56 protein-coding genes (1 of these 56 only partly in view) are annotated in these 54,183 nt (G+C 64.9%); 25 read left to right on the top strand and 31 right to left on the bottom strand.

From position 1 onward, the window contains the following. Positions 1-183: 183 nt before the first annotated feature. The 3 genes from ACFOHJ_RS18715 to ACFOHJ_RS18725 are packed head-to-tail and all read right to left on the bottom strand — an operon-like array spanning position 184 to position 2,901. Positions 184-1,599 carry an ATP-binding protein gene (locus tag ACFOHJ_RS18715; protein ID WP_378223301.1) on the bottom strand — a complete coding sequence of 472 codons (1,416 nt, stop codon included), beginning with the start codon at positions 1,597-1,599 and terminating at the stop codon, positions 184-186. 50 nt (positions 1,600-1,649) lie between these two features. Next, positions 1,650-2,369, bottom strand: a complete 720-nt coding sequence (locus ACFOHJ_RS18720; protein WP_378223304.1) for a response regulator — start codon at positions 2,367-2,369, stop codon at positions 1,650-1,652. Continuing rightward, positions 2,356-2,901: a MarR family winged helix-turn-helix transcriptional regulator gene (locus ACFOHJ_RS18725; protein ID WP_378223307.1), complete on the bottom strand. Its 546-nt coding sequence runs from the start codon at positions 2,899-2,901 to the stop codon at positions 2,356-2,358. The genes ACFOHJ_RS18720 and ACFOHJ_RS18725 overlap by 14 nt, the downstream gene beginning before the upstream one ends. 249 nt (positions 2,902-3,150) lie before the next feature. Here ACFOHJ_RS18725 and ACFOHJ_RS18730 point away from each other — a divergent pair, with 249 nt between their 5' ends. From ACFOHJ_RS18730 to ACFOHJ_RS18740, 3 genes are all read left to right on the top strand, one after another. Continuing rightward, a complete protein-coding gene (locus ACFOHJ_RS18730) occupies positions 3,151-4,044 on the top strand; it encodes a branched-chain amino acid aminotransferase (protein ID WP_378223309.1) in 894 nt (297 codons plus the stop codon). Between the two features lie 139 nt (positions 4,045-4,183). Beyond that, on the top strand, positions 4,184-4,495 hold the full coding sequence (locus ACFOHJ_RS18735) for a hypothetical protein (protein WP_378223312.1): 312 nt from the start codon (positions 4,184-4,186) through the stop codon (positions 4,493-4,495). A 171-nt stretch (positions 4,496-4,666) separates the two neighbouring features. Beyond that, on the top strand, positions 4,667-5,308 hold the full coding sequence (locus ACFOHJ_RS18740) for an MBL fold metallo-hydrolase (RefSeq protein ID WP_378223315.1): 642 nt from the start codon (positions 4,667-4,669) through the stop codon (positions 5,306-5,308). A 174-nt stretch (positions 5,309-5,482) separates the two neighbouring features. On the opposite strand, the gene ACFOHJ_RS18745 is transcribed toward ACFOHJ_RS18740, so the two are convergent. The 3 genes from ACFOHJ_RS18745 to ACFOHJ_RS18755 all read right to left on the bottom strand — a co-directional run bounded on the left by ACFOHJ_RS18745 (position 5,483) and on the right by ACFOHJ_RS18755 (position 6,854). Then, positions 5,483-5,914: a BA14K family protein gene (locus ACFOHJ_RS18745; protein ID WP_378223317.1), complete on the bottom strand. Its 432-nt coding sequence runs from the start codon at positions 5,912-5,914 to the stop codon at positions 5,483-5,485. Between the two features lie 276 nt (positions 5,915-6,190). Continuing rightward, complete coding sequence (locus tag ACFOHJ_RS18750; protein ID WP_378223319.1) at positions 6,191-6,403, bottom strand: cold-shock protein; 213 nt, start codon at positions 6,401-6,403, stop codon at positions 6,191-6,193. 238 nt (positions 6,404-6,641) lie between these two features. Beyond that, positions 6,642-6,854, bottom strand: coding sequence for a cold-shock protein (locus ACFOHJ_RS18755; RefSeq protein ID WP_292836470.1), 213 nt, complete (start codon positions 6,852-6,854; stop codon positions 6,642-6,644). 418 nt (positions 6,855-7,272) lie between these two features. On the opposite strand from ACFOHJ_RS18755, the gene ACFOHJ_RS18760 reads away from it, so the two are divergent. Next, positions 7,273-7,671 carry a Kazal-type serine protease inhibitor family protein gene (locus ACFOHJ_RS18760; RefSeq protein WP_378223322.1) on the top strand — a complete coding sequence of 133 codons (399 nt, stop codon included), beginning with the start codon at positions 7,273-7,275 and terminating at the stop codon, positions 7,669-7,671. 32 nt (positions 7,672-7,703) lie between these two features. Here the strand turns inward: ACFOHJ_RS18760 and gnd are convergent, their stop codons facing one another. Then, a complete protein-coding gene (gnd, locus tag ACFOHJ_RS18765; protein ID WP_378223324.1) occupies positions 7,704-8,711 on the bottom strand; it encodes a phosphogluconate dehydrogenase (NAD(+)-dependent, decarboxylating) in 1,008 nt (335 codons plus the stop codon). Between the two features lie 264 nt (positions 8,712-8,975). On the opposite strand from gnd, the gene ACFOHJ_RS18770 reads away from it, so the two are divergent. Both ACFOHJ_RS18770 and ACFOHJ_RS18775 read left to right on the top strand, forming a co-directional pair. After that, a complete protein-coding gene (locus tag ACFOHJ_RS18770; protein ID WP_378223823.1) occupies positions 8,976-10,610 on the top strand; it encodes a tetratricopeptide repeat-containing sulfotransferase family protein in 1,635 nt (544 codons plus the stop codon). A 170-nt stretch (positions 10,611-10,780) separates the two neighbouring features. Continuing rightward, positions 10,781-12,046 carry a Glu/Leu/Phe/Val family dehydrogenase gene (locus ACFOHJ_RS18775; RefSeq protein ID WP_378223327.1) on the top strand — a complete coding sequence of 422 codons (1,266 nt, stop codon included), beginning with the start codon at positions 10,781-10,783 and terminating at the stop codon, positions 12,044-12,046. A 51-nt stretch (positions 12,047-12,097) separates the two neighbouring features. Here ACFOHJ_RS18775 and uvrB read toward each other — a convergent pair whose 3' ends face one another. The 3 genes from uvrB to ACFOHJ_RS18790 all read right to left on the bottom strand — a co-directional run bounded on the left by uvrB (position 12,098) and on the right by ACFOHJ_RS18790 (position 17,304). Beyond that, the gene (gene uvrB, locus ACFOHJ_RS18780) at positions 12,098-15,205 is read right to left on the bottom strand and encodes an excinuclease ABC subunit UvrB (RefSeq protein WP_378223330.1); all 3,108 of its coding nucleotides are present in this window, start codon (positions 15,203-15,205) and stop codon (positions 12,098-12,100) included. A 96-nt stretch (positions 15,206-15,301) separates the two neighbouring features. Beyond that, positions 15,302-15,559, bottom strand: a complete 258-nt coding sequence (locus tag ACFOHJ_RS18785) for a SemiSWEET transporter (protein ID WP_378223333.1) — start codon at positions 15,557-15,559, stop codon at positions 15,302-15,304. Between the two features lie 128 nt (positions 15,560-15,687). Then, positions 15,688-17,304: a GMC family oxidoreductase gene (locus ACFOHJ_RS18790; protein WP_378223336.1), complete on the bottom strand. Its 1,617-nt coding sequence runs from the start codon at positions 17,302-17,304 to the stop codon at positions 15,688-15,690. 170 nt (positions 17,305-17,474) lie between these two features. On the opposite strand from ACFOHJ_RS18790, the gene ACFOHJ_RS18795 reads away from it, so the two are divergent. Beyond that, entirely contained in the window at positions 17,475-17,867 is a 393-nt protein-coding gene (locus ACFOHJ_RS18795; protein ID WP_378223339.1) for an acyl-CoA thioesterase, read from the top strand. A 17-nt stretch (positions 17,868-17,884) separates the two neighbouring features. On the opposite strand, the gene ACFOHJ_RS18800 is transcribed toward ACFOHJ_RS18795, so the two are convergent. Continuing rightward, positions 17,885-18,256: a winged helix-turn-helix transcriptional regulator gene (locus ACFOHJ_RS18800; RefSeq protein ID WP_378223341.1), complete on the bottom strand. Its 372-nt coding sequence runs from the start codon at positions 18,254-18,256 to the stop codon at positions 17,885-17,887. Between the two features lie 88 nt (positions 18,257-18,344). Between ACFOHJ_RS18800 and ACFOHJ_RS18805 the strand changes: the two genes are divergently transcribed. Then, entirely contained in the window at positions 18,345-18,944 is a 600-nt protein-coding gene (locus ACFOHJ_RS18805; protein WP_378223343.1) for an NADPH-dependent FMN reductase, read from the top strand. A 155-nt stretch (positions 18,945-19,099) separates the two neighbouring features. Here the strand turns inward: ACFOHJ_RS18805 and ACFOHJ_RS18810 are convergent, their stop codons facing one another. The 5 genes from ACFOHJ_RS18810 to ACFOHJ_RS18830 all read right to left on the bottom strand — a co-directional run bounded on the left by ACFOHJ_RS18810 (position 19,100) and on the right by ACFOHJ_RS18830 (position 23,491). Further along, entirely contained in the window at positions 19,100-20,413 is a 1,314-nt protein-coding gene (locus tag ACFOHJ_RS18810) for a hemolysin family protein (protein WP_378223345.1), read from the bottom strand. 87 nt (positions 20,414-20,500) lie between these two features. Next, the gene (locus ACFOHJ_RS18815; RefSeq protein ID WP_378223348.1) at positions 20,501-21,319 is read right to left on the bottom strand and encodes an extensin-like domain-containing protein; all 819 of its coding nucleotides are present in this window, start codon (positions 21,317-21,319) and stop codon (positions 20,501-20,503) included. Positions 21,320-21,408: 89 nt separating this feature from the next. After that, a complete protein-coding gene (locus tag ACFOHJ_RS18820) occupies positions 21,409-22,227 on the bottom strand; it encodes an extensin family protein (RefSeq protein WP_378223351.1) in 819 nt (272 codons plus the stop codon). A gap of 132 nt (positions 22,228-22,359) precedes the next feature. Beyond that, the gene (locus tag ACFOHJ_RS18825; protein WP_378223354.1) at positions 22,360-23,076 is read right to left on the bottom strand and encodes an MOSC domain-containing protein; all 717 of its coding nucleotides are present in this window, start codon (positions 23,074-23,076) and stop codon (positions 22,360-22,362) included. Beyond that, a complete protein-coding gene (locus tag ACFOHJ_RS18830; protein WP_378223356.1) occupies positions 23,066-23,491 on the bottom strand; it encodes a DUF3775 domain-containing protein in 426 nt (141 codons plus the stop codon). The genes ACFOHJ_RS18825 and ACFOHJ_RS18830 overlap by 11 nt, the downstream gene beginning before the upstream one ends. Before the next feature lie 145 nt (positions 23,492-23,636). Here ACFOHJ_RS18830 and ACFOHJ_RS18835 point away from each other — a divergent pair, with 145 nt between their 5' ends. Together ACFOHJ_RS18835 and greA are read left to right on the top strand one after the other, a co-directional pair. Then, positions 23,637-23,987 (top strand): DMT family protein, encoded by a 351-nt coding sequence (locus tag ACFOHJ_RS18835; RefSeq protein WP_378223825.1) that lies wholly within the window; start codon positions 23,637-23,639, stop codon positions 23,985-23,987. A gap of 177 nt (positions 23,988-24,164) precedes the next feature. Then, positions 24,165-24,638, top strand: a complete 474-nt coding sequence (gene greA / locus ACFOHJ_RS18840; protein ID WP_378223358.1) for a transcription elongation factor GreA — start codon at positions 24,165-24,167, stop codon at positions 24,636-24,638. Here the strand turns inward: greA and waaC are convergent. From waaC to rfaD, 3 genes are read right to left on the bottom strand one after another with little or no spacing between them, the layout of a single operon-like run. Next, complete coding sequence (gene waaC / locus ACFOHJ_RS18845) at positions 24,631-25,587, bottom strand: lipopolysaccharide heptosyltransferase I (RefSeq protein ID WP_378223361.1); 957 nt, start codon at positions 25,585-25,587, stop codon at positions 24,631-24,633. The two genes, greA and waaC, sit on opposite strands and share 8 nt — an antisense overlap. Next, on the bottom strand, positions 25,584-26,588 hold the full coding sequence (gene waaF, locus ACFOHJ_RS18850; RefSeq protein WP_378223364.1) for a lipopolysaccharide heptosyltransferase II: 1,005 nt from the start codon (positions 26,586-26,588) through the stop codon (positions 25,584-25,586). The genes waaC and waaF overlap by 4 nt, the downstream gene beginning before the upstream one ends. Beyond that, on the bottom strand, positions 26,561-27,511 hold the full coding sequence (gene rfaD / locus ACFOHJ_RS18855; protein ID WP_378223366.1) for an ADP-glyceromanno-heptose 6-epimerase: 951 nt from the start codon (positions 27,509-27,511) through the stop codon (positions 26,561-26,563). Before rfaD ends, waaF begins: the two co-directional genes overlap by 28 nt. A gap of 123 nt (positions 27,512-27,634) precedes the next feature. Here rfaD and rfaE1 point away from each other — a divergent pair, with 123 nt between their 5' ends. The 3 genes from rfaE1 to ACFOHJ_RS18870 are packed head-to-tail and all read left to right on the top strand — an operon-like array spanning position 27,635 to position 30,497. Next, the gene (gene rfaE1, locus ACFOHJ_RS18860; RefSeq protein WP_378223368.1) at positions 27,635-29,125 is read left to right on the top strand and encodes a D-glycero-beta-D-manno-heptose-7-phosphate kinase; all 1,491 of its coding nucleotides are present in this window, start codon (positions 27,635-27,637) and stop codon (positions 29,123-29,125) included. 7 nt (positions 29,126-29,132) lie between these two features. Next, positions 29,133-29,705, top strand: a complete 573-nt coding sequence (locus tag ACFOHJ_RS18865; RefSeq protein ID WP_378223370.1) for a D-sedoheptulose-7-phosphate isomerase — start codon at positions 29,133-29,135, stop codon at positions 29,703-29,705. 48 nt (positions 29,706-29,753) lie between these two features. Further along, positions 29,754-30,497, top strand: coding sequence for a glycosyltransferase family 2 protein (locus ACFOHJ_RS18870; protein WP_378223372.1), 744 nt, complete (start codon positions 29,754-29,756; stop codon positions 30,495-30,497). Positions 30,498-30,501: 4 nt separating this feature from the next. Here ACFOHJ_RS18870 and ACFOHJ_RS18875 read toward each other — a convergent pair whose 3' ends face one another. Then, on the bottom strand, positions 30,502-31,395 hold the full coding sequence (locus tag ACFOHJ_RS18875; RefSeq protein ID WP_378223374.1) for a glycosyltransferase family 2 protein: 894 nt from the start codon (positions 31,393-31,395) through the stop codon (positions 30,502-30,504). An 83-nt stretch (positions 31,396-31,478) separates the two neighbouring features. Further along, entirely contained in the window at positions 31,479-31,952 is a 474-nt protein-coding gene (locus tag ACFOHJ_RS18880; RefSeq protein WP_378223376.1) for an Lrp/AsnC family transcriptional regulator, read from the bottom strand. A gap of 221 nt (positions 31,953-32,173) precedes the next feature. On the opposite strand from ACFOHJ_RS18880, the gene trxB reads away from it, so the two are divergent. Continuing rightward, positions 32,174-33,148, top strand: a complete 975-nt coding sequence (trxB, locus tag ACFOHJ_RS18885) for a thioredoxin-disulfide reductase (protein WP_378223377.1) — start codon at positions 32,174-32,176, stop codon at positions 33,146-33,148. A gap of 54 nt (positions 33,149-33,202) precedes the next feature. Next, positions 33,203-34,099, top strand: coding sequence for a LysR family transcriptional regulator (locus ACFOHJ_RS18890; RefSeq protein WP_378223378.1), 897 nt, complete (start codon positions 33,203-33,205; stop codon positions 34,097-34,099). A gap of 643 nt (positions 34,100-34,742) precedes the next feature. Here the strand turns inward: ACFOHJ_RS18890 and ACFOHJ_RS18895 are convergent. Beyond that, positions 34,743-36,794: an elongation factor G gene (locus ACFOHJ_RS18895; protein ID WP_378223380.1), complete on the bottom strand. Its 2,052-nt coding sequence runs from the start codon at positions 36,792-36,794 to the stop codon at positions 34,743-34,745. Positions 36,795-36,978: 184 nt separating this feature from the next. Here ACFOHJ_RS18895 and ACFOHJ_RS24920 point away from each other — a divergent pair, with 184 nt between their 5' ends. Continuing rightward, positions 36,979-37,377, top strand: coding sequence for a (R)-mandelonitrile lyase (locus ACFOHJ_RS24920; protein WP_449224168.1), 399 nt, complete (start codon positions 36,979-36,981; stop codon positions 37,375-37,377). 61 nt (positions 37,378-37,438) lie between these two features. On the opposite strand, the gene ACFOHJ_RS18905 is transcribed toward ACFOHJ_RS24920, so the two are convergent. After that, positions 37,439-37,981: a phosphatase PAP2 family protein gene (locus ACFOHJ_RS18905; RefSeq protein WP_378223382.1), complete on the bottom strand. Its 543-nt coding sequence runs from the start codon at positions 37,979-37,981 to the stop codon at positions 37,439-37,441. A gap of 42 nt (positions 37,982-38,023) precedes the next feature. Here ACFOHJ_RS18905 and ACFOHJ_RS18910 point away from each other — a divergent pair, with 42 nt between their 5' ends. After that, positions 38,024-38,515, top strand: a complete 492-nt coding sequence (locus tag ACFOHJ_RS18910) for a DUF2127 domain-containing protein (RefSeq protein WP_378223384.1) — start codon at positions 38,024-38,026, stop codon at positions 38,513-38,515. Positions 38,516-38,569: 54 nt separating this feature from the next. Here the strand turns inward: ACFOHJ_RS18910 and ACFOHJ_RS18915 are convergent, their stop codons facing one another. Beyond that, positions 38,570-39,772 (bottom strand): pyridoxal phosphate-dependent aminotransferase, encoded by a 1,203-nt coding sequence (locus ACFOHJ_RS18915; protein ID WP_378223386.1) that lies wholly within the window; start codon positions 39,770-39,772, stop codon positions 38,570-38,572. A gap of 200 nt (positions 39,773-39,972) precedes the next feature. Here ACFOHJ_RS18915 and ACFOHJ_RS18920 point away from each other — a divergent pair, with 200 nt between their 5' ends. From ACFOHJ_RS18920 to ACFOHJ_RS18930, 3 genes are all read left to right on the top strand, one after another. After that, on the top strand, positions 39,973-40,875 hold the full coding sequence (locus tag ACFOHJ_RS18920) for an EAL domain-containing protein (RefSeq protein WP_378223389.1): 903 nt from the start codon (positions 39,973-39,975) through the stop codon (positions 40,873-40,875). After that, complete coding sequence (locus ACFOHJ_RS18925; RefSeq protein ID WP_378223392.1) at positions 40,872-41,744, top strand: EAL domain-containing protein; 873 nt, start codon at positions 40,872-40,874, stop codon at positions 41,742-41,744. Before ACFOHJ_RS18920 ends, ACFOHJ_RS18925 begins: the two co-directional genes overlap by 4 nt. Before the next feature lie 74 nt (positions 41,745-41,818). Then, the gene (locus ACFOHJ_RS18930; protein ID WP_378223394.1) at positions 41,819-42,433 is read left to right on the top strand and encodes a glutathione S-transferase family protein; all 615 of its coding nucleotides are present in this window, start codon (positions 41,819-41,821) and stop codon (positions 42,431-42,433) included. Positions 42,434-42,440: 7 nt separating this feature from the next. On the opposite strand, the gene ACFOHJ_RS18935 is transcribed toward ACFOHJ_RS18930, so the two are convergent. Continuing rightward, on the bottom strand, positions 42,441-43,193 hold the full coding sequence (locus ACFOHJ_RS18935; RefSeq protein WP_378223395.1) for a bestrophin-like domain: 753 nt from the start codon (positions 43,191-43,193) through the stop codon (positions 42,441-42,443). A gap of 283 nt (positions 43,194-43,476) precedes the next feature. Next, complete coding sequence (locus tag ACFOHJ_RS18940; RefSeq protein WP_378223397.1) at positions 43,477-43,689, bottom strand: cold-shock protein; 213 nt, start codon at positions 43,687-43,689, stop codon at positions 43,477-43,479. 234 nt (positions 43,690-43,923) lie between these two features. On the opposite strand from ACFOHJ_RS18940, the gene ACFOHJ_RS18945 reads away from it, so the two are divergent. Then, positions 43,924-44,247, top strand: coding sequence for a hypothetical protein (locus tag ACFOHJ_RS18945; RefSeq protein ID WP_378223399.1), 324 nt, complete (start codon positions 43,924-43,926; stop codon positions 44,245-44,247). Positions 44,248-44,345: 98 nt separating this feature from the next. On the opposite strand, the gene ACFOHJ_RS18950 is transcribed toward ACFOHJ_RS18945, so the two are convergent. Then, positions 44,346-44,915: a methylated-DNA--[protein]-cysteine S-methyltransferase gene (locus ACFOHJ_RS18950; RefSeq protein WP_378223400.1), complete on the bottom strand. Its 570-nt coding sequence runs from the start codon at positions 44,913-44,915 to the stop codon at positions 44,346-44,348. 178 nt (positions 44,916-45,093) lie between these two features. Here ACFOHJ_RS18950 and ACFOHJ_RS18955 point away from each other — a divergent pair, with 178 nt between their 5' ends. From ACFOHJ_RS18955 to ACFOHJ_RS18965, 3 genes are all read left to right on the top strand, one after another. Next, complete coding sequence (locus ACFOHJ_RS18955; RefSeq protein ID WP_378223402.1) at positions 45,094-45,915, top strand: transglycosylase SLT domain-containing protein; 822 nt, start codon at positions 45,094-45,096, stop codon at positions 45,913-45,915. A gap of 59 nt (positions 45,916-45,974) precedes the next feature. Continuing rightward, complete coding sequence (locus ACFOHJ_RS18960) at positions 45,975-46,436, top strand: GFA family protein (protein WP_378223404.1); 462 nt, start codon at positions 45,975-45,977, stop codon at positions 46,434-46,436. A 220-nt stretch (positions 46,437-46,656) separates the two neighbouring features. Beyond that, positions 46,657-47,451, top strand: a complete 795-nt coding sequence (locus ACFOHJ_RS18965; RefSeq protein WP_378223407.1) for a hypothetical protein — start codon at positions 46,657-46,659, stop codon at positions 47,449-47,451. Between the two features lie 63 nt (positions 47,452-47,514). On the opposite strand, the gene carB is transcribed toward ACFOHJ_RS18965, so the two are convergent. Further along, positions 47,515-51,006 carry a carbamoyl-phosphate synthase large subunit gene (gene carB / locus ACFOHJ_RS18970; RefSeq protein WP_378223409.1) on the bottom strand — a complete coding sequence of 1,164 codons (3,492 nt, stop codon included), beginning with the start codon at positions 51,004-51,006 and terminating at the stop codon, positions 47,515-47,517. A 192-nt stretch (positions 51,007-51,198) separates the two neighbouring features. Further along, positions 51,199-51,546 (bottom strand): ArsR/SmtB family transcription factor, encoded by a 348-nt coding sequence (locus tag ACFOHJ_RS18975; RefSeq protein ID WP_378223412.1) that lies wholly within the window; start codon positions 51,544-51,546, stop codon positions 51,199-51,201. 195 nt (positions 51,547-51,741) lie between these two features. Between ACFOHJ_RS18975 and ACFOHJ_RS18980 the strand changes: the two genes are divergently transcribed. Further along, a complete protein-coding gene (locus ACFOHJ_RS18980) occupies positions 51,742-52,920 on the top strand; it encodes an MFS transporter (protein WP_378223414.1) in 1,179 nt (392 codons plus the stop codon). Positions 52,921-52,965: 45 nt separating this feature from the next. Here ACFOHJ_RS18980 and ACFOHJ_RS18985 read toward each other — a convergent pair whose 3' ends face one another. Together ACFOHJ_RS18985 and ACFOHJ_RS18990 are read right to left on the bottom strand one after the other, a co-directional pair. Next, entirely contained in the window at positions 52,966-53,571 is a 606-nt protein-coding gene (locus ACFOHJ_RS18985) for a dihydrofolate reductase family protein (RefSeq protein ID WP_378223417.1), read from the bottom strand. A gap of 55 nt (positions 53,572-53,626) precedes the next feature. After that, positions 53,627-54,183, bottom strand: partial view of an Nramp family divalent metal transporter gene (locus tag ACFOHJ_RS18990; RefSeq protein ID WP_378223419.1) — the final stretch only. Its footprint extends 814 nt past the window's final position; the window shows 557 of its 1,371 coding nt (coding positions 815-1,371); its start codon lies off the right edge, out of view; the stop codon is at positions 53,627-53,629.

A 54,183-nucleotide genomic window follows, 5' to 3' on the forward strand; every position in this document is an offset into this window, starting at 1 on the left:
CCGGTTCAATCGCCGCTCCAAACGCTTCTCAAAGACCCATCAGATGCTCGACATAACCCTCGCACTGTTCTTCAACAGACACCTCATCACGAGTCCAATGTAAACACTGCCCGGCAAGGGGGAGGGGTTAGGGGTGGGGGGTCTGGAGCGCGCGGAACAGGCCGATATTCCGGCTTCCTCGCCTCACGCAGGCACCTTGATCGCCGCGCGCAGGCCGCCTAGCGGGCTGTCTCCGAGCGAAATGTCGCCGCCGTGGCTGCGGGCGATGTCGCGGGCGATGGCAAGGCCGAGCCCGGTGCCGCTGGCGTCGAGGTTGCGGGCCTCGTCCAGCCGCACGAAGGGCTTGAACACGTCCTCGCGCTGTGCCGGTGGAATGCCGGGGCCGTCGTCGTCGATGGTGATCAGCAGCGTGCCGCGGCGGTGCACCGCGTTTACCTCGACCGTCTTGGCGTAGCGGAAGGCGTTGCCGACCAGGTTCGAGATCAGCCGGGAGAAGGCGCGCGGTCGTACCCGCACCTCGCTGTCGCCGCTGATCGAGGTGGTGAGCTTGCGCTTTCGCAGGTTGGCTTCCTCGCCCAGCTTCTGGAAATAGGCTTCGAGGTCGAACAGGCCGGTATCCTCGGTCGCCTCGCCGCGCGCGAAGTCGAGGTAGCCTTCCAGCATCGACTGCATGTCGTTGATGTCCTGGTCCAGCGCCGCAATATCGCTCTTCCTGCCGCCGGAAAGCGCCAGTTGCAGCTTGAAGCGGGTGAGGATGGTGCGAAGGTCGTGGCTGACGCCGGTCAGCATCGCCGTGCGCTGCTCGATCTGGCGCTCGATGCGTTCGCGCATCTGGATGAAGGCGAAACCCGCCCGGCGCACCTCTTCGGCGCCGCGCGGGCGGAAATCGGCCGGCATCGGCTGGCCCTTACCGAAGCTTTCGGCGGCGGCTGCCAGCGTCAGGATCGGCTTGATCTGGTTGCGCAGGAAGGGGATCGCGATCATCAAAAGCACCAGCGAGGTGCCTACCATCGACAAGAGGAACACCTGCATGTTCGAGGCATAGGCCTGGCTGCGGCGCACGAAGACGCGCAAGACCTTGTTTTCAAGCTGGATGCGGACCTCGATGATCTTGGAATTGCCGACCGTGTCGACCCAGAACGGGCGATTGATCTGGCGCACGATTTCGGCCGACAGCGGCTCGTCCAGCGTCGAGAAGAACGGCTTCGGGCCGGGCGCGGGCAGCGGGTCGGGCGGCAGCAGGTCGACCTTCAGCTGCATGCGGTCCTGCGCGATGCGGATGACGTTGGCGTAGTCGGGCTCGTGCGGGTAGGTTTCCATCATGTCGATGATGGCGGCGATGTCGCGCACCACCGATTGCGACAGAAGCTGCGTCACCGTCTGCCAGTTCCGCTCCATGAAGACGAAGGCGACCACCGACTGCAGCAGAAACATCGGCGCGATGACGATGATGAGCGAGCGGGCATAGAGCCGCTTCGGCATGTAGAGGGAAATGAGCCGCCAGAGCCGGTTCCAGCCGCGCCGAACGGTCAGCGTGAAGGGCCTGCCATGCCTGTGCCGCCCCTGGCCGGTCGTCTGTTCCAGTTCAGTGGGCACCATCGTTGCCAGCTCGGTTGCGGCCGTTCAGGACGGGGCCGTCAGGCGGCATTCTATTCCACACTCAGGCGATACCCAATACCGCGCACCGTCTGCAACCACACCGGATTGGAGGGGTCGCGCTCGATCTTGCGCCGCAGCCGGTTGATCTGGACGTCGATGGTGCGCTCGCCGACTTCCGAGTCGTCGCCGACCAGTTCGTGGCGCGGGATGGTCTCGCCGGCCCGGGTCGCGAAGATGGTGAGGATTTCCTGCTCGCGGTCGGTCAGCTTCAGCGTTTCGCCGCCGCGCTTCAGTTCGCGCCGGGTAAGCTGGAAGGTATAGGGACCGAACACGAGCTGCTCGACCTTCGGCGCGACCGTTGGCCCGCCGCGCCGCAGGATGTTGTTGATGCGCAGGATCAGTTCGCGCGGGTCGAAGGGTTTCGGCAGGTAATCGTCGGCGCCGGCTTCGAGCCCGGTCACGCGGCTGTCGGTCTCGGAGAGCGCCGTCAGCATCAGGATGGGGACATCCTTTTCGGCCCTGAGCGCCTTCGTCAGTTCGACACCGCTTTCGCCCGGCATCATCACGTCGAGCACTAGCAGGTCGAAATCCAGGCCCCTGAGCTGGCGGCGGGCTTCGTCCGCATTGCCGGCCACGGTGACGCGGAAGCCGTTTTCGCTCAGGAACTGCTTCAGCAGGTTGCGGATACGGGTATCGTCGTCGACGACCAGCAGATGCGGCGCATCGTCGTCGGGCGCTGTCGACCGGTCGATGGTGTCATTGATCTCCATGGCTGCTCCCTGATGTGTCTGCGGGTAAAATCGCGATCTGCGCCCTTAGTTCCGGATTGACCATTCCTTTCAGGAAATGCTCGATGGATTTCCGATCTACCCCGCTCAACCCCTCCAGCGCGTCATGGATGCGACGCGACTGTGGCCTCGCCAAGGCCAGTGCCAGTTTACGCCCCTTTGCCGTGGGGTAAAGTTCGCGCTGGCGGCGGTCGCGCGGCCCCTGCAACTGCACGATATGGCCGGTGTCGATCAACTGCTTCAGCACGCGGGCGAGCGACTGCTTGGTGATCTTGAGCACGTCCAGCAGTTCGGCGACGGTCAGCCCCGGCCGGCGGTTGACGAAATGCAGCACCCGGTGATGCGCCCGCCCGAAGTCGTAGTCGGCCAGAATCACGTCCGGGTCGGAGGTGAAGTCGCGATAGGCGAAGAAGAACAGTTCGATGAGCGTGAAATCGATGCCGTCCTCGTGCCCCACGGGGGTGCGGATGGCGTCTGCGGTTTCGATGCGGCGGTCGGGGCGTCTGTCGGGCATGACTGTTCCGTCGATGGCTCAAAATATGTCAGCACTGTTGACATAGTTTTGGCGCGCTGATAATTTTTGACAAGCTTTTGGGCCGAATGTGACCGAAAAGGCAAGGTAGGGCGTTGTTTTCGTAACTTCCTTAATTTGCCTGCGCCCGGTTATCGGCCTAGGTTTGCAGGAGGTGCCGGCCTGCGATGCGACCGGCCACGACATTCACGACGCTTCATGGAAGGCGGGCGCGGCCCGCGGGAGGTTAGTATGGCATCCGTTCCTTTTGACCAGCTTGATGGCTTCATCTGGATGAACGGCGAATTTGTCAAATGGGCCGATGCGAAGATCCACGTATTGACCCATGGTCTTCACTACGCGAGCGCGGTATTCGAAGGCGAAAGGGCCTATGGCGGCGAGATTTTCAAGCTTGGCGAACATACCGACCGGCTGCTGGAATCGGGCCGCATCCTCGGCTTCAAGATTCCCTATACCGCCGAGCAGATCAACGACGCCTGCCGCGAACTGCTGAAGAAGCAGGGCTTCCAGGACGCCTATGTGCGGCCGATCGCTTGGCGCGGCAGCGAGCAGATGGGCGTTTCGGCACAGAATTCCCGCATCAACCTGGCGATCGCCATCTGGCAATGGCCGAGCTATTTCGATCCGGCGCAGAAGCTGAAGGGCATCCGCCTCGACATCGCCGAGTACCGCCGGCCCGACCCGCGCACCATTCCCTCCAAGGCCAAGGCCGCCGGCCTCTACATGATCTGCACCATCTCCAAGCACGCCGCCGAGGCGAAGGGCTATGCGGACGCCATGATGCTGGACTGGCGCGGCCAGGTTGCCGAGGCGACCGGCGCCAACATCTTCTTCGTCAAGGACGGCAAGATCCACACGCCCAAGCCGGACTGCTTCCTCGACGGCATCACGCGCCGCACGGTGATCGGGCTCGCCAAAGATCGCGGCCTCGAGGTCAACGAGCGCGCCATCATGCCGGAGGAACTGGAAGGCTTCGAACAGTGCTTCCTGACCGGCACGGCGGCCGAGGTTACCCCCGTCTCGGAGATCGGCCCGTACCGATTCGAGGTCGGCGAAATCTCGAAGTCGCTGATGGAAGCCTATTCGGCGGCCGTGCAGCCGAAGCACGCGATCGCTGCCGAATAAGGGATTTCCCTTGTTTTACAAGGATTTGAGGCGCCCTTTCGGGCGCCTCTCCTATTTCAGCATTTCCGCATTTGACATTGATCGATTTCGGTTTCTCATGTCGTGACGGCCCTGGGGCCGGCTATGGAGGGACTAGCAAATGGAAACACTTCTTCCGATCATTGTGCAGATAGTCACGGGTATCATTGGCGGCCAGGCCGTGGGCGCGGCGGTCAAGCAGGCAGCCATGAGCCAGCTTCCTAAAATTCTCAGCGGCGCCATCGGCGGCGTTGGCGGCGCGGCAATCCTCGGCAGCCTGCTCGGTGGCGGCACGATCGATCCGGCGGCGGCCGCGGCGGCTGCGGACGGCCTCGGCAGCGCGCTCAACCTCAACAACATCGTCGGCGGCGTTGGCGGCGGCGCCATCCTGACGGCGATCGTCGGCGCGGTCATGAACGCGATGAAGAAGTAGGCTTCGAAGCGTTTCGAAACTCAGGCAACGGACGGACGGCTTCGGCCGTCCGTTTTTTTGGCCTGTATTAAGAGAGCATGCAGGTGCTCGAGGCGAAGACATGGGCGGCTGCCGAACTGGACGCCTCAGGGCGATGCGGGTAGACAGCGGGCTTGTTTCGAAAGGACAACCATGGGCCAGCTCAACGCCATCATTGTTCCGGTCACGCCGTTCCAGCAGAACTGCACGATCCTGTTCGACGCGGACGACAAGAGCGGCGTCGTCGTCGATCCGGGCGGCGACATCGACCGCATCCTTGCCGCGCTGGACGAGAATGCGATCCGAGTGGGCGAGATCTGGATCACGCATGGCCATATCGACCATGCCGGCGGCGCCATGGACCTGAAGGACGCGCTCGGCATTGCCATCATCGGCCCGCACGAGGCCGACATGCTGCTGCTGTCCAACCTGGAGGCGCAGGCGCTGCGCTTCGGGCTCGCCGGCAAGGTCCGCAACTGCACGCCCGACCGTTTCCTCACCGAGGGGGAGACGGTATCGTTCGGCGGGCACGTCTTCGAGGTCCTGCATTGCCCCGGCCATGCGCCGGGCCATGTCGTTTTCTACGACCGGGCGGAAAAGTTCGCCCATGTCGGCGACGTGCTGTTTCGCGGCTCGGTCGGGCGCACCGACCTGCCGGGCGGCAACCAGGCGGCGCTGATCGCCTCGATCAAGGAAAAGCTGCTGCCGCTGGGAGACGATATCGGCTTCCTGTGCGGCCACGGTCCCGGCAGCCGCTTCGGCGACGAGCGGCGCGGCAATCCGTTCCTGGTCTAGGCGGAAGGTCTTTCTCAGGGACGGGTCGCGGGCTTCATTACCCCCACCCCTGCCCCCTCCCCACAAGGGGGAGGGGGATGCTGAGGCCGCGCTTCCGCTTCCCCGACCCTTGAGGGACGGGGAAGCGGTGGGGAATGACGACGGCCGCGGATTTTCCGGCTGCGGCGACAGGTCCTAGTTGGCGTTGCAGAAATGTGCCTGCCCGTCATAGCCGACATAGGTGCCGGTGCGGCCGTCGAAGGACCGGTAGCGGCTGGAGCAGTAGTTGTACCAGGCGCGGGTCCATGGCTCGATGCCGCCGACCGAATATTCGCGCACGACCCGGACGGGCGCCCGGCGCACAACATAAGCCGGCCGGTCATAATAATCGTAGTCGTCGTAGCCGACCGGGCCATCGTAGTAATAACGCGGAGGCGGCGGCGAAGCGAGGGCGCCGCCGATCAGCGCGCCGGCCGCCAGGCCGACCACGCCGGCTGCGATGGCGTCGCCGGAATGATTGTGGTGGTGACGGCGGTGCCACTCCTGGGCATTGGCCGCCGGAAGTGCGCTGAGCGTCAGCGCGGCTACCGCCGTGGACAGAACGGCTGTCTTCAAAACCCTGTTCATCTTGGTCTCCTTTTTACCGGATCGCGCGCTGCGAGGGGCCGATTCCAGTTTAGGAAAGAAGACTATAAATCCGTGGCTGAACGAAGGCTGAACGACTTTGGGCTACGGCAGGCATCCCGAAAGGGTGCAACGGTTTCGGGGCAAAGACATGCGCAAAAGCAAAAGGCTACGGCCGAGCGTTTAATCTATTCTCACGCGTCAGGCTGCAGGTGCGCGGGCAAACAAGAGTGTGGCCCGGCGCGAGGCCGAGCCCCGGGTCCTGTTTGCCAGCGTGCTTCAGCCGATGGTGAGATTGACGGCCTTCGGTCCCTTGCCGCGCTTGTCGGGTTCGGTATCGAACGTCACTTTCTGCCCATCCTCAAGTCCGGGAAGGCCCGACGCCTGCACGGCGGAAATGTGAACGAAGACGTCCTTTTCCCCGTCGTCCGGCGTGATGAAGCCAAAGCCCTTGGCATGATTGAAGAATTTGACGGTGCCGGTCTGCGGCATGGGAAGCTCCTTATAATCCCGCCAGGTCCATTTCCGGGTGGGCGCGCGCCCGAAGCGGAAATTTGTCGTTTATTTTCGAGCCGGCGGCAAGCAAAACTTTGTGGTTAGGGCGCCGTCCGGCCAGTCTTATCCTTGCTGCGTATGCGGCTTGCCGGCCGACAGACACAGAAAGGGCGCGCCGGAAAACCGCCACGCCCTTCCTGGTCGTCTAGGTGCCGTTCGCGCCGCGCAGCGTGGATTATTCCGCGCGCAGGTTGACTGCCTTCGGGCCCTTGCCCATGCGGTCGGGTTCGACGTCGAAGGTCACCTTCTGGCCGTCGACCAGCGTGCGCAGGCCGGATGCCTCGATCGCGGAAATGTGGACGAACACGTCCTTGGCGCCGCCGTCGGGGGTGATGAACCCGAAGCCTTTGGTGGTGTTGAAAAATTTAACGGTTCCGGTCTGGGCCATGGGGAAACTCCTTCACCCGTTCAGTCGTTGGTCCTGCCCGACATCTGGCGTTCGCGGCAGGATACGGTGGTTGCTTCGGCGGTCATGCATTCGCGCACGGCAAAACCCCCCGCCGAAAAACGGGGCCGTCAGAGATTCACAAATATCGGGGAAAGGGTCGTTCAAACGTTCCAGTCTCCGGGTCCGCAAATGCCCGAACACTGTATTTATGGCACGAAAACGGGAAAGTTGCAATACGGCGTCCGAAGAGGACACTTCAGCAGTATGTGTCTAGTCCGGGTAGACGGAAAGTTAATCAGCCAGATGGACCAAGGTATTGGTGCAGTCGAAAGCCGTATTTTTTACTGGCTAGGAGCCGCATTTGATGCTGGGATCGGCCGGGGGCGGGTTCAACCAACAGTCGCAAGGAGAGGTGGCGATGAGTTTCCCGGGTTTTTCCGTGCTGTGGCGCGGGTTGGCAATCGTTGTGCTGGCTGTTCTGGCCGGCTCCTGTACCGTCGTCGTGGACGAGGGGCCGGGCTATCACCGGCCGCCGCCGCCGAGGCCGAAGCTGTGCACTGCCGATTACAGGCCGGTCTGTGCGGTCCGCGGCCATAACCGCCAGACCTTCGCCAACGCCTGCACCGCCGAGCGCTCAGGGTTCCGTGTCGTGCGCCGTGGCCAGTGCCAGCGTGAGCCGGGTCCGAGCCGGCCGGCGATCTGCACGCGCGAGTACCGCCCGGTCTGCGCGCGGCGTGGCAACAATATCCGCACCTTCAGCAATGCCTGCGAGGCGCGGGCGCAAAGCTACCGCATCATCGGCAACGGCCGCTGCTGAGCGGTAGCGGGAGTGAGAATACCGGAGGGCGGCTACTGCCCGTCCTTCGGTTTCTCGACATGGCCGCCGAAGGCAAAGCGCATCGCCGACAGCAGCTTGTCGGCGAAGGCGGACTCGCCGCGTGACGAAAACCGGTCGAACAGCGCCGAAGCCAGCACCGGAGCCGGCACGCCGGTATCGATCGCGGCCTTCAACGTCCAGCGCCCTTCGCCGGAATCCGAGACGCGGCCGCCGAACCCGGCCAGCGCCGGGTCCGTCTTCAGCGCGTCGGCAGTGAGGTCGAGCAGCCACGAGCCGATGACGCTGCCGTGGCGCCAGACTTCGGCGACGCCGGCCACGTCGATATCGAATTTATAGTATTGCGGTTCGTCCAGCGGCGCCGTCTCGGCGTCGGCGGCGCGCACGACATTGCCGGCGTTCGCCGCCTTGAGGATGTTGAACCCCTCCGCATAGGCGGCCATCAGACCGTATTCGATGCCGTTGTGGACCATCTTGACGAAATGGCCGGCCCCGCTCGGGCCGCAATGCAGGTAGCCGCGCGGCGCCGTGGACCCCGTGGGCGAGGCCGGTTCGCCGGTGTCGGGGGCGAGCGTGGCGAAGACCGGATCGAGATGCTTTACCGCCGCCTCCGGCCCGCCGATCATCAGGCAATAGCCGCGATCGAGGCCCCAGACGCCGCCGCTGGTGCCGACATCGACATAGTTCAGGCCCTTCGGCTGGAGCTTGGCCGCCTGGTCGACCGCATCGCGGTAATTGGAATTGCCGCCGTCGATGATGATGTCGCCCGCTTCCATCAGCGCGGCGAGTTTACCGACCATCTGCCCGGTGAAGGCGGCCGGCAGCATCAGCCAAGCGCTGCGTGGCTTTTCGAGCCGGTCGACGAAGGCTTCCAGCGAGGAAGCGGCAATCGCGCCTTCCCTGGCGAGCGTGGCGACCGCCGCTTCATTGATGTCGTAGACGACGCATTCATGGCCGTCGCGCAGCAGGCGGCGCACCATGTTGGCGCCCATCCTGCCAAGCCCAATCATCCCGATCTGCATTTTTCATCCTGTGGTCGCTGGGGAGCGGATCGAGCGATCCGTTTTTTCCGTTCTATCGGCATTAACGCGCCTTTTGAAAGGGCGATCCCGCCGCGACGGCTGACAGTATCGTGATGGCCGCTCTTGCGCGGGGGCCTTCAGTGTCCTAGGTCGGGACAAACGGCGAGATAAGGCAGGTCTATCATCAACCGGGCTTTGAGACGACAGGCAGGGGCGAAATCCGGCGGATCGGGCCAGCCACCGCGCGGCGACCTTGACCAGCATGTGCGCCAGGCGCTGTCCCTCCATCAGGCTGGGCGGGCAGGGGAGGCCGAGGCGCTCTACCGGCAGGTGCTGGCGGTAAAGCCGGACCATGCGGCGGCGCTGCATTTCCTCGGCATTCTGCTGCATCAGGGCCGGCGCAGCGCCGATGGCGTGGCGCTGATCGAGAAATCCCTGCGCGTGGTCCCGAACAATCCGGATTTCCTCAACAATTACGGCTCCGTGCTGCGCGATCTCGGTCGCACTACGGCCGCCGCCGATTCCTACCGCAAGGCTGTCGCCGCCAAGCCGGACCATGGCGCTGCGCGCGACAATTATGCGTCGGCGCTGGCGCAGCTTGGGCGTTTTCCGCAGGCGGAAGAGGTTTTTCGCGGCACCATCGGGCGCAACCCCTTCCACATGCGCGCCCGTGTCGGGCTGGCGGAGGTGCTCCAGGAGGTCGGCCGGCTGGACGAGGCGCTCGCCGTTTTCGCGGAGGCGCTGGCGATCCGGCCGAACGATGCCGACGTGCTGCACGGCTACGGCGTCGCGCTGATGGAAAAGGGCGACCTGGCCGGCGCCACGGACAAGCTGCGCCGGGCGCTTGCCTCGGCGCCGAAGCAGACGAAATCCTGGCTGATGCTGAGCCAGGTGAAGCGGCAGCAGGCCGACGACGCGGAACTCGAGGCCATGCGGGCGCTGCACGACAAGGTCGACCCCGCCAGCCTCGATCGCATGCAGCTTTCCTTCGGCCTCGGCAAGATGCACGACGACCTCAAGGCCTATGGCGCGGCCTTCGACTATTTCGCCGAGGGCAACGCCATCCGCCGCAAGGCCATCGCCTATGACGGCGAAAAGACGCGGGCCGAGTTCGCGGCGATGAAGGCGACCTTCGACGCCGCCTTCTTCGAAAGGCACAAGCCGAGCACCATTACCGACGACACGCCGATCTTCGTGGTCGGTATGCCGCGCTCGGGCACGACGCTGGTGGAACAGATCATCGCCAGCCATCCGCAGGTGTTCGGCGCGGGCGAGCTCACCATCCTGAAGACGGCGGTGGGCAAGGGCTTTCCGCTCGACATGAAGGGCGGGTTCCCGGCCGGCATCCGCGAACTGCCGGACAAGGTCTTCGCCGATGCCGGGAACGACTATCTCGACATGCTGCACGACCGGTTCCCGGGCTTCCGGCACGTCACCGACAAGATGCCGGGCAATTTCCTGCTGGTCGGCTTCCTGCACCTGATGCTGCCGAAGGCCAGGATCATCCATTGCGCGCGCAACCCGGTGGCCACGTGCCTGTCGATCTACAAGACCAATTTCCGCGGCGACGGCCACCTCTACAGCTACGATATCGGCGAGCTGGCCGATTTCCATAACCTCTACACCGACATGATGGAGCACTGGCACAGGGTGTTGCCGGGTGTCGTGCACGACGTTCGCTACGAGGATTTCGTTGCCGACCAGGAAGGCCAGACGCGGGCGCTGATCGACTATCTCGGCCTGCCGTGGAACGATGCCGTGCTGTCGTTCCACAAGAGCGAGCGGCAGGTGCGCACCGCATCGGCCGCGCAGGTGCGCCAGCCGATGTACCAGGGCTCCGTCGAGCTGTGGAAGCGCTACGGCGACAAGCTCCAGCCGCTGATCGAGCGCTTGAAGTAGCCCTCGGCCGAAATCCTGCGTTTTCAGGGTCACATTGACGATTTTTTCGGCCCTGGAGCCCTTCATTGGCGGTTCTGGGACAGTTTGGGGCCATTTGGCCATTGCGCCGGGCGGTTCGGCAAATTATGCACGCACCTGCAAATCCCATACTCGCATAGCTAGAGGGTTCCATGACAGAAGTCAGTCTTCTCGACCACGCGCTTGTCCGCCTGGATGAAGCGGCCGCTCACCTCAACATCGACGCGGACGTGATCGAGAAACTGAAATACCCGCGAGAGACCACGAAAGTGCGATTGATGATCCGCATGGACGACGGCTCGCGAAAATCCTTCATCGCCTGGCGATGCCGCTATGACGACACGCGCGGCCCGACCAAGGGCGGCATCCGCTACCATCCGGACGCGACCGAGGACGAAGTGGAGACGCTGGCGTTCTGGATGACGTTCAAGTGCGCGGTGATGAACCTGCCCTATGGCGGCGGCAAGGGTGCCGTCCAGGTCGATCCGCGCCAGCTTTCCAAGGCCGAGCTGGAGCGGCTGTCGCGCTCCTACGTCAAGGCGTTCTCGCGCATCATCGGGCCGGACCGCGATATCCCGGCGCCCGACGTCTACACCAACGCCATGATCATGGGCTGGATGGAAGACGAGTATTCGCAGATCGTCGGCCAGTCCTCGCCCGCCGTCATCACCGGCAAGCCGATCGCGCTCGGCGGCTCGCTGGGCCGTGGGGATGCCACGGCGCGCGGCGGCTACTATCTGGTGCGCCACCTGGCGAGCGACCTCGGCCTCAGCGACACCATGCGCGTGGCCATCCAGGGCTTCGGTAATGCCGGCCAGTACATCGCCAGCCTGATGGCCGCGGACGGCCACAAGATCGTCGCCGCATCGGATTCGCAGGGCGCCGTCTATTCGCCCAACGGCCTGCATGTGGACCTGTTGCTGGAAGCCAAGGCGCAGGGCCATTCGGTCGCTTCGACCATCGGGCAGGGCGGCCACGAGCATCTCGATGCCGACAAGCTCGTCGGCGCGGACTGCGACCTGCTGGTTCCCTCGGCGCTGGAGAACATGATCCATGAAGGCAATGCCGGCTCGGTGAAAGCCAAGCTGATCCTGGAACTCGCCAACGGCCCGATCACCACCGAGGCTGACGAGATCCTGGCGAAGAAGGGCGTCGTCGTGCTGCCCGACATCCTGGCCAATGCCGGCGGCGTGACGGTTTCCTACTTCGAGTGGGTGCAGAACCGGCAGGGTTTCTACTGGACGCTGGAGGAAATCCACGACCGGCTGCGCACCATCATGGAGCGCGAGGGCCGCGCCATCTGGAACCTGTCACGCGAAAAGGGCATTTCGGCGCGCACCGCCGCCTATGTCCATGCGCTCGGCCGGTTGGCCGAAGCCATCGAAGCGCACGGGACCCAGAATTTTTTCGTCAGCTGACATAGAATTACGCCCGCATGGATATTTTCATGCGGGCGTATTCGTTCGCGGTTATTTCCCCGGCCGGCCGGTTTTTCCGGGCCGGCGTTTTTGTCGCGAGGCCTCGGTGGGGTCCTCGTAGGAGCCGGCACCGATCCGTCCGCGCACGACCGGTTTTACGTCCTCGGGCTTGACCGGCTTCTTTCCTTCTACCGGCTTCTCGGTGCGCCGCACCGTCATTTCGTCCAGCGAGTTCTTCCTGAACAGGAAAGGCTTTTTCTCGCCCGGAACGCCGAAGTCCGAGCCGTGCGCCTCCTTGGCCGACTGTTTTTTGAACAGCGAGCGTGAGACGGCGCCGGCCGGCGTCGTCATGTCGGTGCCGGGACCCATATTGTCAAGCGAGGGCTTCTGGAACAGCGGCTTCGCGCCGTCCGCGCCCATCTCGTCGAGTGAGGGCTTGGCGAACAGGGAACCGCGCGCGGGGGTGGCGTCGTCCACCGTCCTGTGCCGCTGCCGACCCTTGTTGTGCTTGCCCTTCTCGCGCCCGGAGACGGGGCTTTCGCTTTCGGCGTATTTCGCCAGCGGATCGTCGGAGATCGAGAGCTCCAGTTCGGTGAGGCGCTTGATCTCGTCGCGCAGGCGGGCAGCGTCCTCGAAGTTGAGGTCGGCGGCGGCATCGCGCATCTTCTTCTGCAGGAATTCCAGATGCGCCTTGAAGTTGTTGCCCATCATCTGGCCGGCATCGTCGGTGAACTGCGAGATGTCGGCGCGCACGTGGTCCTTCTCGTAGACCGACTCCAGGATGTCGGCGATGCGCGACTTCACCGATTCCGGCGTGATGCCGTTGGCGGCGTTCCACTCCATCTGCTTCTCGCGGCGGCGGTTGGTCTCGGCCATCGCCCGCTCCATCGAGCCGGTGATCTGGTCGGCGTAGAGGATGACCTTGCCGTCGACGTTGCGCGCCGCGCGGCCGATGGTCTGGATGAGCGAGGTCTCGGACCGCAAAAACCCTTCCTTGTCGGCGTCGAGGATGGCGACGAAGCCGCATTCGGGAATGTCCAGGCCCTCGCGCAAGAGGTTGATGCCGACCAGCACGTCGAAGGCTCCCAGCCTCAGGTCGCGCAAGATCTCGATGCGCTCCAGCGTGTCGATGTCTGAGTGCATGTAGCGCACGCGCACGCCCTGCTCGTGCAGGTACTCGGTCAAATCCTCAGCCATGCGCTTGGTCAGCACCGTCACCAGCGTGCGGTAGCCCTTGGCCGTCGTCTCGCGAATTTCGCCGACCACGTCGTCCACCTGCGCCTTGGCCGGGCGCACCTCGACCGGCGGGTCGATGAGGCCGGTCGGGCGGATCACCTGCTCGGCGAAGACGCCGCCCGACTGCTCCAGTTCCCAGCCGCCGGGCGTCGCCGAAACCGCGACCGAAAGCGGGCGCATGGCGTCCCATTCCTCGAAGCGCAGCGGCCGGTTGTCCATGCATGAGGGCAGGCGGAAGCCGTATTCGGCCAGCGTCGCCTTGCGGCGGAAGTCGCCGCGATACATGCCGCCGATCTGCGGAATGGTGACGTGGCTTTCGTCGACGAAGACCAGCGCGTTGTCGGGGATGTATTCGAACAGCGTCGGCGGCGGATCGCCGGGCTGGCGGCCGGTAAGGTAGCGCGAATAGTTCTCGATGCCGGCGCAGGAGCCGGTCGCCTCCAGCATTTCGAGGTCGAAGCGGGTGCGCTGCTCCAGCCGCTGCGCTTCCAGCAGGCGGCCGGCCTTCTCCAGTTCCGCAAGCCGATGCTTGAGCTCCTCCTTGATCGACTTGATCGCCTGGTTGAGCGTCGGGCGCGGCGTCACATAGTGCGAGTTGGCGTAGATCTTGACGCTTTTCAGGTCGCCGGTCTTCTGGCCGGTGAGCGGGTCGAACTCGGTGATTGCCTCGATCTCGTCGCCGAACATGGAGATGCGCCAGGCGCGGTCCTCGAGGTGGGCGGGGAAGATTTCGATGGTGTCGCCGCGCACGCGGAACGAGCCGCGCACGAAGTTGACGTCCTGCCGCTTGTATTGCTGGGCGACGAGGTCGGCGAGCAGGGCGCGCTGGTCGAGGCGGTCGCCGATCTGCATCTGGAAAGTCATCGCCGTATAGGTCTCGACCGAGCCGATACCGTAGATGCAGGACACCGAGGCGACGATGATGACGTCGTCGCGTTCCAGCAGCGAGCGCGTGGCCGAGTGGCGCATGCGGTCGATCTGCTCGTTGATCGAGCTTTCCTTCTCGATGAAGGTATCCGTGCGCGGGACGTAGGCTTCCGGCTGGTAGTAGTCGTAATAGGAGACGAAATACTCGACCGCGTTGTCGGGGAAGAATTTCTTGAATTCGGCGTAAAGCTGGGCGGCCAGCGTCTTGTTGGGGGCGAGGATCAGCGCGGGGCGCTGCGTTTCCTCGATCACCTTGGCCATGGTGAAGGTCTTGCCCGAACCGGTGACGCCGAGCAGCACCTGGGTGCGGTCGTCGTTGGCGATGCCTTCGACCAGGTCCTTGATCGCGGTCGGCTGGTCGCCGGCCGGCTCGAAGTCCGACACCATCTTGATGGCGATGCCGCCTTCGGATTTTTCCGGGCGTTCCGGCCGGTGCGGCGTCCACAACACGCCGTTCTTGTGCAGCGGGTTGCCGCTCTCGATCAGGTCGGCCAGCGCCTTCACCGTCGCGGTGACGCCGGTGTTGGTCAGCGTCTCGGCGTCTTCGAGGTCGATATCGATGCCCGCGACCGGGTTGAGTCCGACGGCGACGCGTTCCTTCGCCGTGGCCGCGCCGCCCATCGAGGTGCCGCGCGCCGTGCGGGTAGGGGACGCCGAGCGGGTGGGAATCTTCTTGGAATGCCTGCCCTTGCTTTCCCCCTCACCCCTCTCGCTGCGCGAGCCACCCGGCGCCGCTTTCTTCTCTCCGTCGGGGAGAAGGTGGCCCGAGGAGCCGGGCGGGGGGACATTTTCCGCTTCCCGCGCGATCTGCTCGGCCCAATCGGAAATCGAGCCGGAAAGCGGCGTGCCGGAGAGTTCGGCCTGCCGCGCTTCGCCAAAGCCCTTGCGTTCCAGCGGCTCGGAAGCGTCGAGATAGTCGGTCACGCCATTGCCGCGGCGGCGCGGCGTGCGCGCGTCCTCGACCGGCGGCGTTTTCTTTTCGGGAGATTTGGCCATGGCCGGAATATGGGCAGAGTCCGGCCAAATGGAAAGGGTGCAGATGCACCCGCCCGCATCGCCTCCCGACAGCGGCATGTCAGGAGACTGACGGCCTTATCCGAAGCGCAGCTTCAGTCCGACGATCAGGGCGATGAACAGGAACGTCACGGTGTTGGACACGATCACCGGCATGGAGCCGATGGCGAGGCCATAGACGACCCACAGGAAGACCCCGGTGGCGAGGGCGGAGGTGCTGATCAGGGAGATGTCGCGCGCCTGGCGTTCGCGCAGGATCTTCAGGATCTGCGGCAGCCAGGCGAGCGTGGTTATGACGGCCGCGATCGAGCCGATGACTTCATAGATGGAATGCAAGGCCGTGACTTTCCAAAGCGCCCGTCGCGCTTCGCTCCCTATGCCAAATCCGGTGATTCCTGTGAAGCGGTCCGATAGGCGGGGCATGCGACATAAGCGGCACGGACGCCTGTCGGGCCGTTGCTGCCCTATCCGTTGTCCTCCAGCACCATCTGCGCGCCCTTCCAGCCAGTCATGATCGAGGCAGCGTTGGTGTTGCCGGAGATATTGTCGGGGAAGATCGAGGCGTCGATGACGCGCAGGCCGGTAAGGCCATGCACCCTGAGGCGCGGGTCGACCACGGCGCGCGAGGCATCCGGCCCCATGCGGCAGGTCGAGACCGGATGGTAGACGGTGCCGGAGCGCTTCCTGAAATCCTGAATCAGGTCCTCGTCGGAAGTGATTGACGGGCCAGGCAGAATTTCCTCGACGATATTTTCGGCCATGGCCGGCATGGAGGCGATCTTGCGCACGAATTTCACCGCTGCCAGCATCTCGGCGACGTCGCTTTCGGTGGAATAGGCGTTGGCGACGATTTTCGGATAGTCGCGCGGGTTGCTGCTGCGGATCATGATCTCGCCGCGGCTGGACGGGCGGCAGTTGGAAAGGCCGATGGAAAAGCCCGGCCATGGGTCGGGCGTCAGGATCGGCCGTTCGCCCGACTTGGGGATGACGGTCGAAAAGGCCTGGAAATAGAGCTGCATGTTGGGCCGCGTCATCGCTGGGTCAGTGCGGAAGAAGCCACCGGCATTGTTCATCGACAGCGACAGCGGTCCCGAGCGCAGCAGAAGATACTGCATGCCGACCAAGAGCTTGCCCCACCAGGGGCGCAGGGTCTGGTTCAGCGTCGCGGTCCGGCCCTTATAGGTGTAGTTGATGCCGACATGGTCCTGCAAATTGGCGCCGACATTGGCGTTGGCATGGACGACCGGAATGCCCAGCCCCTGCAGCAGGCCGGTCGGGCCGACGCCGGAAAGCTGCAACAGTTGCGGGCTGTTGACCGAGCCGCCCGAAACGATGATCTCATGGCCGGCGCGGGCGGTTTGCGTGCGGCCGTTCTGCTCGTATTCGACGCCGATGGCGCGGGTGCCCTCGAACAGGATTTTCGTCGCCAGCGCGTTAGTTTCCACGCGGACATTGGCGCGCTTCATGGCCAGGCGCAGGAAGGCACGCGCCGCCGACATGCGGCGGCCGTTGCGGGTGGAAATCTGGTAGATGCCGACGCCTTCCTGGGAGGCGCCGTTGAAGTCCGGGTTCAGCGGCAGGCCGGCCTGCTGCGCGGCGGCGAGATAGCGCTTGCCCAGCGGGTGGACGAGCTCGTCGCAGCGCGTGACATGCAGCGGGCCGCCTTGCCCGCGCCATTCGTCGGCGCCGGCTTCGTTGTCCTCGATCGCCTTGAAGGCCGGCAACACTTCGTCGTAGGACCAGCCGGGATTGCCGGCCGCCGCCCAATTGTCGAAATCCTCGCGCTGGCCCCTGATCCAGACCATGGCGTTGATCGAGCTCGATCCGCCGAGCAGCTTTCCGCGCGGCCAGTGGTCGGCGTTGCCGGCGAGGCCGGGGTCCGGCTCGGTCTTGTAGTTCCAGTTGACGGCGGGGTCGAAGAAGGTCTTGCCGTAGCCGAGCGGCATCTGCACGAAGAAGCGGCGGTCGGTGCCGCCGGCCTCCAGCACCAGCACGGAAAACCGGCCCGACGCCGACAGCCGCTCCGCCACGACCGATCCGGCCGAACCGGAGCCGACGACGATGAAATCATAGGTCTGCATGGCTGGCTCGGCGCGCTCCGGATTTACGCGCCCACCCTAGACGCGACGAGCCTGGGGCGTCACCGGATCATCCGCCATCGGTTGTGAAAAAAGCGACCGGCCGGTGCGTTGACGCATCGGCGTCATGGCGATACGCCATCCTGACGACGCGATCATCGGGGGAGACAGGCATGGTCCAGTATGCAGACGGCAGGCCGCACGGCGAATTGACGCTGCGGACGCTGGCCATGCCCTCCGACGCCAATGCCGCCGGCGACATCTTCGGCGGATGGGTGATGGCGCAGATGGACCTTGCCTGCGGCATCCGCGCCGCCGAGCGGGCGCGCGGCCGGGTGGTGACGGCGGCCGTCAAGGAGATGGCCTTCGCCAAGCCGATGAAGATCGGCGACACGCTGTGCATCTACACCCATGTCGAGCGCGTCGGCCGCACGTCGATGACGCTCAAGGTCGAGGCGTGGGCGCAGCGCTACCTTTCCGAACTGATGGAAAAGGTCACCCACGCCGATTTCGTCATGGTGGCGCTGGACCAGGACGGCAAGCCGGTGCCCGTGCCGGCGGAATAGGGGCTTCTCCTGACCGATCAGTTGGCGGCCGCGCCGTCGAAGCGCTGCCGGGCTGCACGGACGCGCGCCGTGTTGAGGCGCGCCCATTCGCCCAAGGCGGCGACGGGAACCAGCAACTCGTGGCCGAGATCGGTCAGTTCGTAATCGACGCGCGGCGGGACGGTCGGGAAGACGGTGCGCGTGACGAACCCGTCGCGCTCCAGCCCGCGAAGCGTCGTGGTCAGCATTTTCTGCGAGATGCCACCGACGGCGGCGCGCAGTTCGTTGAAGCGCATCGAGCCGTCGCCGAGTTTGCCGACGACCAGAACGGTCCACTTGTCGCCGACGCGTTGCAGGATTTCCGATACGGCGCGGCAATCCTCGGTGTTGTGCGGGTGCCTCGGTTTCAAAAAAGTGCCTCCTTGCGTTCAAAATTCATAGTCACCTATATAGCGCCAGTATCCATTTTATACCAGTGTTCCGAACAGGAGACCTTTCATGTCAAAGCCCAAGATCGGCATCATCGTCGGTTCGACCCGAGCCAACCGGTTCGCTGACAAGCCGACGGAGTGGATCGCCAATATCGCCAAGGCGCGCACCGATCTCGAATTCGAGGTCGTCGACCTGCGCGACTATCCGATGCCGTTTTTCGAAGAGGCGACCTCGCCTGCCTGGGCGCCCTCGCAGAACGAAGTCGCCCAGCGCTGGCAGAAGAAGGTCGAGGAGCTCGACGGCTACATCTTCATCACCGCCGAGTACAATCGCGGCCCGACGGCCGTTCTCAAGAACGCGATCGACTATGCCTATAACGAGTGGAACAACAAGCCGGCCGCCTTTGTTGGCTATGGCGGCGTAGGCGCCGCCCGCGCCATCGAGCAGCTTCGCCTGCATGCGGTCGAGATGCAGATGGCTCCGACCCGCGCCGGCGTCCACATCCTGACGCCCGATTTCGTCGCCGTGCTGCAGCAGGGCAAGAAGCTGGAAGAGATCGAGCACCTGAACCAGAGCGCCACGGCGATGCTGGACCAGCTTGCCTGGTGGGCCAAGGCCCTGAAGGCGGCGCGCGACGCGGACGCTCTCACGGCGCAGGCGGCCTGATCGGTTCTCGCGCAAGCTTTGGGGGCGGTGTCCTGCGCCGCCCCTTGTCGTAACCAGGGCGGCTCTGGTTTCCTCGGAAACAGCAGAGCCGCCCTATCTTTGTTTCAGCCGCATTTCCGGCCGCAAAACCGTTTCACACTTTTGCTGGAAATGCTTTAGCGGCCCGCGTCCGGGTTCTCGCTCGTCAGCCGCGTGGCGATGAGCTTGTCGATGCGGCGGCCGTCGAGGTCGACCACCTCGAAGCGCCAGCCCTGCGCATCGACGGTTTCGCCGGTGTTGGGCAGGTGGTGCATGTAGGAGAGCACGTAGCCGGCCACCGTCTCATAGTCGCGATGTTCCGGCAGGTCGACGCCGAGCGTCTCGGCCATCTCGTCGGCCGGCATGTAGCCGGCGAGCAGCCACGAACCGTCCTCGCGCTGGACCGCGTTTTCCTCCGCGTCGTCCTCGTCGAGGTCGGAGCGGAAGACGCCGGTGATGGCCTCGAGAATGTCGGCCGGGGTGACGATGCCTTCGAAATGGCCGTACTCGTCATGGACCAGCGCCATCGGCACGTCGCTTTCCTTGAGCTTGGCGAGCACGTCGAGCGCATCGGCCTGGTCGTGGACGATCGGGGCCGGGCGCACGTGCCGGCGCAGGTCGAAGCCGCGCCCGGCCAGCGCCGCGGCCAAGAGGTCGCGGGTCTGGACGACGCCGATCATGGTATCGACCCCGCCCTCGGCCGCCGGCAGCCGTGAATGCTGGGTTTCCATCAAAAGCTTGCGGCAGGTGGCCTCGTCGGCGTCGAGGTTCAGCCAGTCGACCTCGGTGCGGGGCGTCATCACGGCGCGCACGGCGCGGTCGCCGAGCCGCATGACGCCGGCGATCATGCGCCGTTCGTCGGATTCGATGGTGCCGTGGTGCTCGGCCTCGGCCACCAGCATCTTGATTTCCTCGTCGGTGACCTTTTCCTCGCTCTCGCCGCGCTGGCCGAGCAGCCACAGCACCGCCTGTCCGGAAATGTCGAGCAGCCATACCAGCGGCGCCGCGATCCTGGCGATCATGGCCATGGCCGGGGCGACACGCACCGCCACCTTCTCGGGATCGCGCAGCGCGATCTGCTTGGGCACCAGCTCGCCGGCGATCAGGGAGAAGTAGGTGATGACGGCGACGACGATGCCGACGCCGGCCGGATCCGCGATACTGTCTCCGATCCCCTGCGTCTTCAGGAACAGGGAAAGCCGGTTGCCCAGCGTCGCGCCGGAAAACGCGCCCGACAGGACGCCGACCAGCGTGATGCCGATCTGGACCGACGACAGGAACTTGCCGGGATCGGCGCCGAGGTTGAGCGCGTGGGACGCGCCCTTGACGCCGCGGTCGATCATCGTCTTCAGCCGTGCCGGGCGCGACGAGACGATGGCGAGTTCCGACATCGACAAAAGGCCGTTCACGCACACGAGGACGATCACGATGGCGATTTCAAGATAGAGCATGGGCGCTCAATAGCATCACGCGTGCCGGTTCGGGAAGGAGCCACGAAGCGGAGCCGCGCTTATTGGCGCCGGCTCCAGGGGGCGGGCCTAGCGGCAGGCGCGGTAACCGTTCTTGCGGGCCTTGATGTCGAAATGGAAATGGTTGCGGTGATCGTAGTTGTAGCCGGGGCCGAGCACGGTGGTGAAATACTGGCAGCCATCGGCGCGCACGGTGTTGAGGAAGCCGCGCTGGCGGAAGGAAAACAGGCCGGGCTTGCGCACGTCGATCTTGTCGCCGTTGGTAAGTTCGATGCTCATGACGTCGAGCGCGTTGCCCTTGCCGTGCTCGGACAAGGTGCGTTCGCCGGCAATGCGGCGGCAGGAATAGCTCGAACCCTGGTTGATCGCCCGCACGCCGGAGAAATAGCGCCAGCGCGCGGCGGGAACCAGTTCCTTCTTCGTCCAGGTGGCGAAACTGGCCGCCATGTCGCAGGTCAGCGTGGCCGCCGGCTTCATGGCGACGCTGCCGATGGCGGTGACCCTGACCGGATGGGCGATGCCGCATTCGCCACTGCCCTCGATCGGCTCCACCTCGGTGAAGGCGACGCCGAGCCGCCGCAACTCCTGCCGGCAGGCGATCTGGTCGGCCGGCATCGTGTCCGTCGGCAGCGCCGGCATGTCCATGCGCGGATAGGCGACGGCGGTCAACGGTTCGGAGACGGGCGGGGCCAGCGTTTCGACAGGCGGGGTGGGGATGATGGCGGCCGTCTGCGTGCCGACATCGACGGCCGGCTCCAGCGTGAACACGTTGCCGGTGGTGCAGGCGGACGCGGCCGCGAGGGCGAGCAACGCGCAGGCGCGGGCGATCAGCGGCTTGCGCCTGGCCGTTGGCGTCCCGTTCCCCGGTCGGTGTCCTTCCTGTCGCATGGGGCCGAGTGTAGCGGCCAAGGGTAAAGGAAAAATCAGCGCCGCCGTTCACGGCTGCGGCCGAATTGCGGCGGGACCCGCAGATGAGGCTACTGGCAGAAGGTGCCGCCATTGCGCCGTGGCTCCAGGTCGAGGTGAAAGTGAACGGCATGGTCGGCATCGCTGCCGGGGCCGAGCACGGTCTTGAACGGCCCGCAGGCGGCCTTGCGCACCTCGGCGAGAAACTTTCTGGCGCCATCCCCGTCAGGGCTAGCCTCCACGTCGATGCGCCTGCCGTCGGTAAGGGTAAAACTTGCGATATCGAGCGCGTTGCCGAAGGCGTGCTCGGACATTTTTTCCCGGTTATGGCGCGGCCGGCAGACATAGGCGGACGCCTGGCTCACGGATTTCAGCCCGGCGCCCAACTGGCTCCTGGCGGTCGGGGCGACCGTCCCCGCCATGAAACGGGCCGCCGCTTCCGCCATCCGGCAATTCATCTCGGCTTTCGGCTCGAGGCCGATGGCCGGGCCGAGCGTGTTCACCACCAGAGGGTAGGGGAGCGCGCAGCCGATCTTTTCGTCATGCCGGGCCTCGCTCACCTCGAATTGCACGCCCAGCGTCTTGAGCCGTTCCCGGCATGCCGCCTCCTCGGCGGGCAAAGATGAGCGCGGTTTTTTGGCGGAACGTGGGTCGACGGGAACAGGCTTTGCTTCCGGCGGTGGTTTCTCACTTGCCGTTTCGTCGCCGGGCCTTGGCGTCGGAACGGGGATCGTTGCCGGCGCTTCCTCGGGCGGAGGGGACGACCGTTCGCTCGGCTGGGGGACCGGCGCCTTGCGGGGCAGGGCGATGGTGGCCGCCGACGTTTCGGCGCCGATGACCGACGTCGACATAGCCAGCCACAGGGCAATAAGCGCGCGGGACAGGATCATCGCGGCGAGAACGGCTGGCGGCGCGGATTGGTTGCCGCGCGCCCATCACGTTCGGTGACCGTTTGTGTTGGCCTTCAGGAAATGAATCCGGTGGGGTCGCCAAGCAACTGGTTCAAAAGGGGAATTCCATGGCTATGGCTGACTTGAAGCGCCGCGCAGCCGGCGGTCCCAGTTCTCCACCGCGTTGGTCTCGATGCGCCTCGTGGCCAGCGTTCGCCAGGAGGGGGCGAGTTCCGGCAGGGCGGCGAGGCCGGCCAGCGATTCCATGTCCAGCGTGCGCGTATAGAGCAGGTCGATGATGCGGCTGAGCGGCCATTGCGGCTGCGGCCGTTCCGTGAGGACCAGCCGGTCGCCGGCCTCGGCCGTGCCTTCCTCCAGCACCCGGTAATACCAGCCGGTGCGGCCGCTTTTCTGGACGCGGAAGGCCATGTCGGGGCGCTCGAAGCGTGCGTTGAGCCGCCAGCAGGGCTGGCGTCCCTGGCTCACCTGCAACACTGCGTTGCCGAGCCGAAAAATGTCGCCGATGCAGATATCGGCCTCGGTGATGCCAAAGGTGGAGATGTTCTCGCCGAACGCCGGCGGCACCGCCTCGATGCCTTCGGCCGCCCAGGCGGCATAGTGGTCGCGAGGATAGTGGTGGACGGCCTTTTCCGGCCCGCCATGGCTTTTGGTGTCGCCCTGGTGATCGCCGGCAAGGCCGAGGCGGGTGATGGCCTGCCGCCCGGCTACCTTCGACTTGCGGATGCCGCTTGGGGCATTTTGTGGGCCGAGCGGGGCGAGTTCCCCGATGAACAGGGCTTCGGCGGCAGTCGCGGCGCGTTCCCCGTCCAGTACGAAATCAAGCGCCAATCTGTTCCAGTCCCTCTTCCAGCCAGTCGGCGAGTTGCGGCAGGCCGAGCAAATATTTCGCGGTGCGCCGGTACGGGCGCTCACGGGCGGCGGCCAGCGCCTCGGCCCATTCGGAAGCGGCATAGTCGCCGCGGCCGATCCAGACAAGCGCGACCAGTTCGGCAGCCTCGTCGACATTGAGGTCGCCGATCAGCTCGCGCAGTTCCTCCTCGGCCATGTTTTCGGATTTTTCCTCGGCAAGGCCGTCATGGTGATGCCGGTCGTGGCGGTTGCCGTCGAATTCGACCTCGTGCTCGGCGCCCGCGTCATAGTCGTCGTTGAGGGCGGCGGCGAGGCCCTTGGCCTTGAGGACGAAGTCGCGCACCGTGTCAGGCCCTATCGAAAGCTCCCACTCCCTTTCCCGACGCTGTTGCAAGGCCTCCTCCACGCTCCTCTCAAGGCGGATGATACCTTATTTGCCGCGCGCGTCACCTTTCTTCGGGCCGACCCGAAAACTGCCCGTTGACAGGGGCCGGCCTTGCCCTGAAATGGCGTCTCCCGCCGCATCCGTCTGGTTCGCCATGGCCGCTCTCCTGTCGCCCAAGATCCTGCCCATCCTGCTGCTCGTCGCCTCGAACGTGTTCATGACGTTCGCCTGGTACGGGCACCTCAAGTTCAAGGCCTCGCCCATCTACGCCGCCGTGATCGCGAGCTGGATGATCGCCTTCTTCGAGTACTGGCTGGCGGTGCCGGCCAACCGCATCGGCAGCAGCGTCTATTCGGCGGCCGAGCTGAAAACCATGCAGGAAGTCATCACGCTTTCGGTTTTCGCGGTGTTTTCGGTCTTCTACCTGAAAGAAGCCCTGACCTGGAACCATGTACTGGGCTTCGCGCTGATCGCAGGCGGGGCCGCGCTGATTTTCAAAGGCTGACGCAGCTCGCCGCCATTATTTTGATGCGGTGCGGTTTTTGGGCGTGAAAAGTGTAGAAACGTAGCTATATTGGGTTGAATCGCAGTGAGACGGTTTCGTTGGTTTGATCCAGCGGGCCGTTTTCTTTTTGTGTGGCATCGCCGCTCGGGCAACGGCGGATGGTAGAGAGGTCTGGCTATGAACAAGGTCCCGATGACGAATGAGGGCTTCCAAGCGCTGAGGGAGGAATTGCGCTGGCGCCAGCAGGAAGAGCGGCCGCGCATCATCGAGGCGATTGCCGAGGCGCGCTCGCACGGCGACCTTTCCGAAAATGCCGAATACCATGCCGCCAAGGAACAGCAGAGCCTGAACGAGGGCCGCGTCGGCGAACTGGAAGACCTGGTGGCGCGTGCCGAGGTCATCGATATTTCCAAGCTCAGCGGCGACAAGATCAAGTTCGGCGCCACCGTGGCGCTCGTCGACGAGGACACCGAGGAAGAGAAGACCTACAAGATCGTCGGCGACCAGGAAGCGGACGTGAAGGCGGGCCGCATCTCCATCTCCTCGCCGATCGCGCGTGCGCTGATCGGCAAGGAAGTCGGCGACACCATCGAGGTCAACGCACCCGGCGGGGCTCGCGGCTACGAGATCGTGAAGGTCCAGTTCATTTAAGACTTTTGAGGGCGAGCAGCCGCTCGGCCTCCGCCACGACCATGGCGGGCGTCACATGCCCGCCGTTTTTGGCCAGAAGCGTCGATGAATACGGCCCGCGCGGCCCGGTCAGGCCGGGCTGCGTGGTCAGGAATATGGCGACGGTCGGCAGGCCGTAGGCGCTCGCCAGGTGGGTCAGGCCGGTATCGGCGCCGATGACCAGCGAGGAGCGGCCGATCCGCGCGGCAATCTCGCCCAGCGGCGATCTCGTCACCAAAGCGGTTGCGGGTACGGCGGCGGCGATAGCCTCCGCGACGACCTTCTCGCGCTCGTTCGACCAGGTGGTGACGGGCGTGATGCCCGAAGCCGCCAGCAGGCGGGCGGTTTCCACCCAATCCTCTCCCGGCCATTTCTTGTCCTCGCGGCTGGTGCCGTGCAGCAGGAAAGCCGTCCGGTCGGCGCTATCGGCGAAGGGCGCGAGGCCGGAATCGAGCGTCGAAAGGTCCGGTTCGTAGCCGAGCGCCAGGCCGAACAGCCGTCTCGTGCGCTCGATGGCATGAAGGTCGCGGGCAACACCGTAGCGATGGCGATAGAACAGTGCGGCCAACGGCTCGCGCGCGCTCGCCCGGTCGAAGCCGGCAATTGGCGCGCCGGCCTGTCTCGCCACGAGGACCGATTTCATCAGGCCCTGCGCGTCGATGACGAGGTCGTAGTGCTCGGCCCGCAGCGCCTTGCGCAGGTTAGAGGCCTCGCGCCACGTATCGGCGTCGAAAAGCCGTTTCCGCCAATGCCTTATGGCAACGGTATGGATGTGGTTCACACCAGGATGCAGGGCCACGATCGGGGCGAAGGCTTTTTCCACGCACCAGTCGAAGGTGATGTCGGGGCGGGCGCGGCGGGCATCCTCGAGGGCCGGAAAAGTGTGGATGACGTCGCCCATGGACGACGTTTTCACGATCAGCACTTTCATGCGGCCTGCTTCTCCAGCAGGCGGCCGGCGGCGGCGGTGACCAGCGAAACGTCGAGCGTGTTCAGGCAGTTCAGGTGCCCGAGCGGGCAAATCTTCTGGTGGCAGGGCGAGCAGGAGAGGCCGAGCCACACCAGTTCCCGGTCGTCGGTCAGTGGCGGCGTGTTCTGGGGCGAGGTCGAGCCGTAGATGGCGATGATGGGCGTCCCGACGGCGGCAGCGACATGCATCAGCCCGCTGTCGTTGGAGGCGGCGAGCCTCGCTGCTGCGATCAGGTCGATGGCGTCTTCCAGCCGGGTCTGGCCGGCAAGATCGAGGCTGCCGGGGGCCAGCGCCGCGATTTCGGCGGTGACCGGTGCGTCGTTCTTCGAACCCAGCAGCGCGACGGCGAGCCCTTTTGCCATCATGGCGTGGGCAAAGCCGGCGTATTTTTCGCTCGGCCAGCGCTTTGCCGGCCCGAATTCCGCGCCGGGCATCAGCGCCACGAATTTTTTCGATTCAAGGCCGCTGCGCCGGAGCAGGGCGGCCTGGTTTTCGGTATCGACAGTCAGCTTGGGGAACTGAAAGGTTCCGCCGCGCGCCAGCGAGAAGTAGGCTTGCGCGGTGCGGCGCTTGAGGTCTTCCGGCAACGGCACGATGTCGGTGAGCAGGCCGTAGCGCATCTCGCGGCGATGGCCGACGCGCTTCTTTATGCCGGCGAAGAACGGGATCAGCGCGGATTTCCAGCTTCCCGGCAAGACGTAGGCGGCGTCGTAGCGGCCACGGATGGAGCGGCCGAAACGCCAGCGCTCGGCAAGGCCGAAGCTGCCCGGTTTCGTCGTCGCCTCGATGCGCTGGCGCACCTGCGGCATGCGCGCCAGCAGCGGCGCCGCCCAAGCGGGTGCCACGACATCGATCGCGGCCTGCGGGTGAAGCTCCTTCAGCGCCGCCAGCAGACACTGCGCCATCACCATGTCTCCGACCCAGCGCGGGCCGATCACGAGGATCGCGGGGCTTTCAGCCATTCGACATATTCCCGGACGCCGGTTTCCACGCTGCGGAACTGGCCGTTGTAGCCGGCCGCGCGCAGCCGCGTCATATCAGCCTCGGTGAAACTCTGGTAGCTGCCCTTGAGGTGGTCGGGAAAGTCGATGAACTCGATCTCGCCCTTGCCCAACGTGGCGATCACCGTTTCGGCGATGGCGCGGAAGGGCTGGGCGCGGCCGGTGCCGCAATTGAAGATGCCGCTCGCGCCGCGCTTCCAGAGCCACAGATTGACGTCGGCGACGTCGCCGACATGGATGAAGTCGCGGCTCTGCTCGCCCGGCCCGAAGCCGTCATAGGCGCCGAACAGCTTCGGGTTCTCGCCGCGTTCGACCTGGTTGAACAGGTGGAAGGCGACCGACGCCATGCTGCCCTTGTGCTGCTCGCGCGGCCCGTAGACGTTGAAATAGCGAAGGCCCGCCACCTGCGAATGCTCGGTGCCGAACACGGTGCGGCGGACATAGTCGTCGAACAGCTTCTTGGAATAGGCGTAGACGTTGAGCGGGCGCTCGCAGTCCGGTTCCTCGCGAAACTGGCTGCCGCCGCCATAGACCGAGGCCGACGAGGCATAGAGGAAGGGAATGGCCCGGCCAAGGCAGGCATGCAGCAGGCGCTTGGAATAGGCGAAATTCACCTCCATCATGAACCTGCCGTTCCACTCCGTGGTGGTGGAGCAGGCGCCCTGGTGGAACACCGCGTCGACGGGGCCGAGGCGGTCGGCCTCGAGGATGGCGAGAAACTCGTCCTTGTCGAGATAGTCGGCAATCGCCAGGTCGGCGAGGTTGGCGATCTTGTGGCCGTCGGTAAGGTCATCGACGACAAGGACGTCGCTGTGGCCCTCGGCGTTGAGGGCGGCGACGATGTTGGAGCCGATCATGCCGGCGCCGCCCGTAACAATGATCATGATGCCTCTGGTTCGCTTGGAAGAATGCGGCCCTTATAGAAGGCGGAAACGGCGGTGTCGAGAAATCGAAACCGGTTTCGTGACGGTTGCGCCATGCCCTCGTTGCAGTGTATCGGCTTTCCCATGAGCGAGCAGCCCCTGTCTTCCGCGCACAGCATCCACCGCGCCCTCACGCGGTTTTCCGGCGTCACCGTGTTGGTGGTGGGCGACCTGATCCTCGACCGCTTCGTCAACGGCGTGATCGAGCGGATTTCGCCGGAAGCGCCGATCCCGGTGCTGCATGGGCGCGGCGAGACGATGGCGCTCGGCGGCGCCGGCAACGTCGTGTCCAACATCGTTTCGCTGGGCGGAAAGGCCATCTGCATCTCGGCGGTCGGGGACGACGCGGCCGGTGCGAATATCGTGCGCATGCTTGGCGATTGCGGCATCCACGGCGATGGCGTCGCACGGACGGCGGGCCGCATGACCTCCTCGAAAACCCGGTTTTCCGCGCTGAACCAGCAAGTATTGCGGTTCGACGAAGAGGAAGTTCGCGCGCTGCAGGGGGCCGAACGCGCAGCACTGCTGGAACGCTTCCGTACAGCGCTCGCGAGCGCCGATATCGTCATCCTGTCCGATTATGGCAAGGGCGTGCTGCTTGACGGCGTCGCGGCCGAACTGATCTCGATTTGCCGGCAGGCCGGCAAGCCGGTCCTGGCCGACCCCAAGGGGCGCGACTATGCGCGCTATGCCGGCGCGACCGCCGTGACGCCCAATCGCAAGGAACTCGGCGAAGCCGTCGGCCGCGCCGTCTTTACCGATGCCGAGGTCGAGGCGGCGGCGCGGGAACTGATCGGGCTGCACGGCCTCGATTTCGTCGTCGCGACGCGCAGCGAAAAGGGCATGAGCGTCATCGACGCGACGGGTGCGCATCACATATCGACGCAGGCGCGCGAGGTGTTCGACGTCTCGGGCGCCGGCGACACGGTGATCGCCAGCTTCGCGCTGTCGCTGGCGTCGGGCTGCGACCGCGCCGCCGCGGCTGCGATCGCCAACGCCGCCGCCGGCGTGGTGGTGGGCAAGCGCGGCACCGCCAGCCTGTCGGCCGACGAGCTTTCGGGCGCGCTGCTGCGCTCGCAAAGCGCGATCCAGCACAAGGATGCCATCCTGGACGCCGATGCCGCGCAGCGCATGGTGGCGGCGTGGCGGCGCGAGGGCCTGAGCGTCGGCTTCACCAATGGCTGCTTCGACATCCTGCATGCCGGCCATGTCAGCCTGTTGCATGCGGCGCGGGCGCAATGCGACCGGCTGGTGCTGGGGCTCAACAGCGACGCTTCGGTGCGGCGGCTGAAAGGCGAAGGGCGGCCGGTCAACGACCAGCACGACCGCGCCTGCGTACTGGCGGCGCTCGCCTCGATCGATGCCGTCGTCGTATTCGAGGAAGACACGCCGCTCAAGCTGATCGAGGCGCTGAAGCCGGACATCCTGGTGAAGGGGGCCGACTACACCGTCGACCAGGTGGTCGGCGCCGATGTCGTGCAGGCCTATGGCGGACGAGTCGTCCTGGTCGATCTCGTCGCCGGCAAGAGCACCACCGGCACCATCGGCAAGCTTCGCGCCGGCTCCCGTAAATGAGGGTCCAATGTCTGCCTTGAACGATTACCTGACCCGCTCGGCGGCGGCGATCACCGCCATGGTCGAGCGCGATCTCGGCGCTGAGATGGAACGTGCGGTCGTCGCGGTGGTCGAGGCGCTGCGGCAAGGCAAGGCGCTGCTGATCGCCGGCAATGGCGGCTCGGCCAGCGATGCGATCCACATCGCCGGCGAACTGGTGGGGCGCTTCCTTAAGGAGCGCAAGGCCTACAACGTCATCGCACTCCCGGCCAACGCGGCGGTGCTGACCGCCTGGGGCAACGACTACGGCTTCGACACGGTGTTTTCGCGGCAGGTCGAGGCGCATGGCGCGCCGGGAGCGGTGCTGCTGGCGATCTCGACCAGCGGCAATTCGCCGAGCATTCTTGCCGCGGCCGAGCAGGCACGGATGATGGGCATGACGGTCGTTTCGATGACGGGCGACACCGGCGGCAAGCTGGCGCCGCTGAGCGACATCCTGCTCAACGTGCCCTCGACCTCGACGCCGATCATCCAGCAGGGGCATCTGTGCCTCTACCATCATCTGTGCGAAGTGGTGGAAGCGCGGCTCAGCGAAGGCTGAGATGCCGGGGCCGCGCTTGTGCTGCCAGGCGACTGTGGAGGGAGCGCGGTGAGCCTGTCCGTTATCCTCATTACCAGGAACGAGGAAGCCAATATCGGCGCCTGCCTCGAGAGCGTGGCCTTCGCCGACGAGATCATCGTCGTCGACAGCGGCAGCACTGATGCGACCGTCGAGATCGCGAAGAAGCATGGCGCCAGGACGGTGACGACCGCCGATTGGCCGGGCTTCGGCGCGCAGAAGCAGCGGGCGCTCGACCTCGCGACGAGCGACTGGGTGCTCTCCATCGACGCCGACGAACGGGTGACGCCGGAACTTGCGGCCGCCATCCGGAAGGCGATCTCCGGTCCATCTTCGTTCGACGCCTATGAATTTTCACGGCGCAACTGGTATTGCGGGCGCTTTCTCGACCATTCCGGCGCGAGCCCCGACTATATCGTGCGGCTGTTTCGCCGCGGAACCGCGCGCTTCAGCGACCACCTCGTGCATGAGCGGATCATGCCGACGGGCAAGGTAGGGCGGCTGGACGGGAAGCTGCTGCACTACAGCTTTTTGGATTTCTCCGAAGTCATAGGCAAGATCGATTCCTATTCCACGGCTTCCGCCAAGCAGGCGCTTGCGGCGGGAAAGACGGCGAGCGTCGGCAAGGCCATCCGGCACGCTTCGTGGATGTTCTTTCGCGTCTATGTCCTCAAGCTCGGCTTTCTCGACGGCGCGCAGGGCCTGGCGAAGTCCATTTCGGCGGCACAGGGAACCTACTACCGGTATTTGAAGATCTGGTTCGCGCGGCTGTGACGCTTCAGTTCGGCGGCGGGGCCGACTGGCGAAAGACCTTGCCGGCGTGGTATCGCAGCAGGTTCCTGACCAGGCCGTGGGGCAGGTTCTTCGCCCGCGAAAGTTCGCCGATTTCGTGCAGCGTGTCCTTTATCCGCCCCTGGGCTGCCGACTTTATGATGCCCCTTACCGACAGGTAGCTGAAAAGGTCCCTGTAATATTCCATCCTTGCTTCCGGTATCTTGGCGCTGAACATATCCAGGCCGGAAATATATTCCCTGAAATTATGCGAGATGGACGCGCTGCCCCTGAATTTGTGAATATCGGCTGCGCTGCCGAGGGATAAATTGTATTTTTCGTTTATCCGCAGAAGAAGATCCCGATCCTGGTGCCTCCGCAATTTCTCGTCGAACCCGCCGATTGCCTTGAAGGCTTCCGCGCGGATCGTCACCGCCGAGTTGGTCATCGGCACGCGGTGGCAGATGATGAGGTGGCGAAGCTCGCGGGCGTCGGCGAATGCGGGCATCGCATGGACTTTCTGGCTGTCGCCTGAAACCTCGACGAAACCGTCGTGAACCGCGTCGATCTCCGGATGGTTCTTGAAGAAGGCTATCAGCCGCTCGCAGCGGCCTTTCAGGAACACGTCGTCGGAATCGAGTAATGCGATCAGCGGGGCCCTGGCGATGGCCGCGCCACGGTTGCGGGCGATGTTGGCTCCATTCGATGTCGGCGACGCGGTGATCCTTACCCGCTCGTCGCGGAGGGCCTCGACGCGCGCTACAGTGTCGTCCGTCGAACCGTCGTCGGAAACGATGACCTCGACATCGTCTCCTCCCTGCAGGACGGAATTGACCGATCGTATCAGGTCGTCGGCCCGGTTCCTGGTAGGGATGACGACCGATAGCGCGACGCTGTGCATGGAGACGGTCTCCCGTGACTGGTTAGAAGGCGGTTCTGCTTTGGGTCGGCTTGCAGGATGCCGGGTTTATCATGGTGAGGGGGCTACCGGATCGCGACCAGCCCTTCGTTCTTGACCTGGCGGATGGTGAGGGCCGTGCGTACGGTATCGACGTTCTCGGCCGAGGTCAGCACCTCGATGACGAAGCTCTGGAAGGTGGTAAGGTCGCTGGCCACGCAGTGCAGCAGGAAGTCGGATTCCCCCGACACCATCCAGGCGTCGCGCACGATCGGCCAGCCGCGCGTGCGCTCGGCGAACACCTTCAGTTCCGCTTCCGACTGGTGCTTGAGGCCGATGGAGCAGAAGGCGACCACGTCCATGCCGAGCGCCGGCGCGTTGAGCAGCGCGCGGTAGCCGCGGATGATGCCGGCCTCTTCCAGCCGCTTGACGCGCCTAAGGCATGGCGGCGCCGAGATGCCGACGCGGTTCGACAATTCCACGTTGGTCATGCGCCCGTCGGCCTGGAGCTCGCGCAGGATCTTCCAGTCGATGGCGTCGAGGTCGGCAGTGATCGGCATGGTTGCCCTTTTTGCACGCGAGTCCGATAGCGACCGTATTAAACGACTTTGACGCCGCTTCCAGCCACCATCGCAAGAAATGCGGGCGCGGCCGGCCTGCGTAGCTTTCCGGGGACACTTGCCCAAGCCTTCTTGGCAGGGCGGCGGCCAGCACATACATTACCGGCGATCATTTCCTGAAGACATTTCCGCTGCATGCAGCGGCCGTCCCGAGGCCTTTCATGAATACCAAGCACGCGCCCGTCCTCATCATCGGCTCCGGCCCGGCCGGCTATACGGCCGCGATCTACGCGGCACGCGCCATGCTGAAGCCGGTTCTGGTCGCAGGCCTGCAGCAAGGCGGGCAGTTGATGATCACCACCGAGGTGGAGAACTATCCCGGTTTCGCCGACCCGGTGCAGGGGCCGTGGCTGATGGGCGAAATGCTCAAGCAGGCCGAGCATGTCGGCACCGAGATCGTCAACGACATCATCACCGAGGTCGACCTCGACGTGCGGCCGTTCCGCGCCAAGGGCGATTCGGGCACGCTCTACACCGCCGACGCGCTGATCATCGCCACCGGTGCACAGGCGAAGTGGCTGGGCATCCCGACCGAGCAGACCTTCATGGGCTTCGGCGTTTCGGCCTGCGCCACCTGCGACGGTTTCTTCTATCGCGGCAAGGATGTCGCCGTGGTCGGCGGCGGCAACACGGCGGTGGAAGAAGCGCTCTACCTGGCCAACCTGGCCAAGAGCGTGACCGTCATCCACCGGCGCAGCGAGTTCCGCGCGGAGCGCATCCTGCGCGAACGGCTTCTGGCCAAGGAAAACGTCCGCGTCATCTGGGACAGCGTCGTCGACGAGATCACGGGGCGGCCCGGCAAGGCCCCGCTGCCGCCGTCCGTGGAAGGGCTGAAGTTGCGCAATGTCGCGACCGGCGCCGAGACGCGGCTGAAGGTGGACGGCGTGTTCGTCGCGATCGGCCATGCGCCGGCGGTGGAGCTGTTCGTCGGCAAGCTGAAGCAGAAGCCCAACGGCTATCTGTGGACGGCGCCCGATTCGACGCGCACCGACGTACCCGGCGTGTTCGCGGCCGGCGACGTCACCGACGACGTCTATCGCCAGGCGGTGACGGCGGCCGGGCTCGGCTGCATGGCGGCGCTGGAAGCGGAAAAATACCTGGCCGGCATAGAGGTCCATCAGGAGGCCGCGGAGTAGCCGCCTAAAAGCCTGATTTATCGAAGAGACGCCAAAATATCACGAGGGGAATCAATGGCGTTGGATTGGGATAAGTTACGCGTGTTTCACGCCGCGGCGGAGGCTGGGTCTTTCACCCATGCCGCGGAAGTCCTGCGCCTGTCGCAGTCGGCCATCTCGCGCCAGGTCAGCGCGCTGGAGCACGATGTCGGTGTGCCGCTGTTCAACCGCCATGCCCGCGGTCTCGTGCTGACCGAGCAGGGCGAACTGCTCTACCGTACCGCCCACGACGTGCTGATGCAGCTGGAGAACGTCAAGAACCAGCTGGCCGAGACCACGGACACGCCGTCGGGCACGCTGCGCGTCACCACCACGGTCGGGCTCGGAACGGGGTGGCTGACGGAGCGCTCGAAGGAATTCCTCGACCTCTACCCGGAGATCAACCTCCAGCTCGTCCTGGCCAACGAGGAACTCGACCTCACCATGCGGCAGGCCGACTGCGCGGTCAGGCTGCGCCAGCCGCAGCAGCCGGACCTCATCCAGCGCCGGCTTTTCACCGTGCACCTGCATGTGTTCGCGGCGCAGTCCTATCTCGACCGCCACGGCGTGCCGAAGTCCATCGCCGACCTCGACAAGCATCGCATCGTTACCTTCGGCGAGCCGGTGCCGCCCTATCTCGCGGGGCTCAACGTGCTCGAGACCATCGGCCGCTCGGCCGGCTTCAAGCGGGAGTCGGCGCTGCAGATCAACGACCTCATGTCGATCCGGCGCGCGGTCAAGCGCGGCGTCGGCATCGCCATGCTGCCGGACTACATGGCCGGCGAGGGGACGGGCATGGTGCCGGTGCTGCCGGAACTGGAGGGGCCGTCCTTCGATACCTTCTTCGTCTATCCGGACGCGATGAAGAACCAGGCCAAGCTCAAGGCATTCCGCGACTTCATGTTCGCGCTGGCGCGCAACTGGGCCTACTGACCGCAGCGGCGACGGGTGGCCGGCTGACCTGCGCCTTCCGCATTGCGGGAGGCAAGTAGTTCGCCCGTTTAAATCGTTCGTGGCGTCTATTTCTGGTCCTATCGGGCCCAGACAGCGATTGGACCACAGCCAGTCCCTTTTTGCATGTGTGCGATGCAAAATAGGTTATTGAATATTCCGGCGGGTGCCCTCATATATAGATCATCTCCTGGACGCGTTCTCCTCCCATTAGCGTCCTTGAGTGTTCCCCTCTGGAGGTTTAGCCCTAACGGGCACTTCCAATCAACTCAGCCGGATCTCTTGATCCGGCTTTTTTGTTGCTTGAATTATCTTCAACGCGTCCGCGCAAGACAGCCTGCCGGGCCCGGCCGAACGGCACGTAACAGTGACGTGTAACCGTCGTAACGCTTTTTCTGCGCCGAATCTGGATTAGTCCTAAGCTCAGGACGCGGTCTGGACCGATCGGGAGATGGGGGCATCACTCGCAAGGTCCGGGCTCAGGCAGCGGCCGCGTCCAGCCCGTTTCTGCGGCCACGTCGGCCGAAACGATGCGGCGGACCTGACGTCTCCTCCCACGGGCACGGTCCGCGACGCGGCGGCGCGCCAACCGGCTGCGCCGCCGCGTCCGCCTATCCGGCAAGGGTCATGCCGCCTTGCCGTTGGCGTTCGTCGCTTCGTCGGCGAGGCGCCCGGTCAACTCCGCCATGCGGTCGAAGGACGCGCGGTAGGTGGCGACGCCGGCGGTCGCCGAGCGCAGCTCGATGATCAGGTCGCCGATCTCGGCCTGCGGCATGCTCGCTTCCACCACGTCCCAGCCCGGCCAGCCCTCCCGCCCGTCATAGCCCAGGATTTGCCCGCGCCGCTGCGGCACGAGGGCGATGATCTTCGCCGTCGCGTCGGAAGGCGTGAAAATCTCGACCTTCATGATCGGCTCGAGCAGCACCGGCGAGCATTGCGCCATGCCTTCCTTCATGGCGAGCTTGGCCGCCATCTGGAAGGCCATGTCGGAGGAATCGACGGCATGGTAGGAGCCGTCCGACAGGTTGACGGCGACATCCACCACCGGAAAGCCGAGCGGCCCGACCTTCATGTAGTCGCGTATGCCGGCCTCGACCGACTGGATGTAGGTCTTGGGCACCGCCCCGCCGGTGATGGTGTCGGTGAACTCGAAGCCGGAGCCGCGCGGCAGCGGCTTGATCTGAAGCACCACGTCGCCGAACTGGCCATGGCCGCCCGACTGCTTCTTGTGGCGGCCGCGCTGCTCGACGGGCTTGCGGATCGTCTCCCGGTAGGCGACGGCCGGCGGGTGACCGTCGACCGCGATCTGGTTTCGGCCTTCCAGCCGCTCGCGCACGACGCGCAGGTGCATCTCGCCGTGGCCGGACAGCACCGTCTCGGCCGAATCCTGGTTGTGATGCAGGCTGAGCGAAGGGTCTTCCTCGGCCAGCCGCTGGATCGCCGCCGACATCTTGACGTCGTCCTTGCGCTCCTTCGGCCGCAGCGCGAATGCATAGACCGGCAGCGGCGGGGCGAGTTCCACCAGTTGCCTGGCGGCGGCCTTGGCCGTGGTCAGCGTCTGGCCGGTCCTCGCGCCTTCCAGCTTGCCGAGCGCTACCGTGTCGCCGGCCTCGGCGGCGGCGACCTTGGTCTGCTCCTTGCCGAACATCCGGTAGATGCCCGATACCTTGGCGATTTCGGCGCCGGGAAGGGTGAATTCGGTGCCGTCGCCGACCTTGCCGGCAAGGATACGGGCGACCGAAAGCTTGCCGGCATGAGGGGTGTGGATCGTCTTCATCACCTGCGCCACCGTGGCGTCGCCGCCGGCCAGGCCGAGGCGCTTGCGGGTGGCCTCGACGTCCGGCGCGTCATGGCGGATCGCCTTCAGGAGGCGCAGTACGCCGTTGCCCTTCTCGGCGCTGCCGATCAGCACCGGGGTCACCGATCCTTCGCGCAGGTCCGCGGCGAGGTCGTCGAAGATCTTGTCCCTGGGCGGTTCGATCTCGTCGAGCAACTGCTCCATCAACTGGTCGTCATGGTCGGCGAGCGTTTCCAGCATCGAAAAGCGGGCTTCGAGTTCGCGCGCCTTGTCGTCGCTGGGGATTTCGGCGATCTCGCTCGCCGCATATTCGCGGTAGATGTAGGCGCGCTGCAGCGCCAGGTCGATCGAGCCGATGACGACGCCGTCCTTGCGCAGCGGCACCTGCCGCAAAAGCAGCGGCACCGTGCTTGCCGATTGCAGCAGCTTCAGCGTATCGCGCACGCCGGCCGTCGCCTTGTCGACCTTGTTGAGGAAAAGGATGCGCGGCACGCCGAGGTCGTCGAGCTTGCGCATGATCAGTTGCAGGGCGGGGATCTTCTTTTCGTCCGCCTCCGCGACGACGACGGCGACGTCGCAGGCAGCCAGCACCGGCTCGGCCTCGAACGCGAACTCGACCGATCCGGGGCAGTCGACGAAGGTGAGGCTGTCGCCCATGAAGTCGGTGGTGGCGAAGACCGCTTCCACGCTCATGGCGTGGGCGCGCGCCTCCGGCGAATGGTCGGAGACGGTGTTGCCGGATGAAATCGGATTTTGGCGGGGAATGGCGCCGGTTCGGGCGAGGATGGCTTCGAGTAGGGTGGTCTTGCCGCTTGAGAAGGGACCGACAATGGCGATGCATTTCGGCCCCGGGCGTCGTCCTCCGGCACGATACTCCATGACTGACCTCCGCGCGGGCGTTTTTCCACGGGAGCGGCGGCCGGCCCGATCGGCCGTCGCGGGATATTTATTCCCTACCTCGCGGCATCGTCCCATGGGTTGGCAGGCAGGGCAAGGAAAATAGATGACTGTTGCGCGCGCTTGGCAGACAAGGGAAAATCGTCAACTCGCCGAGGAGATTGAGATGAAGATCGTTACCGTCGGCAGCACGCCGAGCAGCCTGGGGCCGGAGAGCTATTTTACCGGCAGGGTCAGGATCGACCCGATCGTCAATGCGGAAGCGCCGGCCCGGTTGCGGGCGGCTTGCGTCGCTTTCGAGCCGGGCGCGCGCACGCATTGGCACACCCATCCGCTCGGGCAGACGCTCTACGTAACTTCGGGCGCGGGGCTGGTACAGGTCTGGGGCGAGCCGGTCCGCGAGATCAGGGCCGGCGACACCGTCTGGTTCCCGCCGGGCGAGAAACATTGGCATGGCGCGTCGCCGACCACCGCCATGACCCATATCGCCATGCAGGAAGCGCTGGACGGCAGCCCGGTGGACTGGCTGGAGAAGGTAAGCGACGAGCAATACCAGGGCAGGTGAGGGCGCCGTGGGCGTCTCCACGGCCGGCAGGCATGATTCCCCTGCGGCCGGCCGCCGGTGGCTAAAGTATCCCGGTGACCAGCCGGTCTGCCCGGGTGCCTTCCCGGTACAGCAGGCAGACGAGCATGGCGGCGACGATGCCGGTCGCGGCACCGCCGAGCACGTCGGTCACGTAGTGCGTCCCGACATAGACGCGCGAGAGGCCGACGGCGAGCGCCGCGATCAGCAACGCGCTTCCGCGCCCCTTGAAGCCATGCAGCAAGAAGGCCGCCGCAATCGCGAAGGAGGCGGTGGAGTGGTCGGAGGGGAACGACCAGTCGGCGCTGCGCTCGATGATCAGGTGGCTGATGCCGGCGTCATAGGGCCTGACGCGCTGCACGAAGAGCAGGACGATCTGGTTGAAGCCAAGGCCGACGAGAAAGGACAGCCCGGCCGCGATACAGGTATGGCGAAGGTGCGGGCGCTCCTGGCGACCCCACCATTGCACCACGACCAGCAGGACAAGCAGCGGCACGCCATAGCGGGTGATGGCGACCATCGCCATGTCCAGCGCCGCATAATTGCCGGCCGGCGCGTTGATCCATCGTGTGATTTCCTGATCCATCGGTGATACTTCGTTCACATCGGGTTGCTGACGAGAAAAGACATGGAAGAGAGCCAGATTCGCCGGATCTTCCGGGCAAGCATCGTGCTCAAGGGCCTGCACGCGCTGCTTGAATGCGCCGGCGGCGTAGCGATCGGGTTGATCGGGACAGATACGGTTTCAAGGCTCGTCAACGCGCTGACACAAGAGGAACTGGTCGAGGACCCGAAGGACTTCCTCGCTTTGCACCTTCTGTCCTGGGCTCAAGGCTTTTCCGTGGAGACGAAGCATTTTTATGCGTTTTATCTGGTGAGCCACGGCCTGGTGAAGCTTTTCCTCGTCGCGGGCCTGCTCAGGAACAAGCTGTGGGCCTATCCGGTCTCGCTGGTCGTCCTCGGCCTGTTCATCGTCTACCAGCTCTACCGCTTTTCCTACACGCACGGCTGGGGGCTTGTCGCGCTGAGCGTCTTCGATGTCGTGGTGATGTGGCTGATCTGGCACGAATACCGCGTGGTCCGCCGATCCGGCCAGCCGTCGCTCGGCGGCACGGCATGAAAAAAGCCCGGCGCGGGCCGGGCTTTCCAGAGTCTTTTGAATCGCTTGGCGCGTTTATTTCAGGCTGGCCGTGAAGCGCTGGATGCGGGTGCAGGCTTCCTCGAGCAGCTTTTCCGACGTGGCGTAGGAAATGCGGAAGTTCGGGCCGAGGCCGAACGCCCCGCCGAACACCACCGCCACGCCTTCGGCCTCCAGCAGTTCGGTGGCGAAGGCCTCGTCGTTGTCGATGACCTTGCCGCCTTCCGTCTTCTTGCCGATCAGGCCGGCGCAGGAGGGGTAGACGTAGAACGCGCCCTCCGGCGAGGGACAGGAAATGCCGCGCGCCTGGTTCAGCATCGACACGACGAGATCGCGGCGCGCCTGGAAGATCGCCTTGTTCTTCTGCACGAAGTCCTGCGGCCCGTTGAGTGCCTCGACCGAGGCCCATTGCGCGATGGTGCAGGCGCCGGAGGTCTGCTGGCCTTGGATCATGTCCATCGCCTTGATGAGCGCGACAGGCCCGGCGGCATAGCCGATGCGCCAGCCGGTCATGGCATAGGCCTTCGAGACGCCGTTCATGGTCAGCGTACGCTCGTACAGCGCCGGCTCGACCTCGGCGATGGTCTTGAAGACGAAGTCGCCATAGGTCAGGTGCTCGTACATGTCGTCGGTCAGCGTCCACACATGCGGATGCTTCAGCAGGACGTCGGCTAACGCGCGAAGCTCGGCCTCGGTATAGGCCGCGCCCGACGGGTTGGAAGGCGAGTTCATCAACAGCCATTTGGTCTTCGGCGTGATCGCCTTTTCCAGCGCCTCGGCCGTCAGCTTGAAGCCGTTGTCGATCGAGGTGTCGGCGAAGACGGAAGTGCCGCCGCAGATCGCCACCATTTCCGGGTAGCTGACCCAGTAGGGACGCGGAATGATGACCTCGTCGCCGGGGTTCAGCGTCGCCATGAAGGCGTTGAACAGGATTTGCTTGCCGCCGGTGCCGACGATGGTCTGTTCGGGCTTGTAGTCGAGATTGTTCTCGCGCTTGAACTTCCCGGCGATCGCCTCGCGCAGCGGCGCGATGCCGGAAACCGGCGGATACTTCGTCTCGCCGCGGCGGATGGCGTCGATCGCCGCGTTCTTGACGTTGTCGGGCGTATCGAAATCGGGCTCGCCGGCGCCAAGCCCGATCACGTCGCGGCCGGCATTTTTCAGTTCACGCGCTTTCTGCGTCACCGCGATGGTCGCGGAAGGCTTTACGCGGGAAAGGGTGTCGGCGAGAAATGCCATGACGAAAGTCTCCGATGATGAGCGGTTGGCCGCGCGCGTGCGCTGCGGCGCCTGTATTGTCGCATGACGGGGCCAAGCGCAAGCCTCCTATGGCCGGCTTTGCCGGCATTTGGCGCCAGTTTTTCCTTCGTTAACGTGCGCTAAAATGTTGTTTCTTACATTGGCGGCCTGTTTTCACCGCTCTCGTGGAGCCAGCATCCTTGGCGCGCAGCATCGGGCTTGCCCACATCATCCGCCACGAAGACGGCACCTCGACCGGTGTCTGGGGCCTCTACATGCTGAAAAGCGCGTTCCAGCCGATCTTCGCCTTCGTCGGCGGAAAGCTGCCGCTGGTTGCCTTCGAGGGGCTGATCCGGCCGTTTCGCGACGACGAGGCGCTGACGCCGGCCCGCTTCTTCGCGACCTGCCCGGCCGGCGAACGCCTGCCCGTGGAAGCGATGACGCGCACCCTGCACCTGCTCAACGCCGGTGCCTGCCTGCCCGAACAGGCGTCGGTGTTCGTCAACTTCGATCCTTCCGTGTTTACCGAGCGGACGATCGCCGACAATGCGCTGCGTGAAATGCGGCTGGTGCTGCACGAGGCCGGGGTCGATCCGCGCCGTGTCGTCTGCGAGGTGACGGAGCAACGCTCGGCCTCGCAGGAAACGCTGTTCGATTTCGTCGCCGCCCTGAAGGACAACGGCTTCCGCATCGCCGTCGACGACTACGGGGCCGACGATTCCGACATCGAGCGGATCAGGGAACTCAAGCCCGATATCGTCAAGTTCGACGCGCAATGGGCCACGCAGTTGATGGAGACCGGTCCCGGCTTCGCGCTCCTGGCGACCATGGTTTCGGCCTTCGAGCAGCAGGGCATCAAGACGCTGTTCGAGGGCATCGAGGAAGGCTGGCAGCTGGAACTGGCCGAGCAGTCCGGCGCGTCCATGGTGCAGGGCTTCGCGCTGGCGCGCCCACAGATCGTGCCGGCGGATTTTCATGCCTTCGGCCGGAGCGGCGAAGCGGCGACCGGCAAGGTCGCCCAGGCGGAGGCGGGAGCGGGCGAGGCGCCGGCGGCGCGCCCGCAAAAGCCGGCCAGGGCCTTCGGCCGCAGGATCGTGCCGTGAACGGAGCGCGCGAACAGCGGCGCAATGTCGGCGACGCCATCTTCGCCGACGAAATCGGCATAGAGTACGCCATTCTAGGCGACTACCGGCTGCGCAGCGTCTACCAGCCGATTTTTGCGCCGCAGGGCGGCATGCTGGTGCCGGTCGCGGTCGAGGCGCTGGTGCTGCCCTATCTTGCAGGCGAGGCCGTTGCGCCGGTCGATTTCTTCGAAAAGCTTCCGCTCGATGACCGGCTCTATGGCGAGACCATGTGCCGGGCGCTTCATCTTCGCAATTTCTGCAATCTCGGCGTGTCGGATATTGACCTGTTCTTCAACTATAACCCGCAGGTCAATGGGGATGCGGGCAGGGGGCTTGCCGAGATCCGGCTGATGGCGGTGCATCTGGGGGCGATCGAACTCGACCCGGGCCAGCTTGTCTGCGAGATCACCGAGCAGGCGGCGCCCGACGACGCGGCGCTGGCCAGCCTGGTTCGCGAGATGCGGCGCAACGGCATCCGCATAGCGGTCGACGATTTCGGCGTCGGGCATTCGACGGCCGAGCGCCTGGCGCTGATCGAGCCCGACATCGTCAAGCTCGACGGCGGCTGGTTCGGGCAACTGTGCCGGCACCCGGAGGCCGAGCAGCTTTTCAAGCCGCTGGTCGCCACGCTCCATGCCCGGAACGTCAAGGTGCTGGTCGAGGGCATCGAGACGCCGCATCACCTGCGCGTCGCGCTGGAAGGTTCCGCAGATCTCCTGCAGGGCTTCCATCTCGGCAAGCCGGCCCTTGCCGGTGCCTTTTTCGACGAGGGCGCGCTGGAGATCGAGGCGCTTCTCGGCGGCCCGGCCAAAATCCTGCCGTTTCATGCCATGCATCAGCGGCGGTGATGCAGCGCCCACGAAAATTCACTGGATAATGTCCATCGGCGGGAGCACTAGACATCATCCGGAGGGTGATGCGAATGATCGTGCTTTATGGAATGACCGACAGCGGCAATTGCTACAAGCCTCGGCTTCTGCTGGCCAAGCTTGGCATTCCCTTCACCCATGTCGAGGTGAGTTCGCACACCGGCGATACGCGCAAGCCCGAATTCGTCGCCAAGAACCCGAACGCCATGGTGCCGCTCCTGGAACTGGATGACGGGCGGCGCATCGCCGAATCGAATGCCATCTTGCTCTACCTTGCCGAACAGACTCGCTTCCTGCCCACCGACCGCTACCAGCGCGGGCTTGCCTACCAGTGGCTCTTCTTCGAGCAGTACAGCCACGAGCCCTACATAGCGGTGCGCAAGGCGCTGCTGACCTTTCCCGAACGGGCCAAGGACGCCACGCCCGAGCGGCTGGCGCAGACGCTGGAGCGCGGCAACAAGGCTCTGGGCGTCATGAACAGGCGACTTGCCGAAGCGCCGTTCTTTGCAGGCGATGCCCTCAGCGTCGCCGATATCGCGCTTTACGCCTACACGCACGACGCCGAGAAGGGCGGGTTCCAGATCGACGCCTATCCGGCGGTCGCCACCTGGCTGAAGCGGGTGGAAGCCGACCCCGGGCACGTCAGGATCGACTGGCTGCCCGGCTGAAGGGGCGTCAGGCCCGGGAAAGGCTGGCGATGAGGTTGACCGGCATGCCGGCATAGGGATTGGCGTTGATCGCCATGATCCACAGGCACGCGCCGACCACGACTGTGAAGATGAAGAGGGCGTTGCGGGCGGCCTTGGGCGTGTCGGCGTGAACGACGGCGATCGTCACCATCGCCATGACCGTCAGGCATAGAACGAGGTACCACTTGGTTTCGTCCACCGCGCTTTCGCTGATGGCGAGCCGGTCGTTGCGGGCATCCTGCAGTTCGTCGAAATCCTGTACCGCCTTGTTGACCAGCGGTGCGGCGATGCCCCTGTCGACCATCTCGAGGAGGCCGAGGCGGATTTTCTGCACGGCCTCTTCGACGCGGGTGTCCGGGCCATGGGCCAGCATTCCCTCCCATTCCACCGTCTGTACCAGCTTGGCGTAATCGGTGACGGCGGCGTGCAGGGCGGACAGGTCAAGCGCGCGCTTTTCCGAAATGCCCAAAAGGCGCTTGGCGGAGGAGCGTTCGGCCGAAATCGCATGATCGGCGCGCGCGGCCAGCGTCCAGACGTCGGAGGCGGCGAAGCCGAGGGAAAGGGCCCATGCCGTCGCGACGATGCCCAGGAAGGCCGGCGTCGGCACCTGCCCGACCGAGCCGTGGAAAATCCGGCGCCAGAGGCCGAGAACCATGAAGGATCCGCCCAGCGACAGCAGGCAGAAGCCGACGACGGTGAGCATCAGCATCGGTGTGGTTTGGGTGAGGATCGCCTGCATGCCGGACGCTGTAGCAGACGAGCCTTAAAGGGCCGTCAATGGCGCGGCATCCAGGTGACAAAAAACGGGCGGATAAAAAACGGCAGGCAACAAAAAAGGCGGGACATGTCCCGCCTTCCATGCTCGGTAGCCTGATCGGGAGCTTTCTGACCGGGCCGGCAGCAATCTGCTGCGTCGACTTGTCGGGTTCGTCATGCTCCGGCGCGCTTATCGCGCAACCGCCAGTACATCCGTGACTTGCTGCACGCCGCAGGCTATCGCCCGCTGCGCGCCTTGTTCAAAATCAGGCTGCCTTGCTCAGAGATCCAGCGGACGACTTGCCGGTACGGCGGTCCTGCTCGATCTCGAAGTTGATCTTCTGTCCTTCGTTGAGCGTGGTCATGCCAGCGCGCTCGACCGCGGAGATGTGAACGAAAACGTCCGCACCGCCATTGTCCGGCTGGATAAAGCCATAGCCCTTGGTGGCGTTGAACCACTTTACGGTTCCAGTTGCCATTTCGATAGTCCTTCGTGTTTGCCAGTGGTAGTAGACTGGGCCGAAGCTCAGCCGATGGTATCGAGATTTTGGAGATTGACGTCAGCAAACGCGAAGGATCGCGAGGCCCGAATCGATCGGCCGAAATATCAATAGCTAGCATATAGACGGCCTCCCTGTCGTTTGCAAGGCCGGCCTGGAAAATCGCCTCAATCCGGCTCCATGAATGGCCGGCCTATCCTTCGGAGAACACCCATGAAAAAGCTGCTGCTCGTCCTCGGCCTGTGCGTCATTGCCGGCGATGCCTGGGCGATCTCGCGCCACGATCCCACCGGCATGGCCTGCGCCGAGGTGCAGGCGACGATCGCCCGCGAAGGCGCGGTGATCCTGCGCTATCGCTCGCCGCGCACGCCCGGCCTGCCGCTCTACGACCGCTATGTCGACAACGACCGGTTCTGCACGCGCGGCGAGGTCGCCTTTCCCGCCACCGTGCCGGCGGCCGACACCCGCGTCTGCCCGGTCTACCGCTGCAAGGTGGTCGACCTCAGCGACCGCCGTCAGCGGATCATCGTTCCGTAGAGCGGTTCCGGTTTTCACGAAATCGGCGGACCGCCTATTTCCCTGGTTCATCCGCATTTCCGGACGCAAACCCGCTTCGCACTTTTGCTGGAAAAGCTCTAAAACCCGAACGAGGCCTGCGCCGGGGGCGGCGGGCCGACATGCACGCCTTCCAGCGTCAGCATCCGTTCCTTGGAGACCGAGCCGCCGGGCGCGGAAAAGCCGCCTATCTTGCCGCCGGCGGCGACGATACGGTGGCACGGAATGATCAGCGGCACCGGATTGGCGCCGAGCGCCGCCCCCGTCTCGCGCGGCAGTCCGCCATGGCCGGCGCGCTTCGCCAGTTCGCCATAGGTGGTGGTTTCGCCGAAGCCGAGCCTGCGCGCCGCGTCATAGATGGCGAGGCGAAAGGCGTCGACGCCGGTGAGATCGACCGGCACGGCGGAGAAATCCACCTCGTCGCCGGCCGCATAGGCCTGGATGGCCGCAACCAGTTCCTCGATCCAGGGCGGCATCCGTTGCGAAGGCGCGGTGCCGAACGCGCGCGACAGGCGGCGCTCGATCGCCTCGCGGCTCTTTTCGGCCAGGAACAGGCGCGTCACCCCCTTTTCGCTCCACGCCAGGCCCATGAAGCCCAGCGCGGTTTCGAAGACGGCGCTGCCGGTGCTGGCAGGGGTTTCGGCGGGCATGGTGCGCTCCTTTGCGCTTTATTGGACCATATCGGGAACAATATCGCACCGGCCACCCCGGTTTTCCACCCGAAAGCCGACAATGTTACAAGCAATACCACCAGCGATTGCCGAATGGCGGGGGCTGGTGTAAGGACGGTCGGAAAGCTTTCCTTAACCTCGGCGACCAAGGCACCGAATGCCGGCAGCAAGAATCTTCTGGACACTCGGCCTGATCGTGGCCGCAGCCGGCCTTGGAGGCTGCGCCTCGACGGCGAACACGGCAAAGCCGCAGCTTGCCGAGACCGCGAGCCTGGCGGGTACCGATGCGGGCTATGCGCTGGCGCTGCCCGACACCGTTTCCGTCCTGCCCGAAAGCGCTTTTGCCGCTGCCGCCCCCAACGCGGATCTCGCCGCCCTGCCGCCGCCGACGCAACCGGGCGGAGAGCCGGCAGCCCAGCCGGTGGTTGTGGCTTCTGCCGAGCCGGGCTTCGTGCCGGCGAGCTATGCCGCGCCATCGAGCCCGAGCGAGGCCAATCCCGGCGTCGTCGACCGGCTGATCGCCAAATATGCGGCCGTCTACGAACTGCCCGAGGCTTTTGTGCGCCGCGTGGTCAAGCGCGAGAGCACCTTCAACCCGCGCGCCTACAATCGCGGCCATTGGGGGCTGATGCAGATCAAGCACGCCACCGCCAGGGGCATGGGCTATGACGGGCCGGCGAGCGGCCTGCTCGATGCCGAGACCAACCTGAAATACGCGGTGAAATACCTGCGCGGCGCCTGGCTGGTGGCCGGCGGCAACGAGGACCGCGCCGACCGGCTCTACCAGAGCGGCTATTACTACCACGCCAAGCGCCAGGGTCTGCTGGAGGAAACCGGGCTCGGCAAGGACCGCATCCGCTCGCGCCGCGCCCCGTCCGTGGCGGCCACCCTGCCGGTGGCGGCCGAGATCGGTGTGCCGCAAACACCGGAGGCGGCGCCGGTGCCGGCCTTCTCGTCCGTCATGATGCCGGGCGCCTGACGGCTCTTCCGGCCGCGGCGCCCGCGCTCTCGTTCCGCGAAGAGCCATAGGAGGCCGCCATGCCGTCCATCCCGCTTCCGCTTGCCGGTTCGTGCCGTTGCGGCCAGGTTGAAATCCGCGTCACAAAGGCGCCGATCTGCACCGCCGCCTGCCACTGCCGCGGCTGCCAGAAAATGGCGTCCTCGGCCTATTCGCTGACGGCGATGGTGCCGGACGACGGGTTTGAGGTGGTGAAGGGCGAGCCGGTGATCGGCGGCGCGCACGGGGCAGATATTCACCACTATTTCTGCCCGCACTGCATGACCTGGATGTTCACGCGGCCGCTGGGCTTCGGCTTCGTCAACGTGCGGCCGACCATGTTCGAGGATGCGAGCTGGTTCAGGCCCTACATGGAAACGTACACCTCGACCAGACTGCCCTTCGCCAAAACCGGCGCGGTGCGCAGCTTTGCCGAGTTTCCGGCGATGGATGAGATTGAGGGCCTGCTACGTGGATATGCGGAGTGGGCGGTTAAGGGGTAGGCCGACAGGCGGCTTCGTCCATCCCGGAATTCTTGCGGCTCCGGGGATGACGCGGGGCGGCGATGGAACTTTTTGCCGTGCTTTCGCTCTCATCTCTGGTCGGTAAAGGAAGATCCCTCCTTTCTGGAGCGATATCGGAACGAAAACCCGTTTTACGTAAAATCTTCTTGTCCAAACCTTCTCGTTTGAGCAGTATCGAGGCGAATGGGGGGATTTCGATTTGAACAAGCTGCCGAAGAAATTTACCGAGCGCGTTTCTGGTAATTTGAAAAAGTATCAGAAAATTGCTGATGCGCAGCAGAAATCCGATGTTGCCGAAGCCGATACCGTCACTCTGGTGAAGGACATCTTGGCGGATATCTTTGGCTACGACAAATATGAGGAACTGACTTCAGAACACCAGATCAAGGCGACTTACTGCGATCTGGCAATCAAGATCGGCGGTAAACTGAGGCTATTGGTCGAGGTAAAGTCAGCGGGAAGCACTTTAGCTGACAACCACCTTCGGCAAGTGATCGACTATGGCGCGCATCAGGGCATCCATTGGGTGATCCTGACAAATGCCGTCGAGTGGCGATTGGTCCGTGTCTATGTTGCCAATCAGATCAGCCATGAAGAGGTTTGCCGGTTTCAACTGGCCAGCCTCAGCGCCAAGAATGAAGATCATCTGCAGCAAATGTTTCTTCTTGCAAAGGAGGGCTTGGCCACCGACGCGATGGACGCCTTTCACCAACAAGCGCAGCTTTTCAATAGGTTCACGGTTGCTGCCATCGTATGTTCCGACCCTGTCATATCGATCGTGCGGAGGGAACTGAAGCGGCTCTTTCCCGACCTTAAGGTTGCGCCTGAAAACCTTGCTACTCTGATTTTGGAGGAAGTAGTGAAGCGCGATGCTGTCGAGGGCGACAAGGCGAAGGAAGCTGCAGCGCGCATCAAGAAAGCACAAGGGAAAATCGAGAGAGCGAAAAAGAAAGAAGCTGCCGCTTCAGCGAGCTTAGCGGCATCTTCTACATAAATCGAAGAGGCTTTTCCTCTTTAAAACGCCACTCTCTTCGCAAAGAGATAGACAGGGTTGGCCTCAAAAATACTCCTGCAGCGGCCGAACCTCCAGGCTTCCCGCCCGTAGCGCGGCGATGGCTTCGGCCACGGCGGCGGCACCCGACAGCGTCGTGTAGTACGGCACCTTCTGCATCAGCGTGGCGCGGCGGAGCGATTTGGAGTCGGAGACGGCGCCTTGGCCGTCCGTGGTGTTGAAGACGATCTGCACCTGGCGGTTGCGGATGGCGTCCTCGATGTGCGGGCGGCCTTCCAGCACCTTGTTGATCTTTTCCGCCTCGACGCCGTTTTCCTTGAGGAAGCGGGCAGTTCCGGAGGTTGCCAGCACCTTGAAGCCTTCATCGGCGAGGCGCTTCACCGAAGGCAGGATGCCGGGCTTGTCCTCGTCGCGCACCGACACGAACAGCGTGCCCGAGCGTGGCAGGTCGACGCCGGCGCCGAGCTGGCTCTTGGCGAAGGCCAGCGCGAAGTCGCGGTCGAGGCCCATGACCTCGCCGGTCGACTTCATTTCCGGCCCGAGCAGGATGTCGACGCCTGGGAAGCGGGCGAAGGGGAACACCGCTTCCTTCACCGCGATGTGGCCGGGGTTGCGGGCGTCGGGCTTCGAGCCGTAGTGGGCGAAGGCCGTGTCCAGCGTCTCGCCGGCCATGATGCGGGCGGCGATCTTGGCGATGGGGCGGCCGATCGTCTTGGCGACGAAGGGAACGGTGCGGCTGGCGCGCGGGTTCACTTCCAGCACGTAGATGGTACCGTCCTTGACCGCATACTGCACGTTCATCAGCCCGCCGACGTTGAGCGCCCGGGCAAGGGCCGCCGTCTGGCGCTCGATCTCGTCGACGATCTGCGGCGACAGCGTGTGCACCGGCAGCGAACAGGCGGAGTCGCCCGAATGGATGCCGGCCTCCTCGATATGCTCCAGGATGCCCGAGACATAAACCTCCTTGCCCCCCTGGGCCGCATCGCACAGGCAGTCCACGTCCACCTCAACCGCCTCGGTCAGGTAGGTGTCGAACAGCAGCGGGTTCTTGCCGAGCAGCGTGTTGATCTGGCCGGTCTTGTCGTTCGGGTATTTCTGCTTGATGTCTTCCGGCACCAGTTCCGGCACGGTGTCGAGCAGGTAGGTCTGCAGCATCGTCTCGTTGTGGATGATCTGCATGGCGCGGCCGCCGAGCACGTAGGAGGGGCGAACCACCAGCGGGAAGCCGAGTTCGCCGGCCACCGTGCGCGCCTGCTCGACCGAATAGGCGATGCCGTTCTTCGGCTGGGTCAGGTCGAGCTTCTGCAGCAGCTTCTGGAAGCGGTCGCGGTCTTCGGCGAGGTCGATCATGTCGGGCGAGGTGCCGAGGATCGGGATGCCGTTCTTCTCCAGCGCCTCGGCGAGCTTCAGCGGGGTCTGGCCGCCGAACTGGACGATGACGCCGACGAGCTCGCCGCGGCTCTGCTCCATCTTCAGGATCTCGATCACGTCCTCGGCCGTCAGCGGCTCGAAATAGAGGCGGTCGGAGGTGTCGTAGTCGGTCGAGACCGTCTCCGGGTTGCAGTTGATCATGATCGATTCGTAGCCGGCCTCGGCCAGCGCGAAGCAGGCGTGGCAGCAGCAATAGTCGAACTCGATGCCCTGGCCGATGCGGTTGGGGCCGCCGCCGAGGATCACCACTTTCTTTCGATCGCTGACGCCGGCCTCGTTGGCCGGCTGGCCGGCGAACGGCGCCTCGTAGGTGGAGTACATGTAGGCGGTTGGGGAGGCGAATTCGGCCGCGCAGGTGTCGATGCGCTTGTAGACCGGGCGCACGTCGAGCGCGTTGCGCAGATGCGCCACTTCCTTGGCGGTCTTGCCCGTCAGCGAGGCGAGGCGGGCATCGGAGAAGCCCATCGCCTTGACCATGCGCAGGTTCTGCGCGTCCCCGGGCAGGCCGTGCTCGCGAATGCGCTGCTCGGTGGCGAGGATGCCGTCGATCTGCTCGAGGAACCACGGGTCGATCCGGCACATCTCGTGCACGTCTTCCAGCGAGGTGCCCATGCGGATCGCCTGCGCCACCATGCGCAGCCGGTCGGGCGTCGGCGTGCCGAGCGCGGCGCGGATGGCATTCCTGTCGTCGCCCTGGCCAATGCCGGGAATCTCGATCTCGTCGAGGCCGGTCAGCCCGGTCTCGAGGCCGCGCAGCGCCTTCTGCAGGCTTTCCTGGAACGTGCGGCCGATCGCCATCACCTCGCCGACCGACTTCATGGAGGTGGTCAGCGTGTGTTCGGAACCGGGGAATTTTTCGAAGGCAAAGCGCGGGATCTTGGTCACGACATAGTCGATGGCCGGCTCGAACGAGGCCGGGGTGGCGCCGCCGGTGATGTCGTTTTCCAGTTCGTCCAGCGTGTAGCCGACGGCGAGCTTGGCCGCGACCTTGGCGATGGGGAAGCCGGTCGCCTTGGAGGCAAGCGCGGAGGAGCGCGACACGCGCGGGTTCATCTCGATGACGACGAGGCGGCCGTCGGCCGGGTTCACGGCGAACTGCACGTTGGAGCCGCCGGTCTCGACGCCGATCTCGCGCAGCACGGCGATCGAGCCGTTGCGCATCATCTGGTATTCCTTGTCGGTCAGCGTCAGGGCAGGGGCGACGGTGATCGAATCGCCCGTATGCACGCCCATCGGATCGACATTCTCGATGGAGCAGATGATGATGCAGTTGTCCGCCTTGTCGCGGACGACTTCCATCTCGTACTCCTTCCAGCCGAGCACCGATTCCTCGATCAGCACCTCGGTTGTGGGCGAGGCGTCGAGGCCGGATTGCACGATCTCGTAGAACTCGGCGCGGTTGTAGGCGATGCCGCCGCCGGTGCCGCCGAGGGTGAAGGAGGGGCGGATGATCGCCGGCAGGCCGATCTCGTCCAGCGCCTGCGCCGCCAGCGCCATGGCGTGGGCGATGTAGCGCTGCTTGCGGTTGCCTTCGCCGAGGTTCCAGCTCGTTTCCAGCGCGTCGAGCGCGGCGTCGAGATTTTCGGGGTTCTGCGCCTTCAGCGCGGCGCGCTCGGCCTCGTGCTTCTTGCGGTCGGCGTCCTTGACGTCGGTGGCGTTAGCCAGCATCGACTTCGGCGTCTCGAGGCCGATCTTCTTCATCGCCTCGCGGAACAGCGCGCGGTCCTCCGCCTTGTCGATGGCCTCGGCGTCGGCGCCGATCATCTCGACATTGTAGCGGTCGAGCACGCCCATGCGCCTGAGCGACAGCGCGGTGTTGAGCGCGGTCTGGCCGCCCATGGTGGGCAGCAGCGCGTCCGGGCGCTCGCGGGCGATGATCTTGGCCACCACTTCCGGCGTGATCGGCTCGATATAGGTGGCGTCGGCCAGTTCCGGGTCGGTCATGATGGTGGCCGGGTTGGAGTTGACCAGGATGACGCGGTAGCCTTCCTCGCGAAGCGCCTTGCAGGCCTGCGTGCCGGAATAGTCGAACTCGCACGCCTGACCGATGACGATGGGGCCGGCCCCGATGATCAGGATGGATTTGATATCGGTGCGTTTTGGCATGAGGCGTATCCGTTCGGCGGCTTGCGCAAAATACCGGACAGGAAACCCCGTCCGGTTGTGCGCAGCGATTTTGAAGTCAGGCTAAGGGGGCCTTATAGGGGAGGTTTTCCGGTTGCGTAACCCCAAAAAGCGCCCGAAAACATCTATCCAACGGCATTGGCGGCGCGGTCGGCGCAGGCGCAGCCCGGCCTTTCAGTCATCGGCCGGCTTGTCGTCGAGCGGGGGCAGGGCGGTGTCGGTGACGGCGGCCGCGATCACGCTGTCCAGCAGGCCCGGAAAGCGGCTCTCGAGATCGTCTCGACGCAACGTGGTGAACTTGCTTGTGCCCACCGCCTTCGTCTGCGTGATGCCCGCTTCGCGCAGCTTGGCGAGGTGGTAGCTGAGGTTGGTCTTGGAGGCCAGGCCGAGGAACATGGAGCAGTTCATCGGCGCTTCCCGCATGGCCAGTTCGCGAACGATCGCAAGCCGCGTCGGGTCGCCGAGGGCGACGAGCACGGCCGGCAGCGCGATCTGGTCAGCGGGTGGATGCGGCATTTGCATGCCCCCGAGTTAAGCACAATGCGGGGCTATTTCAACGCCGGTGCTGCCGGGGCCTGCCGCAGGCATTTGCGCGGGCATTCCGCCGGTGCTGACACAGGGGTGTCAGCAGATGTCTGTTATTTTTTCCGCTTCTCCTTGAACGGGCGTCGGGCGATATCCAATTGTTCAAACACCTTTGAACTAAGGATGCCTCCAATGGATAAACGTCTCGTATGGCTGGCGGTCGGCTCGTTTGCGATGAGCACCGTGGGTTTCGTCTTTTCCAGCCTGCTGCCGTCGATCGCCGCCGACGCGCATATCTCGATCCCGAGCGCGGGCTATCTGATCACGGCCTTTTCGCTGTCCTATGCGGTGGGCGCGCCGACGCTGTCGGCGCTGTTCGGCGCCGTCGACCGCCGCCGGCTGCTGGCGGCGGCGATGCTCGTGTTCGTGGCCGGCAACGCGCTGGCCGCGGTGAGTTCGTCCTTCGCGACGCTGGCGGCCGCGCAGGTGGTGATGGGCATGGCCGCCGGGCTGTTCGCGGCGACCGCGCAGGCGACCGCGGTCATGCTGGCGGGACCAGAGCATCGGGCGCTGGCAATTTCGGTGGTCGTCGGCGGCACGACGTTCGCGGTCGCGCTCGGCGCGCCGCTGGGAGCGCTGATCGCCGCCTTCTGGGGGTGGCGCGGCACTTTCGGCGCCATCGCCCTGCTCGGCCTTGCCTGCGCGCTGGTGCTGTGGGTGCGGCTGCCGCGCGGCATGCAGGGCACGCGCCTGACGATGCGGGAGCGGCTGCGCAGCCTTGGCCAGCCGGGTATCGCGTCTTCGCTCGCCGTGACGCTGCTTTATCTGACCGGCAGCTTCGTCCTCATCTCGTATCTTGCGCCGCTTGCCATGGAAGGGGCGGGCCTGCCCGAACTCGCCCTGCCGGGCATGCTGCTGGCCTTCGGCGCCGGCGCGGTGATCGGCAATCTGTCGAGCGGCCTGCTGGCCGACCGGTTCGGGGCGACCCGCATGGTGGCGCTGTCGCTCTTCCTCGCCGCGCTGATGTGCATCGCCATCTCCCTCGATCTGAAATTCCTGCCGCACAGCCTGGCGGGGCCGATCCTGATCGGGCTGATGGTGCCTTGGGGGATCATCGGCTGGGGCTTCCCGCCGGCGCAGGCGAGCCGGCTCGTCGCCTACGCACCCGACATCGCCCACCTGACGCTGTCGCTCAACGCCTCCGCGATCTATTTCGGTATCGCCATCGGCACGCTGCTGGGCGGCAGGGTGCTGGATTATTCAACACCGGCCAATCTCGGCATTGCCGCGGCGGCCTTCCCGATCGTCGCCCTCGCGGTGCTTGCGGCGAGCCTGCGCGCCGGACGGGTGGCGGTCATGCAGGCCGATTGAAAAACCGGGGCGGGCCGCGCGCCCGCTCCGTTCTGTTGGGCGGCGCTACATGAACGAGCCGGTCTCGACCTCGCCGCCCCGTTCATAGGTGGCGATGATGACGCCCTTGCCCGAGGTTTGCGACCGGGTCTGGCGGAACGCGGCCGGCATCGCGCCGTCGTCGAACAGGCGCTTGCCCTTGCCGAGCAGGACCGGGAAGATCAGCAGGGTGAAGGTGTCGATGAGGTCGCTCGCAAACAGCGTGTGGGCAAGTTTGCCGGAGCCCTGGATCAGAAGGTCAGGGCCGTCCTGCTTCTTGAGTTCGCGCAACGCCGCTGTGACGTCGCCCGTCAGCGGCTGGCTGTTTTGCCAGTTCAGCGTTCCGGGAGAGGAGGTTGCCACATATTTGGTGGCGGCGTTGAAGCGATCGGCGATCGGGTGGTTCGTGATGTTTGGCCAGTAGGCGGCGAAGATGTCGTAGGTCGTGCGGCCAAGCAGCAGGTCGTAGGGTTCGGCAAGAATTTCGCCGACGGCCGCCCCGGTGGTGTCGTCGGCGTAGGGCACGGTCCAGCCGCCGAAACGGAAACCGCCGGAGCGGTCTTCCTCCGGCCCGCCCGGCGCCTGCATGACGCCGTCGAGGCTGACGAAGGTGGAAGCTTTGATCTTTCTCATGGCCTGTCCTCTTGAAGGGTCGTGCCCCCGGCCAGTGCCTCGGTCCGGCCTGCGCTCAGCCGCCGAACCCCATGAGCGTATCGTATAGCAGCTTGAGATTGAGCGCCACGATCAACATGGCCACCAGCCAGGCCAGCCAGGACACGCCCGCCGGAACGGCGAACTTGCCCATCTTCTTCCTGTCGGAGACGAACATCACCAGCGGGATGACGGCGAAGGGAAGCTGCATGGACAGGATCACCTGGCTGAAGACGAGCAGTTCGGCGGTTCCACGCTCGCCATAGATGGCGGTCACCACCACCACCGGGATGATGGCGATGCCGCGCGTAACCAGGCGGCGCGCCCATTGCGGGATGCGCAGGTGGAGGAAGCCTTCCATCACGATCTGGCCGGCCAGCGTCGCCGTCACCGTGGAATTGAGGCCCGAGGCGAGCAGGGCGATGGCGAACAGCGCGGAGGCGATGCCGAGGCCGAGCAGCGGCGACAGCAGTTCGAAGGCCTGCCCGATCTCAGCGACGTCCTCGTGGCCCGAGCCGTGGAAGGCGACGGCGGAGACGATCAGGATCGCGGCGTTGACGAACAGCGCCAGCATCAGCGCTAGGGTGGAATCCA

The organism is Aquamicrobium soli (assembly GCF_042646345.1).
In the GTDB taxonomy this organism is placed as follows: domain Bacteria; phylum Pseudomonadota; class Alphaproteobacteria; order Rhizobiales; family Rhizobiaceae; genus Mesorhizobium; species Mesorhizobium soli_A.

Coding starts and splice junctions, on each gene's coding strand:
- ACFOHJ_RS18740 (WP_378223315.1), top strand. CDS start 4,667: ATGGGCCAGCTCAACGCCATCATTGTTCCGGTCACGCCGTTCCAGCAG.
- ACFOHJ_RS18875 (WP_378223374.1), bottom strand. CDS start 31,395: ATGCACAGCGTCGCGCTATCGGTCGTCATCCCTACCAGGAACCGGGCC.
- ACFOHJ_RS18895 (WP_378223380.1), bottom strand. CDS start 36,794: ATGGAGTATCGTGCCGGAGGACGACGCCCGGGGCCGAAATGCATCGCC.
- rfaE1 (WP_378223368.1), top strand. CDS start 27,635: ATGAGCGAGCAGCCCCTGTCTTCCGCGCACAGCATCCACCGCGCCCTC.
- ACFOHJ_RS18935 (WP_378223395.1), bottom strand. CDS start 43,193: ATGCAGGCGATCCTCACCCAAACCACACCGATGCTGATGCTCACCGTC.
- ACFOHJ_RS18790 (WP_378223336.1), bottom strand. CDS start 17,304: ATGCAGACCTATGATTTCATCGTCGTCGGCTCCGGTTCGGCCGGATCG.
- ACFOHJ_RS18810 (WP_378223345.1), bottom strand. CDS start 20,413: ATGCTCTATCTTGAAATCGCCATCGTGATCGTCCTCGTGTGCGTGAAC.
- ACFOHJ_RS18975 (WP_378223412.1), bottom strand. CDS start 51,546: ATGCAAATGCCGCATCCACCCGCTGACCAGATCGCGCTGCCGGCCGTG.
- carB (WP_378223409.1), bottom strand. CDS start 51,006: ATGCCAAAACGCACCGATATCAAATCCATCCTGATCATCGGGGCCGGC.
- ACFOHJ_RS24920 (WP_449224168.1), top strand. CDS start 36,979: ATGAAGATCGTTACCGTCGGCAGCACGCCGAGCAGCCTGGGGCCGGAG.
- waaC (WP_378223361.1), bottom strand. CDS start 25,587: ATGAAAGTGCTGATCGTGAAAACGTCGTCCATGGGCGACGTCATCCAC.
- ACFOHJ_RS18950 (WP_378223400.1), bottom strand. CDS start 44,915: ATGCCCGCCGAAACCCCTGCCAGCACCGGCAGCGCCGTCTTCGAAACC.
- ACFOHJ_RS18945 (WP_378223399.1), top strand. CDS start 43,924: ATGAAAAAGCTGCTGCTCGTCCTCGGCCTGTGCGTCATTGCCGGCGAT.
- ACFOHJ_RS18725 (WP_378223307.1), bottom strand. CDS start 2,901: ATGCCCGACAGACGCCCCGACCGCCGCATCGAAACCGCAGACGCCATC.
- ACFOHJ_RS18805 (WP_378223343.1), top strand. CDS start 18,345: ATGTCAAAGCCCAAGATCGGCATCATCGTCGGTTCGACCCGAGCCAAC.
- ACFOHJ_RS18890 (WP_378223378.1), top strand. CDS start 33,203: ATGGCGTTGGATTGGGATAAGTTACGCGTGTTTCACGCCGCGGCGGAG.
- ACFOHJ_RS18880 (WP_378223376.1), bottom strand. CDS start 31,952: ATGCCGATCACTGCCGACCTCGACGCCATCGACTGGAAGATCCTGCGC.
- ACFOHJ_RS18760 (WP_378223322.1), top strand. CDS start 7,273: ATGAGTTTCCCGGGTTTTTCCGTGCTGTGGCGCGGGTTGGCAATCGTT.
- ACFOHJ_RS18910 (WP_378223384.1), top strand. CDS start 38,024: ATGGAAGAGAGCCAGATTCGCCGGATCTTCCGGGCAAGCATCGTGCTC.
- ACFOHJ_RS18915 (WP_378223386.1), bottom strand. CDS start 39,772: ATGGCATTTCTCGCCGACACCCTTTCCCGCGTAAAGCCTTCCGCGACC.
- ACFOHJ_RS18985 (WP_378223417.1), bottom strand. CDS start 53,571: ATGAGAAAGATCAAAGCTTCCACCTTCGTCAGCCTCGACGGCGTCATG.
- ACFOHJ_RS18980 (WP_378223414.1), top strand. CDS start 51,742: ATGGATAAACGTCTCGTATGGCTGGCGGTCGGCTCGTTTGCGATGAGC.
- ACFOHJ_RS18940 (WP_378223397.1), bottom strand. CDS start 43,689: ATGGCAACTGGAACCGTAAAGTGGTTCAACGCCACCAAGGGCTATGGC.
- ACFOHJ_RS18750 (WP_378223319.1), bottom strand. CDS start 6,403: ATGCCGCAGACCGGCACCGTCAAATTCTTCAATCATGCCAAGGGCTTT.
- ACFOHJ_RS18795 (WP_378223339.1), top strand. CDS start 17,475: ATGGTCCAGTATGCAGACGGCAGGCCGCACGGCGAATTGACGCTGCGG.
- ACFOHJ_RS18820 (WP_378223351.1), bottom strand. CDS start 22,227: ATGATCCTGTCCCGCGCGCTTATTGCCCTGTGGCTGGCTATGTCGACG.
- ACFOHJ_RS18955 (WP_378223402.1), top strand. CDS start 45,094: ATGCCGGCAGCAAGAATCTTCTGGACACTCGGCCTGATCGTGGCCGCA.
- ACFOHJ_RS18775 (WP_378223327.1), top strand. CDS start 10,781: ATGACAGAAGTCAGTCTTCTCGACCACGCGCTTGTCCGCCTGGATGAA.
- ACFOHJ_RS18720 (WP_378223304.1), bottom strand. CDS start 2,369: ATGGAGATCAATGACACCATCGACCGGTCGACAGCGCCCGACGACGAT.
- ACFOHJ_RS18865 (WP_378223370.1), top strand. CDS start 29,133: ATGTCTGCCTTGAACGATTACCTGACCCGCTCGGCGGCGGCGATCACC.
- uvrB (WP_378223330.1), bottom strand. CDS start 15,205: ATGGCCAAATCTCCCGAAAAGAAAACGCCGCCGGTCGAGGACGCGCGC.
- ACFOHJ_RS18905 (WP_378223382.1), bottom strand. CDS start 37,981: ATGGATCAGGAAATCACACGATGGATCAACGCGCCGGCCGGCAATTAT.
- rfaD (WP_378223366.1), bottom strand. CDS start 27,511: ATGATCATTGTTACGGGCGGCGCCGGCATGATCGGCTCCAACATCGTC.
- gnd (WP_378223324.1), bottom strand. CDS start 8,711: ATGCAGATCGGGATGATTGGGCTTGGCAGGATGGGCGCCAACATGGTG.
- ACFOHJ_RS18835 (WP_378223825.1), top strand. CDS start 23,637: ATGGCCGCTCTCCTGTCGCCCAAGATCCTGCCCATCCTGCTGCTCGTC.
- ACFOHJ_RS18745 (WP_378223317.1), bottom strand. CDS start 5,914: ATGAACAGGGTTTTGAAGACAGCCGTTCTGTCCACGGCGGTAGCCGCG.
- greA (WP_378223358.1), top strand. CDS start 24,165: ATGAACAAGGTCCCGATGACGAATGAGGGCTTCCAAGCGCTGAGGGAG.
- ACFOHJ_RS18960 (WP_378223404.1), top strand. CDS start 45,975: ATGCCGTCCATCCCGCTTCCGCTTGCCGGTTCGTGCCGTTGCGGCCAG.
- ACFOHJ_RS18735 (WP_378223312.1), top strand. CDS start 4,184: ATGGAAACACTTCTTCCGATCATTGTGCAGATAGTCACGGGTATCATT.
- trxB (WP_378223377.1), top strand. CDS start 32,174: ATGAATACCAAGCACGCGCCCGTCCTCATCATCGGCTCCGGCCCGGCC.
- ACFOHJ_RS18755 (WP_292836470.1), bottom strand. CDS start 6,854: ATGGCCCAGACCGGAACCGTTAAATTTTTCAACACCACCAAAGGCTTC.
- ACFOHJ_RS18815 (WP_378223348.1), bottom strand. CDS start 21,319: ATGCGACAGGAAGGACACCGACCGGGGAACGGGACGCCAACGGCCAGG.
- waaF (WP_378223364.1), bottom strand. CDS start 26,588: ATGGCTGAAAGCCCCGCGATCCTCGTGATCGGCCCGCGCTGGGTCGGA.
- ACFOHJ_RS18715 (WP_378223301.1), bottom strand. CDS start 1,599: ATGGTGCCCACTGAACTGGAACAGACGACCGGCCAGGGGCGGCACAGG.
- ACFOHJ_RS18930 (WP_378223394.1), top strand. CDS start 41,819: ATGATCGTGCTTTATGGAATGACCGACAGCGGCAATTGCTACAAGCCT.
- ACFOHJ_RS18730 (WP_378223309.1), top strand. CDS start 3,151: ATGGCATCCGTTCCTTTTGACCAGCTTGATGGCTTCATCTGGATGAAC.